Here is a 53,490-nt window from a genome sequence, read left to right as displayed (position 1 = left end):
ATGCCGCAGCCGACCCCGCAGTACGAGCAGACGGTCCGCACGGTGTCGTCGGCCGCCTTCGGATCCGATCCCGACACGGGCGACACCCCTTTCCCGGTATTCTCCGGAACTTCCGGTACACACCTGTATATGCCGGTACACGCCCGGCAGGGCGCCGCGGGTGCGGTCGCCCCCGTCCGAGCCCCATGTCCGGGACGCTAAGGAGCGGCGGTTTCGCGCACATCACACGCCCCCGCGTCGGGGGTTACGTCGACCGCACAAACGCCCGGTCACCACGGTGAGGCGGGCCGCGTCCGCGGATCGACGCGAGGATGACACCGGAAACGACCGTGCCGGGCGAGTCGGACGCGAACGCCGAAGCGGCGTCGTCCCCGGCGGTGGGCCGGCGACGACGCCGCTCGGGCGGCCGTGGTGTGGACGACACCACCGATCGCGGCGTGGGCTCAGTCCTGCGATCCGTCGGCGGCGCCCGCGATGGCCGCCAGCGCCTCGGCCAGATACGCCTCGACGGCCGCCTTGTCGATGCCCAGGCCGCCGAGGACGCCGTCCGAGTCGCCCTCGAACTCCAGGAGGGCGAGCAGGACATGCTCGGTGCCGACGTAGTTGTGGCCCAGCCGCAACGCCTCGCGCAGGGTGAGTTCCAGGACCTTGCGCGCCGCCGCGTCGTAGGGAACGAGGTCGGGCACCGTCTCGGCGGTCGGCGGCAGTTCGGCGCGAGCCGCCTCCCGGAGCGTGTCCAGCGTGACCCCCTGGGCGACCACGGCCGCGGCGGCGAGCGAAGCGGGGTCGGCGATCAGGCCCAGGATCAGGTGTACCGGCCCGATCTCGACGTTGCCCGCCGCATGCGCCTCGTTCTGCGCCGCCACCACCAGGTTGCGGGCCCGGGCGGTGAACCGGCCGAAGCCCTGCCGCGGATCGAGCTCGGACTCGCCGGCCGTCTTCGGGACGAAGCGCTTCTGCGCCGCCTGCTTGGTGACGCCCATGCTCGCGCCGATGTCCTTCCAGGACGCGCCGGAGCGGCGGGCCTGGTCCACGAAGTGGCCGATGAGGTGGTCGGCCACCTCGCCGAGGTGATCGGACACGATCACCGCGCCGGACAGTTGTTCCAGGATGTCGGAGTGGGTCTGCTTGATGGTTTCGATGAGATCGTCGAGCCGGACCGGGTTGGTCATGCGCGTGGGATTCTCCATGCGTCAACCGTAGGTTGACCATCATGATTGGTCAACCCTTGGTTGACGCTCGTGTCGGCGCCGACTCTCAGGGTTTCCTCGGCTGCTCCGATGCCTCCGACGGCCCGTCCAGCGTCGAGCGCACCGAACGCACCTCCCTCCGCACGTCGGAGAACACGTCCCGCGGCTCCTCCACTGCCGCCGGTACGACCCCCACCGCGCCCGCGCCCTCGGAGCGCATCGACGCCGCCAACGCCCGCAGTTCGGCCGCGATGTGCGCCGCCGCCTCCGGCGAGGGCGGCGGCGCGCCGTGCGCGGTGTGCACCGCCGCGGCCGTACCCGTGTCGATCACCCGCTCCACCGCCACGATCAGCGGCCACCATGCCGCCGCCCGGGCACCCGCCGGCGGCGGTTCGCCGAGCGCGCGCTGGAACTCGGTCCGTACATCGGACAGATCGCGATAGATCCGCCGCCGGGTCCGGGCCCGGGCAGCCTGGTCGGCGTTCTCGTCGAACGCACACTCGATGTAGCGCGCGGTGTCCTCGATCGCGGTGGCCAACCGCGCGCCGACCCGGGTGTGCCAGCTCTCCGGCCACAGCGCATAACCCACGACCAGCACGATCGCGCAGCCGATCAGGCTGTCCACCAGGCGCGGCGCGAGCAACCCGACGCCCTGGTGCCCCAGCAGATCGGACAGGATCAGGATCAGCGGCGTGATCACCGCGGTCTGATAGCCGTAGCCGCGCCGGGAGAGTATCGGCAGCGCCGCCGCGAGCACGAGCACGACCGGCACCTCCCAACCCCCGCGCGGCACGAACTCCAGGATCACGCCCGCCACCACCAGCCCGGCCGCCGTACCCAGCGCGCGCAGCAGGGCCCGGGAGAACACCGAGCCGAAGTCCGGTTTGAGAACGAAGGTGACGGTCAGCGGCACCCAGTACGAGCGCGGTACGTCCACCACGGACACCAGCGCCTGGGCCACCCCGATGCACAACATCAGCCGCAGCCCGTACCGCCACGACTTTGCCGACACCAGCAGAGCACGCGCGCCGGCCGCCACCCGCTCGGGCAGCGCACCCGGACGGCCGACCCGATCGGGTACCCGGTAGGCGCCGGACAACGTCTCCCGGGCATGGGTGATCGCGGCGGCCACCGCACGATCGGCCGGAGCGCAGACGCCCGAACGGTCGGCGGAGCCGACGGGGACCGTGCCGCCGCGCACCGCAGCCGCAATCTCGCGCACGGTGGCCACGTCGACCTCGGCCACGGAGCGCTCCTCGGCGTGCGTCGCGGTGCCCGCCTCGACCAGCGGGCCGACCGCGTTCAGCAGCGCGACCAGCCGCGACATGCCGCGACTGCGGCCCGGTGCCACCGCCCGTCGGCCGAGCAGCAGGTCGTACGCGTGGTTGAGGGTCAGCGTCACCTCGGCCCGGGCCGGCTCCCACTCCTCGGTGCCGGCCGCCGCCAGCAGGTTCGCGGTCGCGTCGTACGCGTCGGCGACCGCGTCCCGTTCGGGGATGCGCGAGCGCGCGGGCCAGGCGAGCAGCGCCATCAGCAGCACCAGCCCGGCCCCGGCCAGGGTCAACATCGGCGCGCGCCACCACGGCGAGGGCATCGGCAGGCCGGCCCCGATCACCGCCATCAGCAGCAGGTTCAGGCCGGACGCCGAGGCCACCGCGCCGATCGTGCTGATCATCCCGGCGACCAGCGCGAGCACGGTGAGCATCGCGACGGCGGACCAGCCGTGTCCGAACTGCGCGCTGCCGAGCGCGAGTCCGATCGCGCCGACGATCTGCGGGACGGCGATGTTGAGGACGCGCAGCCGGTAGGCGTCGGCGGTGTCCCCGAAGACCGCGCCCAGCGCGCCGATGGCCACGAGCGCGCCGGAGGCGGTGTCGTCGACGAGCACGCCCACCGCGAGCGGCGCGCCGATGCCGATCGCGGCACGCACCGCGGCGGCCTTCGGCATCGGGCCCGGGGTGGCACGCAGGGTCAGCGCCAGCCACTCCGGCGGCGCGAGGCGGCCGGGCCGCGCGGCGGCGCCGGCGGACCGCCCGTCGTCGCTCGGGTCCGCACGTTCGGTCATCGTCATCACAGGATCCCGAACGAGGCGAGGCGGACGGACAAGGCGCGCGGAGCCGGATGAGTGCGGCATTCCGCTGCGGGGTCAACGGTACCGACCGGCCGCCGCCGGCCGGCCGGCGCCCCGGCCACGACCGCTCAGCCCGCGGCGGACTTGCGCGCGTGTACGAAGAGTTGTTCCTCCGGCCCGGCGGCGGGGTGGTGGGGATGGAACACGCTGACCCGCTGGTGCAGGATCTCCAGCCCGGCGGCACGCAGGCGCACGAGCAGTTCCTCCCGCGCGTGGCTGGTCACCCGGGCCCGGTGGCCCAGCCAGTCGATCTCCACGCCGTCCGCCTCGGCCGGCACCGTCGCGAACGCGAGCAGCCCGCCGGGCACGAGCCGGGCGCCCAGGCGTTCGAGTTGGTGGTCCAGGTCGGCGCGCGGCAGTTGCAGGAACGGGAAGAACGCGCAGACCGCGTCCCAGGCCGCGTCGTCGTCGGCCAGGTCGCGGGCGTCCACCTGTTCGAAGACGGCGCCCGGGACCCGGGCCCGGGCCAGTTCGACCATGGTCGCCGAGACGTCGATCCCGGTCACCCGGTGGCCGGCCGCGGTCAGCCGCTCGGCGGTCGGCCGGCCCGTACCGGATCCGATGTCCAGCACCTTCGAGCCGGGCGGGAGTTCGGCGATCAGCCAGTCCAGTGCGGCCAGTTGTTCGGGCAGATCGGCGAACGCGCTCTCGTAGCCCGCCCCGATGGCGTCGAACAACGCGGCGGCGGGAGAGCGTGCGCCGTGTGCCGACGGGGAGGGCGAAACGGGATCGGGGGCCATGGGGACGGCGTCCTTTCCTCCGTGGGAAGGGCGGGAAGAGCGGGGGAGGCTCGTGCTGAGGGTGTGAATATGCTTCCCATGCAGGTCAAAGCCCTGCTTCACATCAGCAGTGCAGGGCCTCTCGATCGTCGCAGGGTCGCTCCGTCTCACAATCTCTCACATCCTTCCCGTTCCTTCTCAGCTGAGAAGTTCGGTCAGCTTGTCGGAACCGGCCTTCAGGCTCAGCGGATCCGAGTGCACATACGTCCGCTTCGTGAACCCGAGGTCGGTGTGGCCTGCCCATGCAGAGACCACGGTGTCCGGGACACCGTTGTTGGCCATCCAGGACAGGATCGCGTGCCGGGCGAGGTACAACTGCACCCTGCGGACTCCGGCCAGGTCCATGAGTTTGTAGGCTTCGCGCCGGAGCTTGGTGGTGTTCAGAGGGCTACCCATTTCGTCGACCACCACGTACCCGCTGACCGTGTAAGCGTCGCCCGCAGCGAGCTTTTCTGCGGCCTGGATCGCGCGAAACGACTTCAAACCTTGTGTAACCGGCCGAGGAAGCGGCAGCTTGCGATTGCCCGCCTCGGTCTTCGGCTCCTTCTCCACGACTTTGTTGCGTGCGCCTTTGGGGAGCCCGCGGTCGTACACCACAGTGCGGGTGTTGCCGACCCTGATGGTCTCCGCCTCGAGGTCGACGTCCTCTCGCCAGCGAACCCCACACACCTCGGCGGGCCGCTCCGCGATGAGGGTCAGCACCATGGCGCCATACAGCCTGTGGCCCTTGATTGCCTTGATGAACGTCCTCACCTCTGTCTCATCCCACGGTCGTCCGTCGCGCTGGTAGCCAGCAGCCTTCTTTCGATCCTCGCGCGTGATAACCACGTCTTCGGCAACGTTCGACACGACCCAACGGCGGCGTTTCGCGAACTTCAGAGCCGTCCGTAGCCGTCTGAGTGACAGCTGGACCGTGGCAACGCTCAGGCCCGTGCCGGGCTTTCCCGCGCGTCGTCGTCCGCTGCTGATCATCCAGTCAACGAAGTCCTCGACGTCCCCCTCCGTCAGCTTCTGCACCTCGAGCCGACCGAGACGGGTTCGAAGCGGCAGGATCGTGCTCTCGTAGTTCGAGCGAGTCGACTCCTCGACGTCACGCGTGGCGGACTTGTACCAGGCGTCGAGAAGTTCGTTCACGGTCATCTTGTTGGGGGCCACGTAGGTGCCCTTGGCCTGCTCGCTGATGATGCGGGCCCGTTCGTTCTTCGCTTCCGTGAGCGTGTCCGTGGTAATGGTGAGCTGCCTGCGTCCGCCGTCGTCCTTCCTGGCGACGTCGATGACGAACCGGTAGCGGGTCTTGCCGTTCTTCAGCTTGATCTTCTTGATGGTTGGATCGGTCGCCACTGTGCTCCAGTCCCGAGCTTCAGGATTCCGGGCCGGCCGCCCCGCCGTCGGGGCGGGCGGCGTGGTCTTGCGCGGGCGAATCCGAATCGGGGTCCGCGGTCTCGGCGGCGGCCGATACGTCCGCCTCCAGGCCCGCGACGGCGGCATGGACCGCGTCCAGTTGCGCCTTGAGCCGGACGACGGTGGTCGCCAGTTCCCGAACGCCCTCCCGGGCCGTGGGCGGGGCGGGCGTTCGGGTGTCCCCGTGGCGCAGGACACGATCGCGATACTCCTCGACCGCGACGTACACGCCGTCCCCCAGTTCGATCCCCGGCCCCTGCGGCCGTTCGGCCGGCAGGAGCAGTTCGGGGATCGTCGAATCCAGCACGCGCGACAGCGCGAGGAGGTCGGATGCGGTGAACGCTCGGCGCCCCTTCTCGGCGGCCGACACGGCCTGGCGACTCCAGGGGTGCCCCAGGTGGCTCGCGACGTCCCGACCGAGGTCGGCCTGGGAGAGGCCACGCGCCTCGCGAAGGCGTCGCGCGTTGCGGCCGATGACTTGCTCGATCTTCACAGTCCACCCTCTCGCGATGTCAGCCACAGCATGACATGGGAGGCATGGATTGACAATCCGACCGATCATCACGGAGGGTTGTGGACCGGCCGTAATCCCGCGCACCTTCAGGAGCCGCCGCCATGCAAGACACCGTGATCCCGGCCTCGAAGAAACCACCCACCCTCGCGGAGGTGCGCGAATGGCCGGCCACCGTGGCGGTGAGCCAGGGCGCGCGAGCCCTCGGGATCTCCGGCTCGCTCGCCTACGAACTCATCCGGAAGGGCGAATTCCCGGTGCGCATCCTGACGCTGGGGTCCTCGCAACGGGTGGTCACGGCCTCGCTGATCGCCCTCCTGGAGGAGGCGTAGGGCGCACGCGGGAACGGATACGCCCGACCGCAACTGCCTGTGCGGTCGGGCGGATAAGCGCCGAGGGTGTCCCAATAACGGCGGCACGCTGTGGGAGCACCCTCGACGCGCTCATGAGGCACCGGCGCGTCCCTCGACGTGGATCGACACCGGGCGATTGATCATCCGTTCTACCGCGCGGGCGGCGAATTGAGGAGAGTAGCAAGCATGTTCGATTGTTTTGGTGGAATCATGTCCTGATTTGGGAGGCTTTGATTTCGACATTTCGAAAACGAAGTCGACGTGGACGCCGCAGCGACTCCGTCGGCACACCCGAAGGGCTTGCCGGCAACCAACGGGATACAACGCGAGTACGAGGCAGAACCGGAATGCCGTCTTCCATTCCTAGCCTGTCGACACGTGCGCCCGGAAGATCGTTCGACCAATCGACTACGTTGAGTAACGCTTAGCGCAGGGTCCCACCGTCGCGCAGGTGTAGGGGCAGCCAGTCGGGGACGAGAGTGGCGTGGCGGCCGATCGCCGAGTGTCGGGCTCCGACGACCTTGTCGTTCGCGGCGACCTCGGCCCGCAGGATGTCGGTGCGCTGGTTCTGATCGATCCGAGCCAGGAGGATCGCGATCAGTGCCGGTACCAACTCGGCCGGGAGTTCGAACGTCTCGAACTTGTAGGCGTCGTCCGGGCCCTGCCCGGGCCACTCGTAGCGGGCGACGACCAGGTCGTTGCCGTACTCGAAATCGACCAGTGTCCAGTCGCGTTGGGGCATGACGTCTCCGCAGTGAGATCGGCGTGGTGGGGTCGCAGTGATCAGTTCGGGTCGCGGTCGAGAATCAGGTGGACGTAGCGCGGGGAGAACCCCGTGGCGCCGGCGATGACGTCGACCGGTATGCGGTCGCGGGCGGCGTTGGCGACGGCGATCCGCACCTCGGCAGCGGCTGCGCGGCAGCGGTCGCGAGGTGTGTGCACGGCCGATGCCGGGTCCGGGCAGGTCGCGTGCAGGTGCCGGTGGACGGCTACGGCTGCGGTGAGGCGCACGAACGTCTCGGTCACGATGGCTCCGGCGGTAGTTCGAGGGTCTGCGGTGCTGCGTGTGGTACCCCGCTCGGCCGCCGACGGGGTGGCGACGACCGAGCGGGAGTCGGTGCCCGGCCGTCGATTCAGCGACGACCGGGCGGCCCGGCGATGCCTGTCAACCCCTCGCCGGGCCGGGCCAACCGCAGAACGGATGATGCGGTCGGCCCGCTGGGGGCCGGCCCGGCGGCGCGGTGGGGGTCGCGGGCCGGGCCGGAGGCCGCGTGCGGTCCCGAGCCGCAGCGGCATGAGGACGGCTCGTCAGCCGCCCGGACAGGTGGGGCGAGTGGTTAACCGTTTCCGGGCACGGCGCTGGCAGCGAGCGTGTGCACGGCGACTCCGATGGCCGCGCACAGGTGCGCGCCGTCCGTGAGCCGCACCGTGCTACCGACCATCTGGGGGTGTTCGACCCACCAGGCCACGGGCTCCCATGGGGGCGGCGGTGGGCTCGGGGTCGGCAGCCACAGGTAGGTTCCTGTGGACAGATACCGCGCCTGGGCAATGGCCGCGAGGCCGGAATCGGCGGTGAGTTCCCTCCATCGATCGCCGCCGTGTGGTGCGATCAGGAACGAGAGTCTGCCCAATTCGGTGCCGACGACGGGGCCGAGGTCGCCTGCGGCTTTGAGGAGTGAGCACGCTTCCTGACCGAGGTCGGCAGCGACGACCACGACGTCGAACAGAGGGCCGACGGAAACGACCCGAACGGCAGGCCCGTGCAACTGGCTTGCGATCCCGCCCATGCCGGGTGAGGTGCCGACCTGGGCGAACCACTCGGTGACCTGCTCGTCTTCCACCTTCGGCTCCCTTTGATCGACTGCCGACATCGGCACGATAGGAGCGTTCGACGGGGGCTACCCGAGCTGTGGGCTCGGGTAGTCCCGTAGTTCGGTGGTCAGTTGGCGAGCATGCCCATGCGCGCCGCCAGTGCGGCGACCTCGCGTGAGTAGGAGGGCCGTGCCCGTTGTCGCAGTCCTCGCACCAGCTCCCGGACCAACAGGCTGTTGTGGACGTCCTCGGGTGCCACCCGCTCGGCCTCTTTCAGGTGCAGGAGCACCGCCGGGTCCTCGCGTCGCTGTTCGTAGCAGCGGGTCAGTTCGAGTAGGTGCGTTGCTTGCCGTTCGACGGAGGGCATCGCATAGGGGTCCACGCCGTTGGCGATCCGCAAAGCGTCTCCGGTTTCACCCGCCTCCATCGCAATGGAGACCTGATGCAGGAGAACGTTCGTCGGCCCGAACACGGTCCACTGGACGTTGCCCTCGCCCGAGACTCCAGCCGCAGGATCGGCGTGCCTTCGCAGAACCGCCCGGGCGTCCGACCAGCGGCGGCGGCGAGCGAGTGCTACGGCGACGACCAGGTGCAGGGATCCGTACAGCGCGGCCAGGTCGGGCGCCGATTGCCAGTCGCCCAGCTCGGATGCAGCCTTCCGGGCCACGAGTTCGGCTCCCTCGGGCTCGCCGTCCGCGAGCAGCACATGCCCGAGGTTCCAATCGGACGCCGCGATGCGGAGTGGGTCGTCGGCTTCCTGTGCCGAGCGGCGGGCGCGATCCGCAGCGAGCAGTGACAGGTCCATGCGGCCGGTCCTCTTGCAGTAGGTGCGCAGCAGGGCGTAGAGGTCGGCGGCGATCCGGTGGGCATCGCGGCGTTGTTGCGTCTCGCCCGGGGTTCTCCAGGACCGCAGTGCGTGGTCGGTGTTTGCGATCAGCGGTGGCAGGAGGACTCCGGTGTCGGAGAACCGGGTCGGCGACGACTGGTACGTGCGCCACGCAGCCTCGACACGGTCCCTCAAGACCGGCAGGTCGGCCTGCGGCTCGTCCGGGCCAGGGCCGAGGCCCATCAGCGCCCGCTCCACCGCGTCGAGGCCGGCTCGAACCCGATCCTCCTGAGCACGCTCCGGTTCTCCGAGCAGAGCCGACGTCGGCACCCCCAACTCCCGCGCCAGAGCGTGGAGTACGGCGATCGTCGGCGTCTTGAGGCCGCGCTCGATCTGCGACAGGTAGTCCTCGGCGATGCCGACGAGACCCGCGACCGCAGCCTGGGTCCTGCCCCGCCTGGTGCGGTAGAAGCGGACGCGTTCCCCGATGGGGATGTCCGCCGGGGGGTTGGGGCTCATTGCGGTCCTCGTCTCGCGCAATCGGCAATTGGCCCCACGGTATGCGGGCAGACCATGAAACGCTGGCCCGACCGCCCAATACACACCGGAGAGTGACCATGGCACGCCACCGCCTCGTCCTGTGGGACATCGACCACACCCTGATCGACACCGGAGGCGTCGGCCGCGAGGTGTTCGCCGAGGCGTTCCGCCAAGTCACCGGCGTGACCATGCGCGAGCAGGCGAGTGTGCACGGACGCACCGAGCAGGTGATCTTCGGCGACACCGCCCGGCTCCACGGCCTCGACCCGGATGCCTTCGTTTTCGGCGATTTCGCCGACGCTCTGGCCGAGGGCTATCTTGCCCGTGCGGCCGAGATGCGCGAGCGTGGGCACGCGCTGCCCGGCGCGGCGTCGATTCTCGCCGCCCTGGAGATGGAGGATGGTGTCGTCCAGACCGTGGTGAGCGGCAACCCGCGTTCCGTCAGCCGCATCAAGCTGGAGGTGTTCGGGCTGGACGAACGCATCGACTTCGATCTCGGCGCCTATGGCGACGACCACACCGAGCGGCCCGAACTGGTGCGTGCCGCCCGCCAGCTCGCCGAGTCGCACTATGGGACAGCGTTCGACGAGAGAAATACCTTGATCATCGGGGACACCCCCGCCGACGTCGACGCAGGTCGCCAAGGAGGTGCCAAGGTCATCGCAGTCGCCACCGGAGCCAGCGACAAGGCCGCGCTTTCGCACGCGGACCACGTGCTCGAAAATCTCTCGGACACGGCCAGGATCGTCGAACTCGTGTGCAAGTAGTGCCCGGCGCACCGCCCGGCGCGTGCTCCACCCGAGTGCGCCAGCCGCAACCACCTTCCGCGTGTCGGCTCCGCTGGTCCCCGGCCACCGGCATCCTGGAACCGTGACCACGCCCACCGACACCACCATCGCCATCGCCACCCGCGAGGGCACCGACCTCGCGCTCGCCGACGCCGCCGCCACCTACACATCCACGACCACCGGCCGCACCGCCGTCACCGTGGTCGACGGCATGGGCCACGACCCGGACATCGTGCGCCTTTCGCCGATGCTCGCGGAGACGGCCGCCCGCGTCGGCGCGGTGCGCGGCGGCCTCGCCGGGCTGCTGTCGGCCGGACTGCTGCTCCACGACCCCGGCCCTGACGCGGTCGCCGTCCTTGCCGTCACCCACGTGGGCGGCGGGGCCGAGATCGTCTGGGTCGGCGACAGCCGCGCGTACCACTGGGAAAACGGCACGCTCACCCTGCTGACGACCGACCACAATCTGGCGGCCTACCTATCCAGCGCGGCCCGGGAGGCGGGTGACGTGCCCGTCGCGGCCCTCGCCGACTATGTGGGCATCTCGCTGGGCATCGCGGTCCCGGCCACGGTTCCGTATGTCTCGGTGCCGGCTGGCGGCCTGCTGATCCTCACTTCCGACGGCGTCCACGACCAGGTGGCGTCCGACGTGGTCGAGGCCCTGGTGCGCAAGCACGAAGCAGACCCGCAGGCCCTGGCCGAGGCTCTCGTTGCTGCGGCCGAGCCGGACGCCGACGGCTACCGAGATGACGCCACCGCGGTGGTGGTACTCCTGCCCGGCAAGCCGGGCTGAGATCCGCAGGGCGCGCCCGGTCGCATACTCGGGCAATGCGCCGACAGGTGATGGATCGGCCTCGTACTGCGGGGCAACGGCGCTTGCCGTGGCGCCGCTTCAGGGATATGCCCGCAGGAGCCCGGTCGAGGCGCTCTTCGACCTCGGAGCCGACCCCGCCAAGGTCGTGCTCGTCGACTCGGCCACGCTGGGCGTCGTGGGACCCGGCACGCAACCCAGGCCGCCGCCACCGAGCCCGCCGCGCCGACCAGCGCGGACAGCAGATCCCACATGTGCCACCTCCCGAGACGGGCCCCTGCGGCCCGGACAAGACCAGCGTGGCCGCAGGCGGAAGGGGGACCGGGGTCGCGCCGGGGGTCTGTGGATAACCCGGCAGCTGTGGATACCGGGTTGGTGATGCCGGACCCCGGACAGCCCGAAGGCGTGGCAGGTCACCGCGACGAAACGGGCGCGTCGCGATTCGATGATCCTCCTCCCCTCGTCAGCGCTGCGGCGATAGCGTTCGCGCATCAAACGACCTGGGGGGGTTATGCGTTCACGCACCATCGCGGCAATCGGCGCCGTACTGCTCGGCCTGACACTCACCGCGTGCAGCTCGGATGACGGCGACTCCAAGGGGGATCGGACGCCGGTGAACCCCGCCGTCACGCAGCCACCCGGCCCGGCATCCGCGCCACCGGCGGGAGCCCTGGGCAGGCCCGTCGTCATATCGGGCGCCGGCCTCGAGGTGACCACGACCGTGGAGAGGATCCCGGTCTACACCGGCGCGCTCGCGTCGACGCCCGACGGACAAGTCAACGCGGGGCTCCTCAAGGACGGTGCGTCTCCGGTCCGGGTGCGTATCGCCGTCTCGAACCGCGGAGTCGCACCCTTCGACCTGTCGGGGCTGTTCGTCCGGGAGTTCGCCGGCGCCACCTCCGGCGGCGTCGCGTCCTATACGGACTGGTCCAGCGTGCGAGAGGAGAAACTGGCCGGGCTCGTCGCGCCCGGCTCGAGCGGGACGGGAACGGTCTCCTACGCGGTTCCACCGAGAGTCGCCGACGGGTTCCGCATCACGATCGCGGTGCAACGAGGTTCCGCGGGGGCTTTGCCGGACCTGGTGGTGACGGGAAGACTCGATTCCTCCGGCGCATAGTTCGCCCGACGGGCGGTGCGGCGCCGGTGCGAGCGCAACGCCGCCGACCCGTCAGTCGGTCTGTAGCCGGTACAGCTCTTCGAACAACCCGCCTTCCTGCTGGAGAAGTTCGTCGAATGTTCCGTCCTGGACAATGCGGCCTTCGTGCATCACCAGGACGCGGTTTGCGACTCGCGCGTTGACCAGGCGGTGGGTGATGAACAGCGTGGTGCGGTCGGTGGCGAGCGCCTGGAGCGAGCAGAACACGGTGTGTTCGGCGCGGGCGTCGAGTGCGCTGGTGGGTTCGTCCATGATCAGCAGTGCGGTGTCGCGGTGGAACGCGCGGGCGATGGCGAGGCGTTGCCATTGGCCGCCGGAGAGGTCGTGGCCGCCCCACCAGGAGCGGGCGAGGCTGGTGTCGAGGCCGTGGGGCAGGGAGGCGATGACGGCGTCGGCACCGGACGCGCGGGCGGCGTCATGGACAGCGTCGTCACCACGGGGGTGGGGGATGCCGAGGGTGATGGTGTCGCGGACCACGAAGGGCCAGTCGTAGGCGTCCTGGGCAACCAAGGTGACGTGGTCCCAGATGGTTTCGGGGTCGATGTCGGCGGTGTCGACGGTGGTTTCGCCCGTGTGCCAGGTGACGTGCCCATTTCTGGGCATGTACAGGCCGGCGATGAGGCGGGCGAGGGTGGTCTTCCCGGATCCGTTCTCGCCCACGAGTGCGATCGTCTCGCCGCGACGCACGGTCAGGGTGATGCCGTCGAGTGCGGGTGTGTCGGTGCCGGGGTAGGTGAAGGCGACGTCCCGGAGATGCAGGCGATCCCAGTCGTCGGGTAGCTCGGCCGTGCGTCGTGTCGGTGTGTTCGACTCGGTGGTGAACGCGGCCCAGTCGGCCACGTAGAGGCCGTGTTGGAACAGTTCCGCGCAGGCGTGGACCACTTCGCTCAGGGCTGCGGTCGCGGTGCGGACGGCCACTGCGGCGCCTGCGGCGGTGGCCGGGGTGAGGTCGCCTCGGGCGGTGAGGAGGATCAGCGCCGTGTAGACGATTCCGGTGCCGAGTCCGGCGATTGCCTGTCCGGCGAGTTGGACCAGGGCGGTGGAGCGGCCCACCCGTGCGGCCTCGTGTTCGATGCGGTCGGAGACCTTGCGGTAGCGGGCGAGGAGGTAGTCCCGCATGCGGTGCGCGCGAACCTCGGGGGCGGCGTCGCGGTAGGTCAGGTCCGCCATCAGCGCGTAGCGCCAGCGTTGGTCGGCGAGGACCTTGCGGTTGCTGCGGTGGCGAATGCGGGCCGCGTACAGGCTCGCGGCGCCGTGCGGGAGGACCGCGAGGAGCAGCAGCGGAAGCAGCACCGGGTGCAGTGTCGCCAATACCGTCCCTGCGGCGGCGAGTTGCAGGGTGGCGGCGCAGGTGGCCACGGCGGCTTGGAGGAGTTGGTGTCCGCGGTCCGCGCCTTCTTCGGCGGCACGTTTGGCGTCCGCCCATGTGGGGTCGTCGTAGGCGACGAGGTCGGCGCGGGTGACGGTCTCCAGCAGCCGCGCGGAGGCGTGGTTGTTTACGCGCGGCCCCAGGCGGGCGGACGCGGCGGCGGTGACGGCTTGGAGGATCGCCCGCGCGCTCGCGGCCGTGACCAGGAGGGTCAGCGCAGGCATGGTGCGGCGCAGGGTGTCCTGCCAGGGGTGTCCGTGTGCGGCGAGCAGGGGGGTGAGGACGTCGGCGGTGGCCAGGAGCCCGCAGGCGGTCGCGGCGGCGATGCCGAGTTGCGCAGCAACCATGGTCATGAGGGTGCGCCGGTCGATCGTGCGGGCCAGGCGCACGGTCAGGGCGAGGTCGGCCGGCAGTCGTGCGGCGATCTTGGACAGTGATGTCTCGGCGAACGCGTTCTTGTGGGCGGCGTCGGGGGGTTCCCGGTCGGGGACGAGGATGTCCCCCGCAGTGGTGGTCACGTCGTCCATGGCAGCGGCCCACCGGGACGGGCCGCCACCGATTAACTCGAACGAGCGATACCAAAGCAGGAATATCGGATTTTTTGCGGGTCTCGGTTCAGAGCGTGTAGGCCGGGTGGAGTTCGCGATCGGGTTCGTTTCGTTCCCCGACGGGTTCGTCGTGGGCGGTGTTCCAAGCGTGGAGTTCGAGGGGGTCGAAGCGGGCACCGAGGACGAGGTCGAGGTGCCGGCCGCAGACGGCCGCGGCGAGAGTAGTCGCGAGAGCGAGTTCGAGGCAGGCGACGCGTCCGGGGTGCAGGCGGGCGGCGGCGCGCACGGCGGCGCGCAGGCGCACAGCCTCGTCGGTGGTGGCGTGGCGACGGGCGGCGACGCGGCGCAGGGTGCGGGTGGCGGTCAGACCGTGGCGCAGAGGCAGGACGGCGAGCACTGTGGTGGCGGTCCACAACCCGAGGTGTCCGGCGGCGCGTTCGCCCCGGGTCAGGGAGAGGGGGGCGGGGGCGGCTTCGGCCATGGTGATGGTCATCGCGGTCTCCGGAATCGGCGCGGGCGCGGGTGGTCCGTAGTGAGGTAGGCGGCGCGGGCCTGGTCGAGCAGGTGGGCGATATCGGCGGTAACGCGTTCGAGGGGGACGTCGTGGGTGTGGGCGAGGGCGGTGGCGAGGTCTTCGATGTCGGTGCCGTCGGCCAGGGCCGCCCACATGTGGGCGGCGGTGGGGTCGAGGATCGTCCATCGTTCGGTGTGCAGGTTCAGGACGGCGCCGCCGCGGTCGGTGCAGGTCCAGTGGACGCCGGGGGCGGGGTTCACGCGCATGCCGGGTCCTTTCGCCCGGTGGGGGTCCACCAGTGGTCGCGGTGGTGGTCGACGACGCGCGCCCACGTCTCGGTGGCGATGAGGTGGTGGATCTCGGCGTGGGAGTGCATCCCGCACAGGGTGCGGTCCAGGGTGGCGGTCGCGCGGGCGGGGTCGATGAGGCCGGCGTCGGCCAGGCGGGAGGAGGCGATCAGGTCGCGGACCCACGGTTCGCGGGCGGTGAGGCCGACGCGGGCGGTGCCGTCGAACGCTCCGGCGGTACGGCGCTCCAGCAGGAGGTCGGGGACGGTTCCGCGCAGGCCGTGGAGCAGGGGTTTGTAGTCGCGGGGTGAGAACCGCAGGAGTTCGGGAGCGATCGCGCACACGCCGATCACGGTGTCGTCGAGGTAGGGCAGGTGCAGGGCGATGTCGTGGTGTTCGGCGATGCGTGCGGTGTCGGCGTGGGTGGTGCCGCTGTGGTGGATGGCGTCCCAGTAGTCCCGTCGTCCCGGTGGCACGCCCCGGGGGGTCCACGTGCGGGAGGCGTCGACGATGTCGGCGACGGCGTGGCGGCCGTGGCGGGTGAGCCATGCGGTGCCGGGTCGGGGTCCGCAGCGGGCGAGGAGGTTCGGGCGGTCGACGGCGACGGGTCCGCGGCGCAGGGCCTCGGCCAGGCGGGCGAGTTCGCGGTGGTGGTCGGCGCGGGCCAGGGCCAGGAGTCGGCGGGCGGTGTGGGCGACGGATGTGTCGCCCAGGCGTGCCCAGTGGGCGATGAGCGTCAGGACTTCGCGGCGGCGGCCGGGGGTCCAGGCGTCGACGAGCAGGGCTCCCCAGCCGGTCAGGACGGCGTCGCCGCCCTCGCCGGACAGGTGCATGTCGCTGTCGTGCGCACGGGCGGCGGCGTAGATGAGGTCGAAGGTGCCCAACGTGGCCAGGGCGAGGGAGGGGCCGTCGGTGAACGGCACTTCGGCTACGTCCTGAAGGCCGTGATAGTTGGCGCTTTCCTCGGTTCCGGTGACGATCTCGTGGTCCAGGCCCGGGACTTGTCGGGCGAGGTCGCGTGCGTAGTGCACGTCGGAGTTGATCGAGAACCGGTCGCGCCAGGTGATTCCGAGCGTCGGCGCGAAGCCGGCGGCCACCGATGCCAGGGTGCCCGAGTCCAGTCCGCCGGACAGGTCCGTCGTCGGGGATTTCGCCGCAGCGACGCGCAGACGGACTGCGGCGGTGATCGCCGCGGCCAGGCGCTGTTGGTGGTCGTGCCCGACGACCGGGGGCAGTGGAGGCGCGGGGCGCACCCGCACTCCGTCTGGATCGATCCGCAGTACGCCACCGGGTGGTACCCGATGTACTTTCTCGAACAGGCTGTGCCCGCCGAGCGGGTCCACGCCCGTGACCGTCATCGCGCACAGCGCCCGGACCAGGTCGGGGCCGGTGCCGATCGCTGCGGCCAGCGGTGCCGCCGCATCCGCCCACACCACCGCCTCCCCCAACCGCGCCCAATACACCGTGCGCAAGCCGCAGAGGTCGCCGCGCACGCTCACCCCCGCCTGATCGCGGCGCACCGCGACGAATGACCCCGGCCACGACCTGGTCGACTCCCACCACGAGCCGTCGGAGGCGGTCAGCACCGCGCGCAGCTGCGCCCGGCCGGCCCCGCACGCGCCCGCCACCAGCAGGCTGCGGGGGCCGTCGGCCACTGCGCGGACCTCGTCCTCCCGATAGCCGACGGTCCACAGCGGGGTTCGTGCGTCGCCGTGATCGGCGACGGCGCCCGCCGGACGTATTCCGAGCACACCGCCTTCGGGCAGCCATGCCCCCACCAGCGATTTCATCCCGATCTCCTCTTTTCATCCGTCGTGACCGGGCGTCCGGACACGACAGGGCGCCCGGACGAACGATGTCCGGGCGCCCGTTGGATGGATGGCGTGAGCTACAGGGCGGCGCCGTACTCGGGCTCGCCGGTGATCTTGTCCTTGCGGTAGTCGGTGCGGTCCTTCAGGTTCCCGCTCGCGAGGCCGAGCGTGACGCGCACGGCGTTACCGCCGTCGGCCGTCACGGGCGACCGGTAGCCCCTCGCGTCGATCGCCGCACGGGCGCCGTAGCTCGATTCGGTGGTCATCGTGTTCTCCTTTCGACCGCGGCGGTTCCGTGTCCGCGGTGCGCGAACGACCCGCCGTGGTCTGCGTCGTGGTCGAGTGCCGTGCGCACCGCCGGCGGAACGGGACTTCCCGATCGCGCCGACGGCCGTCGTCCGGTGGGGGCGCCATGCCGCGCCCCGACCGGGCATGGATCACGCGCGGCCGGGGGTCTTCTGCCGGTACTCGGTCTTGTCCTGCACGTCGAAGCCGTTCTTGCCGAGCGTGACGCTCTTCGCTTCGCCGCCGTCGGCGACGACCGGCGCGCGGTACGCGCCCATCGGGGTGGTGTTCGGCGTCTTCACTGAAACGCTCCTTCCTGCGAACCGGAGCCCGAGCCCCGGATTCTGCGGGTTCCGGCGTCTGCCGGTGACACCAGTTCACTGCTTGAGTCGGCACCGGGTGGAGGTCAAACCACCGGACAGTGCGCGGACAAACCGCGGACATTCCCGTGGGGCGTTGTGAAAGCTCCGCCGGCGGACGGGTGCTTCGTTCTACGGTGGGAACTCGGTTGCCGTCGTTGTGCCCGGGGGTACCTCATGGGCAGCACAGCTCCAGTCCGCCGCACACCGAACACGTGTCTGCGCGAGCGGGCCAGAGCCCGAGGATGGACCTCGGCCAAGGATCTGGCCGAGCATCTGGACGAACAAGCCCGACGCCTGGGCATGAACGTCTTCTTCGACGAGCGCACGGTGCGGCGCTGGTTGTCGGGGCAAAGCCGCTGGCCCCAGCGGGTCCACCGCAAAGCACTGGAGCAAATCTTCGGACTGGCCACCGAAGAGCTGGGCTTCGTGGCCCCCCACGATCCGGCCCGGCCATCGATCACAAGCGGGCCCGACGGGGTAGAACCTGCCCCGACAGCGCCCGAAGGGGCGGATATCGTGGCCGCGTTGGCGGCATTGGGAGGCGCGGACGTGGAACGTCGGGAATTCCTCACCGCCACCGGCGCGGTCCTGGGGTTGCTCTCGCTCCCGGGCACGCCCGCCGAGGCGGCGCCGATGACGCTCGCCCACACCGGCACCATCCGCGTGGGTGCCACCGAGGTGAACGCCGTTCGCACGATGACGACCGCGTTCGGCAACGCCGCGGCGGAACTCGGCGGCGGCCACGCCCGATCCCTCGCCGTGCGCTACCTCACCGACACCGCGGCACCCTGGCTCGCCGGCAGCTACACCGATGCCACCGGCCGCGACCTCCACGCGGCCGTCGGCGAACTCGCCCACCTGATCGCGTGGATGGCCCAGGACGAGGGCCGCACCGGCGCAGCACAGCGCTACTACGCTCACGCCTTCCGCCTCGCCGAACTCGGGGCCGACCGCGAACTCGCCGCCACGGCCCTGCGCGGCATGGCCGTGCAGGCGATCGATGCCGGACACCGCGCCACCGCCGTGCGCCTGGCCGAGGAGTGCGTCCACCACGCCAAGGATCTTCCCGATCCGCGGGCACAGGCGTACTACCAGGCCACTCTTGCCCAAGCCGCCGCGTTGGATCATGACCGCGCCACCGCAACCCGCCTCCTCGCGTCGTCGCAGAGCCAGATCGAGCGCGCCCCTGCCAAGGGCGGCGCCTCCTGGGCCGCCCACTACAGCATCGGCCGGTGGTCCCACGACACCGGCATGATCCTGGCGCGTCTGGGCGAACTCGACGAGGCACGCACGCATCTCCACCGCGCGCTCGACATCCACGGCCTCGACCGCAAACGCACCCGTGCGATCGTCCTGGCCGACCTCGGCGAAGTACACCTGCGCGGTGGCGACACCGACGGCGCTATCGCCACATGGAACGACTTCGTCACCTGCGCCGACGGCATCCGATCCCTCAAGGTGGACACCGCGGCCCAGGACATGCGCGCCCGCCTGCACCGCCTGCGCGGCGACGGCGTTCCGGGCGCCGACGAACTCGAACAACGTGCCCGTGTCACCTGGTCACCCGGCCTCGCTCGATAGAGCGACGAGCTGACCGAGAATCCCGTTTGGTCCGCGACTTTCGTGGGAGGGTGGCTTCATGAGCAGCCTCTTCCACTACACGTTCGCCGCGCCCCCACGTGCCGGCTACGTGTACGGACCTCACGGGATCGGTGTGCGCACGGACCTGGTCGAGGCCGTCGTCGAGGCGTGGGAGGGCTCGACCTCCACCGGCGCGGCGGCACTGCTTCGGGATGCCTCCGAGGGGAAGTCCAGCACGGTGGAGGAGGTCGCGCGGATCGCGGCCGTCGCGGTGGCCGCGCGGCTCGTGGGGACTTCTCCGGCTTGAGAACGCGAGAAGCGGCCCCTCGACACCCGGTTGGGGTGTCGAGGGGCCGCTTCGTTCATCTGCGCCGTGCGGCGGTGGTCGGACTGGTGGTGGGGGTGGTGCGGGAGCACACGAGGGCGTCGCGGTCCCATGTCGGGGTCGCGAGGCTGTAGTCGCTCGGGCATGCGGGTCCCGGGGGTCCGGTGGCGCCCCGCTCCCCCGGTGCCCCGGCCGGCCCCGGTGGTCCGGGTTCGCCCTGGGGTCCGGCGGGGCCGGCTGCTCCGTTCGTGCCGTCGGTGCCTGGTGGGCCCGTCGCGCCGGCACCGTCGCGGCCGTCGGCGCCTTGGGCGCCGGGCTGGCCCGAGGGGCCGGGTGGCCCGGTGGCGCCGACGCCGGGGGCTCCGTCGCGGCCGGGTTCGCCCGGCGGTCCCTGCTCGCCGGATTTCCCGGGGTCGCCGCGGGTGCCGGGGGGTCCGGCGACGGGGGTTCCGCCCATCCCCTGTACCTGGGTGGCGAGTTGGTCACGGGCACGGTTGGCGTCGCGCAGCTCGGCGGAGAGTTGCACGACCTGGACGGCGAGCCATCCCGCTCCGGCGAGCGCGAGGATCACGGTTGCGACCGCGAGCCATTCCGCGCCGCGCAGCCGTCGGCGGCCGACGGTGGCCTGTTCGCTCATCGGATCGCCGCCCAGATAGTCGCCGCCACCGCCAGCACCCCCAGGAGGATCGGGATGATCGCCGAGTACAGACGGGTCTGCCGGTCGCGTTCGCGGCGTTCCTGCTCCTGGCGTTGGTACAACTCGAAGTCGTCCTCGAGGCGTGCCGCCTCGTTGCGCAACTTCTCGAGTTCCCGCGCGAGTTCGGCCATCCGCCATTCGGTGTGGGCGCTCTGTGCCGCGTACACCTCGGTGGTCACCATGCGGTCCAGGCGGGCGTTCAGGGCCGCCATGCCGTCGCGGAGTTCGCCGCGGAGGGCGTCGATCGATCTGCCCAACTCTCCGACGGTCAGCTCATCGGGCATGGGGGCACCCGCCCACTCAGGCCGGTCGTGACCCGGGCGTGCTGCCCGGGTCCTTGGCGGCGGGGAGCAGCGAGGCTGTCGCCGCGGAGCCGACGAAGCGGGCGGCGAGCGTCTTGAGCATGGCGAGCGCGGCGGTCAGGCCCGCGAACGTCGCCGCCTTGGCGTTGCTCAGGTCGAGGGTTCCGGCCAGGAGCAGGGCTGCGATGCCCGCCTCGGCGAAGGTCGCGGCCACGCGTTCGAACGCGTCGACGGCGTAGGCGAAGCCGGTGCGCACGGTCGGGTCCGCGGTGCGGTGGTCGAGGAAGGTGGTGAGTGCGGCGCGGAGAACGGTCAGTGCGGCCATGAGGCCGGCGAGCGCGGCGGTCTCGGCCGTGGTCAGGTCGTAGGCGCCCGCGACGATCCATGCGGACGCGAACGCCTCGATGAAGGACGCTGCGGTGCGTTCGGCGAGGCCGGCGAGGTATCTGCCGGGGGTGGTCGTCGTCATGGGGTCACCTTGAATCCGTGTTGGTCGCCGAGCCTGCTCAGCGAGGTTGGTCCGGGGTATCCGTCCGCGTCGGATCCGGCGTAGCCGAGTCGGCGCTGCCAGGCCGCGTAGGCGGAGACGGTCCGGGTGCCGTAGGAGCCGTCGGCGTAGGAGGCGGACAGCAGGCCCTCGGCGACGAGGGCGTTCTCCACGATCAGGACGTCGTCGCGGTGGGTGAGGTGGCCGGTGGCGGCGGGGACGTCGGCGCGGGCGGCGGCGATGAGGTTCGACAGGGACACGCTCGGGGTGTCCTCGCGGGCGGGCAGAGCGCCGAGGAGGTGGATGAGGGATTCCTCGCCGGGGACGCCGTCGGCGTCGGATCCGCGGTAGCCCAACGACCTTTGGTAGTCGGCGTAGTTGAGGGTGTCGGCGTCGGACCAGTCGGGTCCGGGTCCGCTGGTGTAGTGGCTGCCGAAGCCAGCCGCGACCAGGGCTCGGCCCACCGCGGTGACGTGGGGGCCGTGGGCGCCGTAGCCGTAGAGGAGTCCGTTGATGGAGTCCTGGGCTCGGGAGACGCCTCCGGTGGATCCGCCGCCGGGGGTGGCGGTGCCGTTCGGCGGGACCTTGGTGGTGTCGATCGCGCCGGGGTCGCCGTGGTCGTTGCCGGGGATTTGGCTGTGCCCGTAGTGGCCGCCGCGGCTCAGCCAGGTGGCGCGGTCGCGGTCGTCGTGGTCGCCGGGGTAGCGCTGCGGTGCGCCGGCGGGCCAGGTGTCGGGGATGCCCCAGGCGCGCATGGCGCCGATCAGCCTCAGGTAGTTCGGTTTGGACGCCGGATCGAAGCCGTCGGTCCAGGGCTGGGCAGCGCGCCCGCAGACCTCGACCTGGATGCACACGCGGCCGGTGCGGTTGGTGCGCAGGTCGCCGTCGTTCCTGAGGGCCCGGCCGCTGGTGTCGAGTGCGGCGAACTGCCCGAGGCGGTCGGATTCGGGGTCGTAGAGGACCTGGGGCCACACGGATTCGCGTTTGAGGTAGGAGGCCATGGAGGTGAAGTAGCCGGATCCGGAAGGGGATTCGACGGTGTGCCAAACGGCGCGCGCCGGCAGGTTGGGGGTGTCCATGGAGCCGCCGGTGTCGGGGCCGAGGCGTTCGGCTCCGCTGATGTAGGACGGTCCGCTCATGGGGTCGCCTCCGTTCCGGTCGGGCGCGCGGGGGCGTCGGTGGGCAGGTAGTGGTCGAGGTCGCCGTCGGCGCGCAGGACGTAGACGCCGCCGTCGCGGCCGGGCCTGGGCCACCGGTCGGGGTCGGTCTCACAGGCGTTCAGCACGCGGTCGACGTGTTCCTGCGGGACGATCCCGCAGTAGGTGTCCGGGGTGTCGTCGTCGGGGTGGACGATCGCGGCGTGGTAGTCGGGCACGTTGCCCTCCTCGGGGCATGGGTGGGGCCCCGTCGTGTGGCGGGGTGGCGGTGGGGTGGGGTTGCGGGTCAGGCGGTGCTGTACTCGATGCCGTCGAGGCCGACCCAGTGGGGTGAACTGCCGTCGGAGACCGGGATGATCACGGTGACTTCGCCGTTGGGGAGGATCTCGACGCGGCAGTGGATGTTGGCCGTCCATTCCGTGGGTTGGATGTGGTAGCGGGACCCGGTGGGTCGGTATCCGACGGGCAGGGTGGTCACGGTCGTGGCGCTGCCGTTTTCGAAGGTGCTGCTGTCGGATTTCTGGAGGGTTCCGCGGATCTGGACGGACCCGTTGACGACGCGGTAGGCGGGTGACCCGGAGCGGGCGGAGATGCCCGACGCCAGGGGCAGCGGCAGCCACGGGCCCGGGGACAGGGCGATCCAGGTGGTGCCGTCGTAGTAGTCGAGTCGGTCGGCGTCGGTCAGGTAGGTGACCATGCCTTCCTGGGCGGCGGAGTCGCCGAGGAGGGTCGCGCCGCGGTTCGCCGCCGAGGCGAAGCGCATCACGACACGGGCGGCGGCGCCGTCGGCGATGCCTTTGCCGAGTTGTTGTGCGTCGGCGCCGTCGGTCAGGAGAGAGTACGGAATGGACTGGCCGTATTTGTCGGTTGCGGGCATGCGTCACCTCCACCCGGCGCCGGATTCGTCGGGTGTCGTAGGGGGGTGGTCAGGCGAGTTTGTCCGTCACGCGCCACTCGCCGGCGCGGTTGCGGTCGACCCAGACGCGGTCGGCGACGGTGGGGGTGTAGGCCGCGCTGCGCCGGGCCTTGACGACGGTGCCGCCGCCGAGGTCGACGAGAACGGTGCCCGCGGTGCCGTCGGGGGTCAGCGTGGTGACGGTGCCGATGCGCCAGTCGGCGCCGGTTTCGTCGAGGGCGCGGCGGACGACGGTGTAGATGACGTCGACGAGGTCCATCACGTCTCCGGGGCCGGTGCGGTAGACAGGGTCTTGATGGTGAAGGGGCCGCCGGCGAGGGGGATGTTGAGGGACTGCACGATGTGCAGGGTGCGGGTGCCGTCGGCGTACACGGTGCGCACGCAGTCGCCGGGTTCCAGCGCCGGGTTGGGGACGGCCGCCAGGTCGACGTCGGTGTGCATGCCCAGGGCGTCCCGGAGCAGCGATTCGGCGGCGACGGTGCAGTCCCCCACGGTGTACAGCAGCGGCGACTCGTACAGCAGGAGGCGCCGGCCCAGGGGTCCGCCCCATCGGGTGGGGCTGGTCGGGTCGGTGTCGACGACGAGGTCGCTGACGGGGGCGACGTTGTCGGTGGAGTTCTGTCCGCTGGCGCGGACGCCGTTGTAGAGGCCGTCGGAGGTGAGGCCCCAGGATGCGGAGATCTGGACTCCGCCGGGGCCTGCGGCGACGTCCCACGCGGGGGTCGCGTCGGCGGGTGCGGGCGGGAGGTCCGCGACGACGAGGGACCCGCCGGCGTCGAAGTAGGCTTCGGCGCCGATGGCTTTGGCGAGTTCGCGGCAGGCCGCCCACCGGTCGTCGCCGGTTTTCCACACCCGGTAGGCCGGGGCGCGGTCGTGGGTGGTGCGGTCGATGATCACGGCGGCGGGCATGACGTCGAGGACGGCCGCCGAGATCGCGTCGAGGTGGGACGAGTAGCCGCGGGTGTCCCACGAGTCGATGAATTTCGCGGCCTGGAGGACGACTTCCTGGCCTTTGGCGGTGACGGTGACGGGTCCGGTGTCCCGGTCGCCGGTGACGTTGGTGATGACGTGGACGCCGCAGGGGACGGTCTCCTGTGATCCGTCCGTGTAGGTGATGCCCTGGAACACGCGCAGTGTCTGCCCGTAGGGGGCGAGGGGGTCGCCGGTGTCGAACGGCAGGAGCGCGAGGTCGGCCACGGTCAGGTTCAGCGAGTAGCGGACGTCGGATCCGCGGTCGGCGGTGACCGTGCCGTCCTGGTAGGGCACGTCCGCGAGGAGCAGCGTCGCGCCCTGGTGGGCGTCGACGTGTCCGGCCGGGCTGTGCGAGTTGGTCAGGGCCGCAAGGAACCGGGGGGTGACGGTGAGCATCACACCCCCTGGACGACGTCGAGCCACGTCGGGTATTTCGCGAGGACGTCCCCCCATGTGGGGGCGGTCGCGTCGTTCTTGACGGTCTGCCAGGTGCGGGACGCGGAGCCGACCATGCCGCCGGCTGGCCGGGCAACGACGGTCAACGGCAGGGTCCAGCGCCGGCCGGCCTCGGAACCCATCTGGACCAGGCGCGGGGACTGCACGGATCCCACGGACACGTACTGGTAGTCGAGGCCCCAGCCGGGCCGGGCGCGCAGGAGCAGGACGTGGCCGGTCTCGAGGGTGAACCGCAGCTGGGCGTCGTCGGTCGTGGTCCAGGTGTAGGCGGCCAGATCGCCCTCGGGGGTGTGTCGGACGTCGGAGCGCACGATGGGGTCGGCGCGCCCTCTGATCCGGTACACGGCTCGTTCGATCCCGAACGTCCAGTCCGGGGGTTTCTCGATCATGAGCTTGATGGAGCGGGCGGGTTGGCCCGGGTCGGACAGCCACACATACGCCGGGTCGGCCGGCGGCGCGACGACGATGCTCGTGGTGCCGGTGCTGTAGTCGACGGCGGGCGGCCCGGGGGCGTGCCGGACGTACTCGTAGCGGATCGGGGCGCCCAGGGGGACCTCGTAGTCGGTGACGACCATGACCGCGCCCGGGACGGCGACACTCTCGAGGTCGCCGCCGTAGCCGCGCACGGGCGAGCGGGTACCGTCCGGGTCGACGCGGTGGACGGTGATCGTGGTCGCACCGGAGGAGTTCGCGTTGTTGATCGTGAGGGTCGCCGAGCCCGTCTCGGGGTGGGCGGCGAGGTCGTAGGGCGGGGTGCCGGCGCTGAGGCCGACCACGTCGACCCACCACACCTGCCCGGCGAGGGTGGACTGCGGCAGGGACACCACGCGGGCGTATGCCGCGCCGGGCGGTGCCTTGCGCCCGATGCTGTTGGACCACCACGATCCGGGCGTCAGGCCGAGGTCCTGGTCGGGGCCCGCATTGCCGAGCCACGTGACGCCGTCCGGCCCGTACCAGTCGATGTCGGTCCACATCGGCCCCGCGGTCGCCGAGCGGTAGCTCTGCCGCGCCACGTAGTAGGTGCCGGCCGTGACCGGTACCAGCGCGGTGGTGTGCACGCGTGCCTGTCCGGCGGCGGGAGTCGTCACCTCCATCGACCACAGTCCGGCGGACGCCTGCGCGGTGGTGCGGGCGATCGCGGCGTTCGACGCCACCGTCCAGCCCGTCAGGTCGCACTCCATCGACTCGACGCCGAACGGCAGGAGGTTGCCGGCGACGCTGAACGGGGCGGGGCGGATCGTCATCTGGTCGACGTACACGACCTGCGCGGCGGCGGTGGCCTGCGGCCGGACGACGAGGCGGGCCTTGGTCGCGGTCGCTGGGGGTTTCGCGGCCACGCCCAGGCGCTGCCAGGTCGTCACCGCGGTGGTGGTGGTCGTGCTGGTGGTGCCCACGAGCGCGTTCGACGCGTCGTACCACCACAGTTCGGCCTTGACGGTGAGGGCGATCGGCGTGCGGATGTAGAAGTACCCGAAGTACTCGGTGCCCGCGGCGACGGCGGGCGTCGCCACGGACCGGACCTGGACGTCGCCCGATGCGGTCGCGGTGACGGCGAGAGAGTACCAGCCCTCGACGAACTGGGCGGACGAGCGCGCGGCGGTGCAGTTGACGGAAGCGGTCCACCCGCTCGCGTCCATCTCGACGGACTGGTCGTTGTAGGAGAGGAGGTTGCCGGTCTGGAGGACGGGCGGCCCGAGGCCGACTTCGTCGACGAGGATCTGGCCGCCGGCCAGCATTCCGGTGACGGTGACGGTGAGTTTGACCTGGGTCGCGGTCGCGGGCGCGACGGCGTCGACGAAGGTCGGGGGCGTCACCCACGCGGTGGACGCGGGCATGGCGGTGGGGGTCGTGCCCACCGAGGTGCCGACCGTGGCGTTGGACGCGTCCAACCAGGTCAGGGTCAGCGACACCGTCCGGCCCGCGACCGCCGCCGTGTTGGCGTTGAACGCGAACGCCAGGTACTCGGACAGCGCGGTGATCGGCACCGCCCCGGTGGTCGCGGCCACAGAGCCGTTCGCGGTCGCCGTCAGCCTCATGCACGCGGCCCCGGTGTACCAGACCCCGGTGACCCGGGCGGCCGTGGTGTTGCTCCCGGCCGTCCAGGTCCCGATGTTGGTTTCGAAGCCGGCGGTGTTCGCGTCGAGGAGGTTCGTGGTGATCGCCACCGGTCACCCCCTGCCCATCATCGCGCGGTTGGCGAGGTCGTCGTGCGAGCGTCGGATACGACCGTCGACCATTCCGAGGAATTCACCGGAGGACAACCGGAGTTCCCCGACGAAGGATCCTTCGCCGTCTCCCCCGCGCACCCCGGAGAACAGGGCGTCGGCCTGCGCGCCGGTGAACACCGGCTCAGGTCGAGCCGTCCCGTTGTAGGTGAGGTTCAGCCCCGGTGGCAGATACCCGCCCGAATCGAACGCCAGCGGAACGATGCCACCGGACTTGTAGCCCACATACCCGCCACCCGCCGAGAGCGACCGAATTCCCGGTGTATTGAACGGAGTTCCGTAACGGGCTGAAATGTACCTGATCGCCGAAACCGCGTTGTGGACGGCGTTCAGGATGTCGTCCATACCGGGCAGCTTGTAGGCGTTGAACGTCGGCGGAATCATCTGCATCAACCCGAACGTCCCGCCGTAGCGCTGGTTCGAGTCGTAGTGATTCTCCGCGCGCGGGTTCCCGCCCGATTCGTTTTTCGCGATCGTCATCAACGGCGCCAGCCAGTCGGCCGGCTTGCCCGTGGCCGCCAGCGCGGTCCGCAACCATCCGGCCAAGTCGCCGAAGGCACCCACCGACCCGCCCATGACATCCTCGGCCATGCGGCGCACGTCGACCACGTTCGTGATCGCCGACTCACGGACCACGTCGCCGGTCTTGGGTGCGTTCCACAACCGGCCGGGCCCCATGTAGAGGCCCACGTGGCTCGGCGACGGGCCCGCGAACTGCTCGAAGACCAAGTCGCCGGGAACAGCGTCCTGCATCGCGATGTGCCGACCGCGTTTGACCTGGTCGTAGGTCGTGCGGCCGATCTCCACACCAACAGCCCTGTAGGCGGCCTGCGTGAGCCCGGAACAGTCGATGCCCAACCGCGAGGTGCCGCCCCACAGGTACGGCACGCCCGCATACGTCATGGCCTCGCGCAGCGCGGAGGCCGCGACACCGACGCCGGCGAACGCCTGCTTGCGGTCGTCCTCCCGGATCCAGTCGATCACGCCGTCGATCGCCTTGTTCGGCAGGCCGCGCGCGACCTTCGACCAGGCCGTGTCGCCCGGGATCTCACCGATGAGAGCCCGCACAGGCTTCATCGCCAACTCGACGGAGCCGGCCAGGAATCCCCGAGCAAGACTTGCGCCTTTGTCCAATACCCAGGACGCGCCGGGTATTGCGTCGATACCGGCCTTGACGGTGTCGACGACGCTGCCGACGATTCCGCCCCACGAATAGGCGCCCACGATCGGCGTCGTGGAGAGTGCGGAACGCACCCCGGCCACACCACCGCTACGGGCGGCGGCATTCATGGAGTTGACGAAGCCGGGACCGACCGCGCGCGTCCATTCCGGACGCATGATGGCCTCGCCGCCGGAAACGGCGGCAAGTCCGATGTCACGCCCAGGCGTGTACCCCGGGTAGATACCACCGGTCGCGAATCCGGCTGCACCGTCCGGAAGGGCGGGAAGTCCGACCTTGTCGGCGACCCAGTTCCAAACCTTCTTGATGCCCTTGTCGTAGACCTGGTTCACGACGAAGCGCACGGGCGCGGCCACGATTTCCTTCAGGAATCCCCAGAGAAGGGAAATCCCGTCGATCGCGACCCGAAATGCCTTCTGGGCGCCGGTCATCGTGTCGCCGACGACCGCGCCGATCTTGTCGAACCAGGGCTTGATCCAGACCTGGTACAGGTCCTGGGCCCAGGAACCGACCTCCTGCATCCCGCCGGTGATCGCGTTGAACGTCGGCGACAGGAACCCGGTCCAAGCCCACGACACGGCCGCTGCGATACCGGCCCACGCAGGCTCGAACACCCCGTGCCACAGGGCATCCAGGCGGTCACCCGTCCAGTCGATCCCCGCGCCGATCCCGTCGATCGTCGGCTTGAGGATGTTCCGCCAAGCCCAGTCGGCGGCCATGGACAGCCCTGTCCACGCCGGCTCGAACACGCCGTGCCACAGGTCCCCCAGGCGGTCGCCGACCCAGCCGAGCGCGCCCCCGATCCCGTCGATCGTCGGCTTGAGGATGTTCCGCCAGGCCCAGTCTGCGGCCAGTCCGATACCGACCCATACGGGCTCGAACACGTCGTGCCAAAGGAACATCGCGATGGCCGCCAGTGCGCGGAACGCGATCAGAAGGGGCGCGATCAGCACCACGAGCACGATCGCGGCCAGGATCCGCGCGCCGATGCCGATGCCCTCGAACGCGGGCGAAAGCACCTTGCGCCACAGCCAATTCGCGGCTTCGGCTACCGCGTTCCACCCGGCTACCAGGGCGTCAACAACCGGCTTGATGCCGTTGCGCCACATGACGCCCGCCGCGTCGGCGATCGCCTGGAACACCGGCCGGATCCCGTGCTCCCAGACCCACCGGAACACGGCCTCGACCTTGTCCCAGTGCAGGATCAGCAGCAGGATCACCGCGATCACAGCGGCGATCGCGGTGATGATCAGGCCCATCGGGGTGGCTGCCGACAGCGCCGCGTTGATGGCCATCGCGGTGTTGACCGCGCGCCAGGCGATCGCGTACAGCACCAGGAACTGCACGACCCCGGGCAGGTTCCGCGCCAGGGTGGCGACGAACTCCGCCACGGCGGTCAGGATCACCAACGCCGGCCCGCGCAGGGGAGCGAGCGCGTTACTCACCGCGAGGATGGCCCTGCCCATGGCGGCGAACGCCTCTTTCAGCAAGGGGGCGTTGCGTGAGGCGTTGTCCAGGAACCTCTCGAACTCGGGGGAACCCTTGAGCTGCGTCCCCCAGTTCGCGAACCGGCCCGTCGCCTTCTCCATGCGACTCGCGATCGAGTCCATGTGCGGGTTGAAGGCGTCGAAGATCCCGGCGATGCCCCGGAACAGGTTGCCGAAGCTGACGCCGACGCCCTCGATCGCGCGCGGCATCGCGACGGTCAGGTCGGCTTTGAAGGACGCCCAGAACGGGTCGCGCGCAAAGGAGCGCGACGCCCGGTCCATGAGGCGACCGATGCCGTCGGCCGCCGCCATGACCATCGGCGTCAGGGTCGGAAGAGTCCTGGTCAACCCATCGACGAACCGCGTGAAAAGCGGCATCACCGTGGGTGAAGCCGCATCCGACCACGCCTTGAACGCGTCCTTGAGCCGCAGAACGGCCTCGAACGTGGATCGCGTCGCGGGGTTCATCTTCGCGAGCGCGTCCTGGTACTTCTGCGCGGCCGTCGCCGCCGCGTCCATGCCGCCGGCCGACTGCTGGGCGGCGGCAGCCGCCGCCAGCTGCGCCGACTGGATACCGCGCTGGGCGGAAGCGATCTGGTCTGCGGACTGCTGGGCCGACTCCGCCGCGTTGCGGTGCGCATCCGCAAGCTGTTGCTGCGCGTCCGCAACGGCACGCGCTCCCTCGGTCTGCGCCGAGCGGACACCGGCCGCGGCCTCCACGGCCCGCCGATCCGCCTGCGCCACGGCCTCCTTGGCCTTGACGACCTGGTCCGAGCCCTCAACACCTGCCTTGGTTGCGGCAGCCGCGCTCTCCTGCAACCGGCTGTTGTCGCGCCGTTGGTCCTCCAGGCGCTGCACGGCCTCGTCGTAGGCGAGTTGGGCCTCCTCGCGGTCCAACCGGGACACGGACGCCCCGGCCTGCCGGGTCGCGTCCAACCGCTGCTGGGCACGCTCGACCGCGAGCACCGCGCTGCGCTCGTCGAGGGCCGCCCCGGCAAGCCGGGACTGCATGTCCTCCAACTCCAGGCGCGCCGCCTTGCGGGCATCCGTCAGCGCGATCTGCGTCCGTCGAGCGTCGTTCTGGGCGTCGACGAGTTGCTGTTCCGCCTGCCTCGTGCGCTCTACGGCCTGCGCCTGGGCGTCGCCGACGGCACGCTGTGCCGCCGACACCTGACGCAGCGCCTGTTCACGCTGCTGCGCGGCCGATCGGTATGCCTGTGTGAGGGACTGCTCCGCGCCCTCCATCTGGAGGGCCTGTTGCTGCGCCTGGATCGCCTGCTGCGCTGCGGCAGCACCGGATTTCCCGGCCGCCGTGGCCGCCGCCTCGTTGGCGGCCTTCTGCGCCTGCAACGCCGCGGTGATCTTCATGATCCCCGGCACCGCGACGAGAGCGACGAGCCCGATGCCCGCCGCGGCGGCGAACGCGGCCGAGGTGACGGCACCCAGGCCGGCGGCGAGCACGCCGATCGCAGGCGGCACGATGACGGTGGCCAGCGCGGCGGCGAGTTGCAGGATGTTGCTCATCGCCGAGCTGGTGTGGATCGGGATGTCGATCCGCTTGCGGTCCAGGATGTCGGCCTGGAGCTCGACAGCCTTGAGTTCGCGCCGCGCATTCGTGGCGTCGACGCGGACGTCGAGATCGACGTTCTTGTCCATGCCGAGCTTGGCCAACTCGGCCCGGATCTGGTCGATCTTGGCCTGTGCGGCGCCGGCGTCGATGTCGATGCCGATGCGAACGTCGCGCAGCTGCTCCAACTCGGCGCGCAGGCCCTGGATCCGGGCCCTCGCGGGAGTGGTGTTGGAATCGATGTTGATGTTCGGCAAGCTCGCCTGCGCGGCTTGGACCGCGGCGCGCAGTCGGGCGCCGAAGCCGCCGTCCACCTCGAGGCGGACTTCCCAGGGCTTGAGGGTCGCGAGCCGGATCTGCTCGCGCATCGCCTCCAGTTCGGCGATCGCGCGGGCGGTGTCGACCTGGACGCGGACATTGGGGCTGATGGCCCCCAGGCGGCGCAGCTCGGCTTCGAGGGATTCCGCCTCGATGCGGGCCTCGTCTGCGCCGATGTCGATGCCGATGCGCTTGTCGCGCAACGTCTCCATCCGCACCCGCAGCGCTTGGAGGTCGGATTCGGCCTCCGAGGTGTTGGCGCCGACCTTGATGTTGGGCAGGGAGCGAACCGCGGCCTCGACGCGGGTTTTCAGCTCGCGCGAGAACGCGCCGCCGGTCTCGGCACCGGCCCGGCCTCCCTGGGCGGCGGCGAGTTTGCCGCTGGTGCGGATCGTGTCCGGGAGGGCGTCGCGTACCGCGCGGCGCAGTTCGCGGGAGATCTCCTCGCCGAGCTGGCGCCCGATGCGGACGCCCGCCCCGACGACCTGAACCTGGAGTGCCTGGGTCAGCCGGTTGCCCATCTGTTGGCCGGCTTCGGTGCCGACCGTATTCGCGGCGGGCAGGATGCCGTTGCGCAGACGGGTCAGGATCCCCTGCGTGTTGGGGATGACGTGCACCTCGACGGTGCCCACGGTGATTGGCACGAGGAGTCACCTCCTCGTGCTGGTGTCGAACGCCGGTTACACGAGGCCGTCCAGCATCGCGTCGAGGTGCGCGCTCATCCAGGCGGGTGAGGGCGCCGTGGTCTTGGCGGAGGGACGCCACCCGGGTCGGCGGATGCGCGGCGGGGCGGGTGGCCGCGGTGCCTTCTTGGTGTCCCAGTTGACGCAGATCTCGTGGTGGTGCAGGTCCCTGATCGCCTCCAGTACGGAGGCGAGGAGCATTTCGACCTGGGACCAGCGGCCCTGTTCGGGCGGAGTCGCGGGCGGGTCGTCGTCGCTGGTCGGCGGTGCGTCGTTGCGGATCGCCGTCCACGTCGCGGATTCGGGCGGCAGCTTCTCGATCATCACGCGTACCTGACGCCACGTCAGGAGCCCTCGGTGGACGTCGAGGAGATCGGTGCCGTTGCAGTAGAAGTGCAGGTCGGCTTCTACTTCCTCCGCATACGCGTCACAGATGCCCGTCGTCCACGCGACTTTCCCACCGACTCTCCGCCCTTCGCGGACAGGTCCTCGACGAACGCCTGGAACTGGTCCTGGTCGGGGTCGAGTTCGAGGTATGCGTCGTAGCTTTCGGCAGTGAGAACCGACGCCATGAATCCGTCGAAGTCGCCGGCTCGCAGCAGGCGCAACGTCGACGCCCGCCATTTCCCCGGCATCAGTGCCACAACTTCGCAGACCATCGTCTCGCCGTCGATGTCGCCCGTGAGCTCGGCGCGCAGGTACCCGTCGGGCGCGAGAGCTTCGATCTCCTGGGCCAGGGCTGCCGGGCTCGCGCCTTCGGCGGCTACCGGTTCGTGGGCGTCGACGAGAGGTTCCCGTACCGGTGCGGGCGCCTGCGCGGGCGCGGGCACGGGCTCCGGACGGTCGAGAGTCACCGGGGATTGCGGGTACAGAGGGGCGTCGTTCACGGTTGCTGCTCCTGGATCTTCGCGGGTCGCGGGTCGCGGGATGGTGAGGTGGTGGGCGGGCGGTCCCGCGAAGTGCCGTCCGCCCACCGGTCGGTGACGTCGGGTCAGCTGCTGGGGCTGTCCACGACGGCGGCCTTGATGGTGTGGTAGACGGTGTTCCCGGCGTCGTCCGGGTAGGCGGTGATCGTCATGTTGTAGATGGCGAGTTCGTCGTTCTTGTACGTCTCGTCCTCGCGCGAGGAGATCTCGCCCTGGGGGATGTAGAAGCCGCGGAAAGTCTCGCCGTCGAGGACGACGAACCACCAGGCGCGCCGGTCCGGGGTGGGGGTCGCGGTCTCCGCGAAGTTGATCAACCCGTTGACGTCCGGCGTCAGGGATCCCTCGGGGATGCGGTTCCACAGGGACATGACCGCGGGCCGGTTGATCTCCTGGCACGCGATCTTGAACGTGCGGCTGGACTTGGTGATGATCGTTCGGAACGGGCTGGTCTGGCCCCAGGACCGGAACTCGGTGGAGTCCTCGTCGAAGCCGCGGACGAGGCCGTCCTCGCTGAGTCGCCCGAGGGCCGCCCAGGGCGGCGGCGGGGTGACGAGGGGGCTGGTCGGCTTGGCCGTACCGAGCGGCGCGGTCCAGCCGCCGCCGTTGGTGCCCACCATCGTTACGTCGGAATCGCGGGGGATCACAAGAGACATCGGGGGTTTCTCCAGACATGCGAAGGCCCCGCGCGCGGCGGGGCCGGGAAGAAGGGGTTGGGGGCCGGTCAGGTCACGGCGGGGTGGAGAAACACCTCGTAGGTGGCGCCCATGCGGCGCAGCGTGGTGTTCTCGTAGGGACGCCACGCGGGCGCGGACACGGTGGAGACGCGCCCGACGACGGCGCCGGGCAGTGAACTCCCGGGCAGGTTCCTGGTGAGGGCGGTGCGTGTCCATGCTGCGATGTCCGCGGCCTGCGCTCGGCCGGTCGCGTAGATGTCGACGTCGACGAGGGCCCGGTCCAGTCGGGCTCCGTCGTCGTCCCCGCCGACGCGCACCACCTGGCCGAACGGCAGGTAGGCGAGCAGGTCGTTGTCGAGTTCGGCCGCCCAGGTCGTGTCGGGTCGGGCTGCCGACAACCAGGCGATGAGCAGGACTTCTACGTCGACGAAGGCGTCTGCCATCAGCCGCCGCCCGCCGCTTGTGTCGCGCGCAGCAGGACGTGGTGTCCGCCGCCGCGTCCGCCTTCGGCCCCGTATTCGATCCACGCCGAGTACCACGCCGAGTTGTGGACGGTGGCCTGCGCGCGGTGGTGCAAGCGGGAGCCGCTGTCGGTGACGCTCACCTTGAACGACGCTTTGTACAGGCCCGCGTGGTGGTCGTCGGGGCGCGGACTGACCGGCGCAATGGCCTCGGCGGTGCTCTTGATCGCCTCGGCTCGGCTGATCATCTCGCGCAGCATCATCTGCGAGCGCAGGAGTTCACCGACGCCCCTCTTGTCGAGCTTGAATCGCGTGGGCACGACGCTCTCCCTTCAGCCGGTGATGCGGTCGAGGAGGAACTGTGTGCAGCCGGCGGTGCCGGTGAACACGCTCGGGCCCCACTCCCCCGGCTCGCCGGTGACCTCGTAGACGAGGCCGCGGTGACGGAACCGGTCTGTGGTGCGCACGTCCGCACCGGGCGGGGCGTACACGGTCAAGCCCTTGATGACGGTGTCGCGTGCCTGCTGTTCCGACCCGCCGGGAGCCGGGGCCGCCTGACGCGGCGTCACCACGCAGCCGGGCAGCGGCGTTTCGACAATCGGGCCGGGGATCGGCTTGCCGTAGGCGTCGCGTCCCGGTGACGGGCCGGAACGCAGCCGGATCAGCGTGGCGCCGAACGGCACGGGGAAGACCATTCAGATCCACCCCCAGCCGGGCTCCCATTCGAGGCCCCACCAGCCGTCGTCGTCGATCGGGTACGTGGGGACGGGGGTCGCGTCCTCGGGCGTGGGGTCGATGGTGAAGGCGCCGCCGCGCCCGGCCATGGCCTTGAGCGCGGTGCGCTCCGCCTTGGTCAGGTACAGGCCGGCCTGGGGCCGCTGCACGCTGATCGGGCCGATGGTCTCGTAGCTGACGCCTTGGGGGTTGGCGTAGGCGCGGCCGGCCGCGGACAGCACGACGACGGATGCCGCGTCGGGCAGGGGTTTGACGACGGATTCGCACAACAGCACGGCCTGACGGATCATCAGGTCCGCGCGGGCGCCGTCGATCTCGCCGAGGGACAGGTACAGGCCCAGGTCCTCGGCGGAGGGGGGTACGAACGCCACGACCGCACCTCCCTCACGGAGTCAGGGCCTCGACGGCGTTCACGAACACCTCGAGGTCGGCGGTGGGATCGAGTTCGGCCGAACGCGCCAGCGCCCGGGCCGACGCCGCCTCCCAGGCGGCGGGCTCCTCCAGTCGGCGCAACTCGGTCTCCCAGGCGTCGACGTCGGCCGGGTCGGCGAACGCTCCCGCGCCGCCGAGGGCTTCGCGCAGCCCGGGGGTGGGCGAGGCAATCACGGGGATGCCGGACGCCATCGCCTCGACGGCGACGCGACCCCACGACTCGTAGGTCGAGGGCATGAGGACGATCCGGGAGCGGGCGTAGACGAGGTCGCGCATCGCGGACGCCCCCGACACCTGGTCGATGACGTCCACGTTCGACAGGCCCGTGTAGTCGACCTGCTCCCCGTAGGCGCCGGTCACGGCGAGGAAACGCGTGTCGGGCATGCGCTCGGCGAGCGCGCGCAGCACGGTGCCGCCCTTCTCGTAGCAGCGGTTGACCAGGGTGACGCGGTCCCCCGGTGTCGTCGCGTAGTCCGCAGCGAGCACCGGGGGCCGCACCACGATCGAGGCGTTCGGGCGTGTCGCGTCCGCCCGTTCGGCGAGCAGCGCATCGGCTTCGTGCATGACCCACTGCGAGTTGTGCACGGCCAGCGCGGTGGTGCCCGCCACCAGGTTCCTCAGCGTGGGCTGCCGCGAGGTGTGCACGGGGACGATCAGCGGTTTGCCGTACCCGTTCGCCAACGCCCGTGTCGCCGGGACCAGTTCGTATTGGCCCAGGACCGCGTGCGACCTGCGCAGCGCGGCGTCGAAATCCTCCCGGGCCTGGACCGGCACGACCCGCACGCCGTCGACCTCGTAGGGCCGGGTGGCGGTGCCGTAGCGGGCGAGCCACACCGAGACGTCGTGGCCGCGCGCCACCAGGGCGCGCAGCATGGCGTGGGTCGCGATCTCGCCGCCGGCGTTGTGCGCGGGCGGGTACTGGCCCATGCGGGCGACGATGCGCAGCGGCCTCGTCACCTGCACGGTCACGAACCGGTGGGGGTGCCGACGTACTTGACGAAGGCGTCGTCGTCGCCCTGGACGTAGCCGTAGTACGCCTCCGCGAGCAGGAGAACCAGGTTCTCCTGGAACGCGGAGTGGACGGCGCCCTCTTCGTCGATGTAGGTCGCCTCGTTGGAGATCCGGACGGTGATGTCCATGCCGACGCCGTAGGCGGTCTGCGACCAGTCGCCGCCGATCATCCGCAGGCCCGTGTCGACGCTGGAGGACTGGCGGCGCTGCTTGCCGCTGATCGCCCGGGAGTAGGCCAGCGGCTCGCCCAGGAGCGACCCGCCCATGGCGGTGTTGGTTCCCGGCGTCAGCGTGTCCACGAAGATCGGACGGCCGTTGACGTCGGTGGCGAGCAGCATCTTCGGCTTGAGGCGGTGGTCGGCGGCGAAGCCGGTCAGGTCGTAGTCGTCGTCGACGACCTTTTCCATGCCGGCCACGAAGTCGGCGTAGATCCCGCCCTTGTTCTGGGCGGCCGTGCCCAGGGTGACGGACTTGGTGGTGCGGGCCAGGTAGTCCGGGAACGGCCCGGCCGCGCCGCGCATCGTCTTGCCGTGGATCGTCGCGTGGTCGAAGGCCCTCGCGAACGCGGTGGGCAGGTCGTTCTGGAGTTGCGTCCACAGCCCACCCGCGTTGGTCTTCGCGACCTCTTCGGAGACCGGGATGAGCACGGCGATCTTCCTAGCGGCCATGGTCTTGATCGCGACCGCGCCGGAGGAGATCGGCTTGCGCTGGGCCTCACCGACCCAGTCGGCGGTAGGCACGTCCAGCGGCACCGGGATGCTGGTCGTCGCGTCGATCGCCAGCGGGATGCGCTTCGACAACTGCATGACCGCGGACTGCTCGACGCTCTTTTCGAAAATCGGCCCCGTCAGGATGCGGGGCAGGAGTGCGGCGTCGACATTGGAGAGCTTGATCGGGGGCGTAGCCGCCATCGGGTCCTGCTTTCTCAGCGGCCGAAGGCCGCGTTCGTGAACCACTCGGCGAACTCGTCGCCGGGGGTGGAGTTGCGGGTGGGGTTGGCGCCCGCGGCCTGGGTGCGATCCGGCGCCGGGCGGCGCGGGGATGCGGGCTCTGCGGGCGGCGCGGCGGGGGCGGCCTTGGCCAGGTGCGGCTTGCGCTCCAGGAGGTCCGCCAGGTCGACCGCGATCTGCGCTTCGTCGATCTCGCCCTGCGCGTCGACGTAGGAGCCGAGCCGGTCCTTGAGGTAGGCGACCGCGTCCTCGGGGTCCTTGAACTCCTTCGCGGCGGCGCGCAGTTCGGCGCGGGCCGTGCGGGTCTGGAGGGCCTGGGACTGCTGCCGGGCCTCGGCCAGCTCCGCCTGGAGGCGTTCCTGCTCGGAGAGTTGGGCCCGCTCGTACTCGGCGACCTTGGCCGCGAGGGTGTCGCGGTCCTTGGCCTTGGTTCGGCTGGCCGCGGCCTCGCGGCGCAGCTTCTCGATCTCGCGTCGGGCGACGTCCGGGTCCGCCCATGGGTCCGTCGGGCCCGCCTGGGGCTCGTGGGTGGGCTCTTCCGGCTCGGGCGCCTGCGGATCGACGGGCGCGGGCGTGACGGGCTCGACCGGCTCCTGCTCGGGGGCGGCGGGGGTCGGTTCGATGGGGGTGCTCATGCGGTGGGCCCTCCTGGGGCGGACATGCGAAAGCCCGCCACCTGGGCGGGCCTTGGGAATGCGCCGTGCTCGCGCGCGGCGGGTCTGTGGGGTCAGGGACGGTCGCCGAAGTCCTCGGGCGTGGGGGTGCGTCCCGCGTCGATCAGGCGCATCGCGATGCGGTAGCGCCGAAGTTGGTCACCGGGGTGGCCGGAGGCGAACTCGTAGTAGATGCGGTCCCATTCGGTCGCCTCGGGCGACAGGCTGAAGACGTCGCCGCGCAGGACGGGCAGCGCGACGCACGCGCAGTCGTTGTGAAACTTGAACAGGCCCGATCCGGTGAAGTTCTCGTTCGCGTCCCGCCCGGCGGTCCCCCGGGATTTGTAGACGGCGCCCCGGGAGGCCATCAGCCGGCAGAACGAGCACGCGGTGGGTTGGGCGGAGCGGTACCAGCCGCGGGCGTCGGGGTCCTGCTCGACGGCCTCGACGATCGTGCGCCGTCCGGCGTCCAGGGCGAGTCGCCCGGCCGCCGCCTCGGCGCGCTGCTGGGCGCCAGCGAGGAGCCGTTCCGCGATGCGCGCCGAGTGGGGTCTGCCGTCGGCGGGCCCGGACGGCTCCGGGTCCGGCGGCGTCCACACGTCGTGTGCCGCCCACCGCATCGTCGCCTCGATCTGCTCGGCCGGCGGCGGGTCGGCGAGCGCCGGCCGGAAGGTGCTGCGCAACGCGGCGGCTTCGCGTTCGGCCTCGTAGGCGCGGGCGGACAGTTCCGCGGCGATCTGCGCGTAGCGGTCCACCTCGGTGGCGATGCCCGCGATCCACGGCCGCGCGGACGCGGGCCGCGCCGGGTCGAGCGCGCGCATGCGGGCCCGGATGTCGCGGAACAGCATCCGGAGCATGCCGCGCTGCTGTGTGCGCAACCGGCGGGCGGCGGCCGACCCGTCAGAGATACGGCGGGCCATCGGCCGCTCCCGGGTCCGCGCCGCTCGGAGCCGGCGGCAGGTCCCGGCCCAGCTGCTCCAGGAGCAGTGACGCGCCGCGGCGGCGCCGGTCGGCGCGCACGCGCTGCTGCTGGGACTGGGTCAGGCCGACCATCTCCAGCACGACGTCGGAGTCCGGCGGCAGGACCCCGGCCTGGACGAGTTTCACGGCGGCGTCCGTGGAGGCGGCGACGGTCGGCGTGGCGGGGTTGCGCCACACGGTCTCGATCCGCCTCGACTTGTCCGGGGGTTCGCCGTCGCGGATCCACAACGCCAGGCGCATCGCCTGCGCCCACACCCGGCCGAAGCGTCTGATCCTCCGCTCGGCCTTCTTCACCAACATCGATTCGGCGGAGCGGATCGCGTCGGCGGAGGCCGGGTTGTCGGAGGTGTAGCCGAGCATGTGCGGCGGCAGACCGAGTTGGGTCGCCATGATCCGCGCATACAGGTCGATGATCTTGGTTTGGCCGGACGGGTCGTGTGCGGTGAACTGCCCGACCTCGGGGATGTTGCCGTCCTCGTCGCGTTCCAACGCGAGCATGCGGCCGATGTACGTCTCCCACGCGGAGGTCGCATTCCCCTCGGCGTCCTGGAACGCCGACTCGGACGCCCCGAGGATGTACCGCTGCGGCGCCCCATAGAACTCGGCCGCCACCTCGATACCCAGCAGACGCCGGCACGCGGCGTCGGTGATGGACATGACGTCCGGCGTGATCTCGGACCGGCCGATCCGGTCCGCGGTGCGCTGCCGGTTCGCCAGGCGCAGCACCGGCAGCATGCCCAGGCCGTGGTCGTCGCGGTCGACGATCTCGTAGCCGTCCCCCGTGTCGACCGTCCAGATCGTGGAGTTCGGCAGCATGAGGACCGACATGCGTTCCTCGTCCTGGATGCACTCGCGCAGCGCGGACAACCCCATGCGCAGGCGCGGATCCCACAGCATGGTCATGTCGAGGGGCGACTCCACCGTCAGCAGCGGCGGGCAGTCGTCGCACCGACCGGGGCCGTCGCACTCGCACGACGACCCGCCGCTGATGTAGCCGCGCCCGTACACGAACGCGTCGGTGTGCCCCAGGCTCGACTCGTCGTACAAGTCGTTGGCCTCGGCGATCTCCTCCAGCTCCGAGGAGTCGGAACCGTCCGCCCAGCGCATGGCCTCGAGGTCGAGACGCTGCTCCAGCGCGTCCACGCCGATCCGCGGCCACCCGATGACGGTATGCAGCCCCTTGAGTTGCGGGGGGATGCTGATGCCCAGGTCCCGAATCAACTGGCGGCCGTCGTAGTAGGCGTCCCGCAGCTGGAGCTTGAACCGGTTCGCCTGCAACTCCTGGCGCATCACCGCCATGAGCTGCTTCTGATCGTCCGTCAGGTAGGTCAGCGGCAGAGAAACGATCTCGGCGGCCACGTACTCACCGCCCGTCTCGTACTCGCGTATCAGCGCAGGACGACGACCCGGCCGCGGCCGGGTGTGCCCTTCTTGGTCTTGGTCCAGGTCCTGCTGTTCATCAGGGTTCGGCGCATCAGGCGCGCCCCGACCGCGCACACGGCGAGGTCGACCTTGCGGGCCGACTCGCGGTGCTCCTTGCCGATCGTGTAGCCCCAACGGTTCGTCCTGCGGCGGGCGTTGACGACGTGCTGACGCAACCGCCGGTCCCCGTCATGGGTGAGCGAACGGTCCAGGACGTCCGCGTAGGTGCGCTTCACCGAACCGGTGAACGCCTCCTGGGTCCGCGAGTCCGAACCGCTCATGTCCCAGCGCACCGCGTGCCGATTCGCACCGGTTGCGCTCGCGGGGAGCAGGAGTTTGCGGCCGTACCGTTGCGCCCAGTCGTCGATCAGCGCGTCCCAGTACAACTGGCCGGAGTCGTCCTCGCCGGAGCCGGGGTCGGCCCAGAAGCCGACCACTTTGTAGCGCGCGAACACGGAGTCGACGACGCCGTCGACGGCGTCCCGGGGGACGGTCCAGCGTTCCTCGGACGGCAGGCCGAGCGGGCGCTGCCACACGCCGAGTGTGCTCAGGTGCCCGTCGGACATGCGGCAACCGACGAGACCCGTCGCGTCGTCCGACTTCGACCCGTCGAAGAAGACGACGATGCGGTCGCCGTCGGCGAAGGCCAGGTCGGGGCGGGCGCAGGCGTCCCACTCCTGCCGGGACATCCACGCGTCCTCGGCCGCGACGACCTGGTTGTACCAGTACCGGCGCGACCTGCTCGGCGGGTTCCGCCGGTCAAGGATCGACTTCACGATCCGCGGGATCGACAGCCAGGTGGAGTCGCCGCGCACCGCCTCCAGGACCTTGGGGGCCCAGTCCGCAGTGAGCTTGGCCTCCGGTGGTGCTTCGAGGCTGTCGTAGAAGATCCCTGCCTCGCGCGCCTCGTCGGCGGTCATCGACTCGAAGGCGTCGCGCGTGCGCTCGGCGACCGAGTCCTCACCGGGGTTGAACGCGTTCGTGATCGCGCAGTTGCGGGACATGCCGTCGGCGGACTTGGTCCCGTTGCGCTCGATCACGGCGGCCATCTCGTGGCCTTCGTTCGCCTGGATCCAGTGGTGCGTCTCGTTGGGGTAGGTGGCCGTCGGCCGGCCGCCCTCGAGGGCGCGGGGCGAGGAGGTGACGGCCTCGATTCGGGCCCGGCCCCGGTCGGCGTAGATGATCTCTTTGCCGAGGTCGATGCGGTGCGCCTCGATCGTGGCCTTGGTGAACAACCCCGGGAACAACGTCATGGTGTTGCGGGTCTGGTCCTGGCTGACCGCCGCGAGCTGCACCCACGCCTCGGGGTGCTGCATCCCGATCGGCTGCCCCGCCGGGATCCCCAACGGGTTGCCCTCGTCCGCGACCTGCCCCGACGGGCGGCACGGCCCGATGAACTCGAAGGCCGCCCACGTCGCGACCAGCGGGTCCTTGCCCCAGCCCTTGAGGCGTTGGATCACCGCATCCCGGTACGTGAACGCGCCCGTCTCCGGGTCGACCGAGTACCACCACAGCGTCAGCCGCGCCTGCTCGGGCGTGTACCGCCACGGCTTGCCGCCGCCGTGCTGAAGGCTCGTCGCCGTCCACGACAGGGCGTGCCAACCCAAGGTGAACTCGGGCAGGACGAACTTGCCGTCCGGGCCCCGCTTCCACGTGGGGCCGATGCAGACGGGTTCGATCCGATCTGGGGGAAGATCGAGGGCCGCAGAATCAGTTGCGGGCCGGGGCACGACGGCCTCCGGCGGTGAAGTCACGCATAAGCGGCTCGACCGCCGCCCGGGCCCCGACCACAAACGCACGCACGACGCCGTCGTCCAGCATTCGCGTCACCGGGTCCGGCTCACGCACGATCAGGCGCTCAAGGAGCGCAGCCACTTCCGCAACGTGCCCGCGGGGTACCGAATCCCAATAACCGGGAAGCACCACGAACACGACGCCGCCATAGCCGCGCAAACCTCGCTCGCCCCGGTACCCGGTCGTCGTCACGTAGGAACCCGGCTCAAGACCCTGCGACCGAGCCCATCGCGACGCTTCCCCGGAATCCGATGCGCAGATCAGGAGCGTCGTCATCGTGGAGGACCGCCCCAGGTATCGGGGCCGAATGCAAGAACCTCCTGCGGACCACGCAGATCGTCCCAGACGGCCGGGCCAACCCAGTTGTAGGACTCCTCGTCGAACGTTCGGACTCGGCACTTGCCGTCTCCGGCCGTGTGCGCCTCCAACTGCGTGATGGCAACGGCCATGTCCCAGCTGTATGACATCCCGTCGGACCCCCACACCTGGCCACAGCCGCATTCGCAAGGGTGCGCGAAGTCCATCGTGACGGGTGGCGGCCGGAAGTCGATGCGCCTGCCCGTCTCGTGCACTGCGGGAACGGACTCCTCGGAGTGTTCGTCGAGGCGACGACGCGGCTCGACGACCAGGGGCCGCCGAAGGGTCGCCATCGTGGGGAAGCCGAGCACAGCGAGCGCGGCCAGCGGGCCGTGCGGGCGGCAGTCGGGGGTGAAGCTGTAGCGCATCTCAACCCCCGATCGCGGCGCGGTAGTCGGCGATCGCGGTCACGCCCGCCGGCTGCTCCGACACCCCGGTGGGCTTGCGGCGCGCCAGCTCGACGCGCGCACGGCGCCGGTCCCCCTCGGTGACGAGCAGGCTCGACATCGCGGCGGAGATCGCGGCGAACAGCTGGGCGGAGAACCGGCCCGCGCTGAGGTTGGTGGACATCGCCTCCGCGACGTAGCGGGCGGTCTGCCAGTCGGACGGCTGGTAGAACACGGACTGCCCGGACTCGGCGAGCGAGTCGAACCAGTCGCGGGCGATCGGGTGCCAGGCCGGGTCCGCCTCGGGGACGGGCAGCGCCTCGGTCGAGGTCTCGACCCTGACGACCTCCGGGCCTTCGGGCTTGTTGCGGCGGCGGCGCTCCTCCGAGCGCTTCGGTACGGGTCCGGTGGTGCGGCCCATGGCGACCTCCAGGGTCGTGTCCGCCTCCGGGGCGGACGATCGGGGCAGGAAGGAAGCCCCGACCGGTGCGCCTCCGGGGCGCTACACGAGCGAGGCGATCGCGGCTGCCGCGTCGGGCAGCTCGGCGAGGTCGAGGGGCGTACCGGGGACCCGGTCGCCGATCACGATGTAGCGGCCGTCGGAGTACCACTCGACGGCGACGTCCCCGCGGCGGATGCGCCGGCCGCAGGAGACGGAGCCGCGGAACCACAGGTGCACGCCGGTACCGGACCGGCCGCGCTCCATGTAAGTCGGCGGCAGGCCGTCGACGATGCGACGCGCCCACGGGAGGAGTTCGCCGTCGACGACGGCGTGGTCCAGGTCCACGACGACGATCCCGTCGCCGGCGGTGAGGACGTAGCCGATGCCCTCGCCGACCGTCGAGGCGGCTGCGGCAGCGTGGTCGGACCAGGTCGACGGGTCCCGCACGGACGCCCATCGGGGCAGGTCACAGCGGGTGGGGCGCTTGTTCAGGTGGCGTACCCAGCGGTGCTTCGCACGGAGTTCGGCGGGGATGTGCGCGGCCTGCTCCGAGCGGACCCGGGCGGCGGTCGCGGCCTTGCGCCGGCGGGCGGCCAGGACCCGGCAGCTTCCCGAGCAGTACCGCATGTCGGCGCGGCGCGGGAGCGGCAGCGGGCCGTGGCAGTGGGTACAGGAGGCCGAAGTCATGCACTCAGCATAGCGGAGGCTGTTAACGGCTACATAGGCTTTGACCTGGGAACTTCGACTTCGAGGGTCAACCCTCGCCACTCAGGTGGTCTAGACCTCTCTGTATTCGCGCAGGTCACGGGCCTGGCAACCCGTACACGGGGGCGGTTGCTTTACGCCCCGATGAGCGGATCTTGGACCAGGAGGGCAACCCCCCACCCCTGTAGGCCAACACTGTTGGCCATCACAGGTGGCACGATCATGCCAACTCGGTTGGCATCCACCAGGCCAACCGAGTTGGCATCACCGACCGGTCGGTTGACCCTTGGATAGAGCAACCGACTCGATGGTTCATTGACCGATCGACTCGGTTGGTTGGCTCACACTCGGTCATCCGACCGGTTGGACTCCCATCCCGACAGCACGGTTGGGTCGGCCTCGGCGGGTCGGGCCAACCCACGGGTCGGTGAGGTGTCCGGCCGGCTCGGGTGGTCACCGGGTCGGTCGCGGGCCGGCTCGCCGCCGCCCTGGGCCCGGTGGACGACCACCCAACCGTCGGTCCCGTCGGCCCGCCGGACGCCCTGGACCCTGGGTCCACAGGGGCAGTCGGGGCGCAGCGGATGGTCTGTCGCGTCCCGGGCCGGTGTGACGTGGAGGGTGTCGGGTGCCGTCCACCCTCCGGCGGCCCGGGAGTGGGTCATCGCCGGCGCCTGGGCACGCGGCCGATGTTGCGGCGGTCCCCCGCGTAGACACCCGTCATAGCCTTGTGCAGGCGGTTGCAATAGCCGGCAGCCCTGGGGCCGAGGTACTTGCGGAGCTGCCTGGTGCATCGGGTGTGGTCTCCGGGCGTGTTCCACCTGACCTTGGTGGTTCCGCCCTGTCCGGTGGTCCAGTAGGCGCGGAGGGTGGCGGCGCCTCGGGGGTTGCGTGCTCCGGTGCGGGTCCTGGTGGTGGCCATTGGCGGTCTCCCTCCGGTCGGGTGCGCAGGCGGGCCTATGGAGTAGCCGCGGCGGCGGCTCGGTGTCGCGGCCGGGTCGGCGCGGCCCCGGTCAGCTTCGAAGGCCGGGGTGGGGTTCCTCGGGTCGGCGGCCGAGTGCGCGGCGAGCTGCCGCGGCGCGGTGGCCTTCACGGCTGGACTTGGCGCGGTGGCAGGGGTTGTCGTGGATGGGCGCCAGGTTGGTGAGGCTGTGGTCGTCGCCGGGTCGGATGTGGTCGATCTGGTCGGCGCCGTCTTGGCCGCAGACGTGGCAGGTGTGGCCGTCGCGGGCGTAGACGGCGGCGCAGCGGGCGGGCCAGTCGGTGGGGAGTCGTTGGCGGCGGGTGCTGCCGGCCCAGCCTCCGGGGGTGCCGGCCATCTACGTGCCGGGCCGGAGTTCGGCGAGTCGGCGGCGGGCTTCGGCTCGGGCGTGGAGGAGGGCGGCCTGGGCGTGGCGTTCGGCGGTGTGTGCTGCGGCGAGTCGGTGTGCTGCGGCTGTGGGTTCGGGGTGGTGCACGGGTGCGCTCCCATCAATCTGAACCCCGGGGTTGACATATCTCAACCCCGGGGTTTAGGGTCGGTCTCACCGGCAGGGAACAGCGACCCGAGGAGCCCGAGATGACCACCACCGCCACCACCACCGCGCAGGTCACCGTCGGCCGCGGCGTCGTCGCCCACGAGGTCCGCGACCAGGGCCGCACCGTCTGCGGGCGCCGGGTGAACGCGACGCTGGAGGCGGGCCACGGCCGCAAGACCTGCAAGACCTGCGCCCGCCGTACCGCCAAGCCCGCCGCGCCGGTCGCCCCGGTGGCCGCGCCGGCCCCGACCCTGGTGCCGGTCGCGGGCCGCGACCTGCGGGTCGGGATGCGGATGCTGGAGGAGGACGGCATGGGCGGCATGAGCCCGCTGCGGATCGTCGGGGCGGTCAACCGGGGCACCTGGGTGCGGCTGACGGTGGTGGACGCGTGGGGCGGCGAGATCAGCACCCAGTGCGGCCCTGACGACATGGTCGAGGTCCTGGCGGCCTGAGCGCCGGGCCGGCGGCCCCACCGGGGGCCGCCGATGGTTCACCCGCCCTGCCGGTACGGAGCGGAGCGACGGGACGACCCGGCCTACCGGCCGGAGGCATGGAGGACGTGATGGGCAGGCGCAGGACGTGGCGCGAGAAGGTGGCCGCCGAGGACGCCGAGCAGGACCGGTTGAGGACGCTGGCCGAGGCGTCGGCGCTGCGCCGGGCCCTGGCGATCGAGGAGGGCGTCAGGACCGAGTTCGGGGGCAACGCCGCGGCGATGGGCCGGGAGTTGGGGGTGACGGGCACCGCCGTCGCCAAGGCCGTCCGCCGGGCCGAGGAGGCCCGCCGGGCCGCCGCCGGGTCCTGAGTGAACGCCCGCCGCCGCCGGGGCGCCGTGGCGGCCGTACAGGCCCGCCGGGGGTCAGCCTTCGCCGGGTGCCGCGCCGCCGGGGGCGACCGGAGCGGTGACGGGTGCGCCGCGGCGGATGCTGCGGATGTCGCTGGTGCGCACGTACAGGACGTAGTCGTCGGACGCGTCGCGGAAGCGGACCCACCCGGTGGTGCCGCCGTCGACGGGTTCGATGGCCTCGACGGTGGCGGTGTAGGGCGCGGTCGCGGTGTCGCCGAGGTAGGTGACGGTCCAGGTGTAGGTGACGGGTGTGCCGGTGTTCACGGGTGCTCCGGGGTGTTGGGTTCGGCGACGAGGGCGCGCATGGCGTCGAGGTCGCCGGCGGCCCGGTGGTAGCGGTGGCAGCGTGCGGCGTTGGCCTCGTACTGTTCCCCCGCCTTGACGGCGCTGGGGTGGGTGAGGGAGTAGACGCGGCCGTCGTGGCGTATGGGTTCGCCGCCGAGGAGGGTGGTGTGTGCGACCCACCAGGCGGCGTCTTCGAAGCCCCAGCCGAGGAAGTGTTCGTCCTGGCCGCCGTGGGCCCACCAGGTGGCGGGGGTGGTGACGTACACGCCGGAGCAGGCGCCGGGCACGACGAAGGCGTTGCAGTCGGGCAGGGGGACGCCGGCGAGGTATTGGGCGGTGCCGTCGGCCCGCAGGGAGCGGTACTCGGTGTAGGGCAGGTGGACCACGTGGGAGCGGGCTGCGGCGTGGACGGCCGCGGCGACGGGTTCGGCCTCGGCGAGGGTGTCGGCGTCGGCGAGGACGACGACGTCTGCGCCGTGGCGTTCGGCCCAGGCGACGCCGGCGTTGCGGCAGGCGGCGAGGCAGAACGGATGGTGGCTGGTGTCGATGTCGACGAGGCGGGCGCCGGGGAGGATGCGCTCCCAGTGGGCTGCCACCAGCTCGTGGGCGCGGGCGCGTTCGGGGCTGGTGTCGCGCCAGGGCAGGACGACGGCGACGCTCACGCGGCCTCCCGCTCGGGCCAGTGCCAGGTGCCGCCCGCGTGGTCGTCCTCGTCCTGGAGCACGAAGCGGTTGAAGAACATGCCCTCGGGATTCAGGATGGCCAGGCTGGCGAACACGTCGCCCGGCTCGGGAGTGTCCTCGGGGACCGAGTCTGCGGCCGTGACGATCGCGGCGCGGCACTGTGACGTGTATTCGCCGCCGGGGGTGCCGTAGCTGACGTAGTGGACGATGCGGCCGACGGTGGGGTGCGGCTGCGACATGGGGTGCTCCGGGGTGTGGACGGTCAGGTGCCTTCGCGCGTGGCCGCCGAAGTGGTGACGGCGCCGGGGCGGGCGGGCGCCGCGAAGACGTAGTCGTTGCGCTCACGCCAGGTGGTGAGCTGTACGGCGATGGCGGCGGCGGCCCGTTGGGGCCAGGTGGCCGGGACTGCCGACCCGGCGGGGAGTTCGATCCCGGAGCCAAAGATCCTGCCGCGGCCGTGGGGCTTGGTGGGAATGCCGTTCTCGCTGGTCCAGTCGACCGACCAGGTGAGCTTCGGCTTGCCGCGGCGGCGGCCGGTGGCGACGTGTTCGAGTTGAAGGGTGACTTCGTGGTCGTCGCCGTGCGGCATGCGCACGGTCGCGGTGACTGGCTCTCCAGCCTTGGTGATCTTCGAACGGACCGGGCCCAGGAAGCGGTCGCGGGGGTCGATCACCGTGGAGCCGTCGCGTCGGCGCGGAGTGGTCTTCGACCAGGCGTCCGCGTCGACGCCGAACCTCCAGCGCAGTCGGCCGTCGCCGATGCCGACCGAGACGACCTTGGTGTTGTAGCCGGTCGGGTTGAGGCGGCGTTGCAGCCGGGTGCCGTGGCCCTCGGTGGTGAGGTAGAGGGCGCCTAGCGGGTTGAGCCGGACATGGCCGGAGAGGACGTGCTCGCTGCCCGCGCACCCGACTTCGAGGCTGATGCCGGCGCCGCCGAAGGTCTTGCCGACGACGAGTTGGCCGCCGAGAACGCCGGTTGGGTCGGCGGGCCAGGGCCCGGGGATCCACTGTGGCCAGTCCTGGCGACCCATGGCTCGGGCCGGGTATGGCTCGGGGGCGTGGTCGCCGGTGTAGGGGTCGCCGATGTTCCACCGGGCCGGGTCGAGCCGGCCTTGCGGGTCGGGGCGGGTGCCGCAGCGGTCGCAGCAGACCCAGCGCGAGCCGGGGTCGTCGTTACGGACGCCGGTGGTGCCGTCCACGACGGCCTTGTGGCCGCGAATGCGGCATTCGGGCATGGCGCGGGGCAGTCGGAGCCGGAACCCGCGGTTGAAGGGCGTGCCGGGCTTGGCGCCGTCCCGCTTGCGGTAGTCGACGGTGTACCAGTGCATGGGTTCTCCCGAGGGGTCGGCCGCCCCGGCGCTCGGGTCGCCGGGGCTGCCTGCCCGCGGTGATCGGCCGCGGGGTCGATGGTGTGGCGGTCTCAGGCGTGGTCGCGGTCGTGGAGGAACCGGGCGATGTTGAGCCAGGTGCAGGCGAGTTCGTCCAGGCGCTCGGCGCGGGCCGGATTGCCGATCTCCAGTTCGGCGCCGTGCAGGAGCCGGCCCGCGTTGGTCAGGGCCTCGTCGATGGTGGGCGGGCGCAGCTCGGGCCGGGCTTGGGGCGTGGGTTCGCTCATGGTCAGCGGAGTTCGGCGACGGTCATGACGAGGCCGACGATGATTGCGGCGTTCACGAGGACGACGTACATCGCGGTGCCGTTGGTGATGGGCTGCCGGGGCTTGCCGATGGCGGCCAGTACGAGGAGGGTTCCCAAGGCGACGTAGCCGATGAGGGCGTAGAGGAACCAGATCATGTGGCGGTCTCCGGTGTCGTGGCGGGTCAGTAGTCCGTGCCGGTGCGGTGGTGGCCGATGTGGCGGACGCGGGGCGGGTCGCCGCGGCGGCCCCAGTAGGCGCCGCGCAGGGTGGGGTCGGAGGCGAACAGGGCGCGGCCGAAGGCGGATTCGGACCAGGGTGTGTCGGGCCAGGGCCGGGCGAGGGTGGCGGCGGGCAGCACGGTGGGATTGCCGGTGAAGCAGGCGCGGTGTTCGATCCAGGCGTGTTCGCCGTCGGTGTGTTGGGTGAACTCGTTGCCCTGGGCCTCGAGGGCTTCGATGAGTCCGCCTGCGGCGTGTTCGTTGGCGTACCAGGGTTGCCGGAGGAGGGCGATCTGGGTGAGGTACGTGTGGGTGTCGAGGACGCCGGCGAGCACGTCGAGGTCGACACCGGTCTCCAGGACGAAGTCGTCCTCGAGGAAGGCGATCGTGCGTTCGCCGGCGGCAAGGGACCACACGGTCTGCATGGCGCGCCGGTAGCCGGCGGGCCCGTTGGGGTCGACGGGGACGACGTCGGCGCTGAAGTTGTCGGCGAGCCAGGCTCGGTGGTCGGCGCTGCCGGTGTCGTCGACGATGGTGGTGTGGGCGACGCCGCCCAGGTGGGTGCGTGCGGCGCGCATGGTGGCTTCGAGGCAGTCGCGGCGGCCGTTGGTGAGGACGATCAGGGGAACCGTCATGCCTCCTCCTGCTGTTGCATCCGTGCGCGCAGCGTGTCGGTGGCGCTGGTGAACATGCCGAGGGCTTCCCACGCGGCCAGGCCGGGCGTTCGGTAGTTGAGGAGCATGACGTCGCCGTCCTCGTCCAACGCCTTGATGGACACGGCGTATTCGAGGAGGACGCAGCCCTCGGGCAGGAGGTCGGTGAGCCTGGACTCGTCGTCGCCCGGCGTCGTCATTCGCGCACCCCCGCTCGGTGGATCACTGTGGGGCTGCGGGACTACGGCTGCACCCGTTCGGTGACCAGGGCGCGCATGGCGGGGATGTTGCCCTCGGCGGCCCTGTAGCGGGCGAGGAGCGCGTAGTTGGCGTCGCGCCCGGCGCCGGGGCCGTCGTCCTTGGGGTGCCACAGGTGGACGAGTTGGGCGGAGTGGCGGACCGAGTGGCCGAGGAGGGTGTCCGCGGCGGCGAGGAACGCGGTGTCCTCGCATCCCCAGCCCGTGAAGCGTTCGTCCATGCCGCCAGCCAATGCCCAGGCGTCGGGGCGGACGACGAGGACTCCGCCGGTGGAGCCGGTCATCATCAGCTCGGTGCCGCACGCGGCGAGCGGGGCGCCGCACAGGTAGTCGGTGGTGCCCTGTTCGTCGAGGCCCCGGTACGAGGTGTGTGGCAGGTGCAGGCGGCCGTCGGCCGCGCCTTCGACGGCGGCGTGGAGGGCGTCGGGGTCGGGCAGGGTGTCGGCGTCGCACAGGACGACGACGTCCGCGCCGAGTTCGGCGGCGCGTCGGATGCCGTGGTTGCGGGTGGCGGCGCGGGAGAACGGTGTGTGGCCGCTGTCGGTGTCCAGGTGGGTGGCGTGAGGGAGGTGGTCGCGGAGGTAGGCGCGGACGTGGCCGTGGTTGCGGACCCGGGCAGGGTCTGCGGCACGCCAGGGAAGTACGACGGCGACGTTCACGCGGCCCCCTTCGGGTCGTGCGAACGTCGCCGTATGTACTACTTGGCGCGGCGCCCGGCTCGTGCAGAGGTTTCGACGTCGATGTTCCGGATCCGGCGAAGCCAGCGCGCGAGGACCATGAGTCCTGCGCCCAGCGCTGTCGGGGCCTGCCAGTTCTGGGTGATCATGTCGTGAAGTCCGTCAGTCCGAACGAGGTGTATGACGAGCGAACCAACTGCCCCCGCAACGAGGGTGTTGGTGCGGGCCTCTGTTCGCAGCAACCAATCGACTGGTCTCCATGCGGAGTCCACACAGTCGGCTACGCGCATACGCAGAGCCGCAACGACGAATCCAAGCGCCGTCACCATGCGAACCCGCTGTCCGAGCGAATGCGCGTCGGGGTCGACGGTCAGGTGGTCACGCCACTCCGCAGCAAGGTGGGGCCTGGCCTTGCCGGCGATCCAGGCCGCGATTCGAGTCGCTCGCATCGAATACTCCGCGCGGTGGATCCGCCTGAAGACGGAGGCACGCCGATGTGGTCGCCCAACGAAGATTAGGCCCATATCGAACCGAACGGTCGCCTTGAAGTGGTGTACCACGAGGGGTGTAGCGCCTACGCACACCGAGAGGAGCGCACCGCCCAGGTAGTACTGGCCGACGGTCAACAGGAAGCTGACGCACATTCCGGCATTGGCCATGATCAGGGCGATCGGCGCCATATGGCGGATGAGCATGCGCTGGGCCATCCAGTTGAAGTCGCTGGAGGCCACGAGCCATCTGTATCCGGTTGGCAGACTGAAGAGTTCCCGAGCCACGGGGGTAACTTCCCCTCCGGCGACTCCGATGTGCAGTGTCTTCATCTCGGAAGACAGCGGGTCGGAAGTTGCGTTCTGCGCTTCCCTCATGCCAGGCCACCCGTGGGCTCCGCTCGAAGAAACGCTCGTCGCCGGGACGCCCGGGCGTCCATGGCTGCGCGCGCCTGTTGGCGACCGACGTTGGTGAGAGCGTAGTACCGCCTGGGGGGGCGCCCAGGGTGAGCGGTGGTCTCTTCCCAACTCTCGATCCAACGTACCTTCAGCAGGCGATCGAGGATCGGGTAGACAGTCCCCGAACCGAGGTCGGCATCGCGGCAGATGCTGAACCCCCAGGGAGGGGCTTCGGGTTCGGCGTCGAGCAGCGTGTTGAGCACGCCGATCGTCGCCTGGGTCAGGCGAATCGGTGTCATGGATCCAGTGGAGCAGACATCCAGACCATATGTCGAGTACGACAGTCGTTATGACTGTAGAAGATCCAACTTAGTCTGATCAAGACCGAGTTGGTTCGTCCTTGATCCCTATCGACCACTGTTTTGTAGTGCCCGACGGATGCCCTCCTCCAGGGTGATCCGGGGCGTGTGGAACGTCCGCATGCGGGTGGGGTCGCCGACCCGGTACGCCACGCCGCGCGGGGCGGCGTGTTCGTGCCGGATCGCGGGCCGGTAGCCGACCTCCCTGGTGACCATGTCGGCGAACTCGTTGAACGAGGTGGCGCGTCCGGTGGAGAGGTTGACCGGGCCGGGCACGTCCTGGTCGACGGCCGCCAGGACCGCAGCGACGATGTCGTCGATGTGGATCCAGTCCCGAACCTGGTTGCCGTCGCCCCAGATCGCGAACGGGTCGGCCTGGCAACGGCCCCGGTCGATGAACGCCCGGAACGGGTATGCGTCGTCCTGGTCGGTGCCGTAGCCGCTGAACGGCCGGAAGACGTGGACGCGGGCGCCGGCGATCTCTGCAATCTGGGCGAGCCGTTCGCCGGTGAGCTTCGCCCAGCCGTAGGTGAAGTCCGGGACGTGCGGGTCGGCGAGGTCGATGTCCGACTCGACCAGGGCGCGGCCGTCGGGGCCCTGGAGGGCGATCGGGTAGGCGGCGGAGGAGCTGAAGTAGACGGCGCGGCGTGCCCCGTGGCGGTCGGCCAGCCAGCGGAAGAACCAACTGTCGAGGGCAAGGTTCGTGGCGATCGACAGGGGGCTGCCGTCGATCGCGCTGCGTCCGCCGACGATGGCGGCGCAGTGGATGGCGAGGTCGTAGTGGGTCGGCAGGTCGGCGTAGCCGTCTGCGGGCCCGTGGTCGCCGCGGCGGAACAGGTGGATGCAGTCGAGGCCGCGGCCGAGGTCGACGCCGGTGACGTCGTCGCCGCGTTCCTCCAGGGCGCGGCGCAGGTGGCGGCCGACGAAGCCGTCGGAGCCGGTCAGCAGGACCTTCACGCGGTCTCCTCCCGGGGTTCGGTGCAGACGTGGTCCGTCTCCGGAGCGACTTCGATGCCGGCCGTCGGGTCCCTGAGGACGCGCAGGTGAACGTCGACGTCCCGGTGGCAGGTCGGGCACGGGATGACGACGGTGCCGAGGGTGGCGGGCATGGGTTACACCTTCGGTCGGGTCGAGCGGCAGCAGCAGCCGTACTCGTTGACGGGGATGCCGGTCTCCTCGAACTCGCTGAAGCAGGCGGAGCAGCAGGGGCCGACGTGTTCGAGCGAGTGGACGTACATGCTGTCGATGGTGTCGTTGTGCCGTTGCCGCGCGGGTGCGTCGAGGGGGGTGACGAGGTCGCGGTCGAAGCGCCGGTACCAGCGGAGTTGGCTGCGTGGACCCCATCGTGCGACGACGGCCGGGATACGGCCGCCGGTGGGCTGGTGCTTCGGTGTGTACGTGGGGTCTTCGAGCGGGGCGAGGGTCACGTCGGGCCTCCGTTCCGGTAGCCCACGATGATCTGGAAGGGTCCGACCGTGTGGTGGGCGCGGATGCCGTACCCGGCCTGTTCGAGGAGTGCCCGGTAGCCGTCGTGGTCCCAGGTCCAGCAGTGGTACTCGTAGTGGTGGTCCGGTGTCTCGTCGTGTGGTGAGGAGGCGACGAGGACGCGCGAGCGCTCGGCGATGCGGCGGACGAAGGCGTGCGGGTCGACGAGGTGTTCGAGCATTTCGGTGGCGACCGCGATGTCGGCCCATTCGATGTCGTCGGTGAGGACGTCGGCTTGGC

The 53,490-nt window shown here is 70.9% G+C and carries 69 protein-coding genes (2 of these 69 only partly in view); 8 read left to right on the top strand and 61 right to left on the bottom strand.

Annotated elements, in window-relative coordinates; all coding sequences use genetic code 11:
* The 6 genes from ACFXKZ_RS30430 to ACFXKZ_RS30405 form a co-directional block, all read right to left on the bottom strand.
* On the bottom strand, positions 1-77 hold the beginning of the coding sequence (locus ACFXKZ_RS30430) for a molybdopterin-dependent oxidoreductase (RefSeq protein WP_380004360.1). Its footprint begins 4,174 nt before the window's first position; the window shows 77 of its 4,251 coding nt (coding positions 1-77); it begins with the start codon at positions 75-77; the stop codon falls past the left edge of the window.
* Between the two features lie 366 nt (positions 78-443).
* Complete coding sequence (locus tag ACFXKZ_RS30425) at positions 444-1,190, bottom strand: Clp protease N-terminal domain-containing protein (RefSeq protein WP_380004358.1); 747 nt, start codon at positions 1,188-1,190, stop codon at positions 444-446.
* A gap of 67 nt (positions 1,191-1,257) precedes the next feature.
* Positions 1,258-3,261 (bottom strand): FUSC family protein, encoded by a 2,004-nt coding sequence (locus ACFXKZ_RS30420; protein ID WP_380004356.1) that lies wholly within the window; start codon positions 3,259-3,261, stop codon positions 1,258-1,260.
* A gap of 128 nt (positions 3,262-3,389) precedes the next feature.
* A complete protein-coding gene (locus tag ACFXKZ_RS30415) occupies positions 3,390-4,061 on the bottom strand; it encodes a class I SAM-dependent DNA methyltransferase (RefSeq protein WP_380004353.1) in 672 nt (223 codons plus the stop codon).
* 177 nt (positions 4,062-4,238) lie between these two features.
* The gene (xerC, locus tag ACFXKZ_RS30410; RefSeq protein ID WP_380004351.1) at positions 4,239-5,441 is read right to left on the bottom strand and encodes a tyrosine recombinase XerC; all 1,203 of its coding nucleotides are present in this window, start codon (positions 5,439-5,441) and stop codon (positions 4,239-4,241) included.
* 19 nt (positions 5,442-5,460) lie between these two features.
* Positions 5,461-5,994 (bottom strand): helix-turn-helix transcriptional regulator, encoded by a 534-nt coding sequence (locus ACFXKZ_RS30405; protein WP_380004349.1) that lies wholly within the window; start codon positions 5,992-5,994, stop codon positions 5,461-5,463.
* Positions 5,995-6,116: 122 nt separating this feature from the next.
* On the opposite strand from ACFXKZ_RS30405, the gene ACFXKZ_RS30400 reads away from it, so the two are divergent.
* Positions 6,117-6,344, top strand: a complete 228-nt coding sequence (locus tag ACFXKZ_RS30400) for a DNA-binding protein (RefSeq protein ID WP_380004347.1) — start codon at positions 6,117-6,119, stop codon at positions 6,342-6,344.
* A gap of 445 nt (positions 6,345-6,789) precedes the next feature.
* Here the strand turns inward: ACFXKZ_RS30400 and ACFXKZ_RS30395 are convergent, their stop codons facing one another.
* The 4 genes from ACFXKZ_RS30395 to ACFXKZ_RS30380 form a co-directional block, all read right to left on the bottom strand.
* Positions 6,790-7,107, bottom strand: coding sequence for a hypothetical protein (locus ACFXKZ_RS30395; RefSeq protein ID WP_380004345.1), 318 nt, complete (start codon positions 7,105-7,107; stop codon positions 6,790-6,792).
* 41 nt (positions 7,108-7,148) lie between these two features.
* A complete protein-coding gene (locus ACFXKZ_RS30390; protein WP_380004343.1) occupies positions 7,149-7,391 on the bottom strand; it encodes a hypothetical protein in 243 nt (80 codons plus the stop codon).
* A gap of 311 nt (positions 7,392-7,702) precedes the next feature.
* A complete protein-coding gene (locus ACFXKZ_RS30385; protein ID WP_380004341.1) occupies positions 7,703-8,206 on the bottom strand; it encodes a hypothetical protein in 504 nt (167 codons plus the stop codon).
* A 98-nt stretch (positions 8,207-8,304) separates the two neighbouring features.
* A complete protein-coding gene (locus ACFXKZ_RS30380; protein WP_380004339.1) occupies positions 8,305-9,522 on the bottom strand; it encodes a helix-turn-helix domain-containing protein in 1,218 nt (405 codons plus the stop codon).
* A 41-nt stretch (positions 9,523-9,563) separates the two neighbouring features.
* Between ACFXKZ_RS30380 and ACFXKZ_RS30375 the strand changes: the two genes are divergently transcribed.
* The 3 genes from ACFXKZ_RS30375 to ACFXKZ_RS30365 all read left to right on the top strand — a co-directional run bounded on the left by ACFXKZ_RS30375 (position 9,564) and on the right by ACFXKZ_RS30365 (position 12,256).
* Positions 9,564-10,310: an HAD family hydrolase gene (locus ACFXKZ_RS30375; protein ID WP_380004410.1), complete on the top strand. Its 747-nt coding sequence runs from the start codon at positions 9,564-9,566 to the stop codon at positions 10,308-10,310.
* 103 nt (positions 10,311-10,413) lie between these two features.
* Positions 10,414-11,121 (top strand): SpoIIE family protein phosphatase, encoded by a 708-nt coding sequence (locus ACFXKZ_RS30370; RefSeq protein WP_380004337.1) that lies wholly within the window; start codon positions 10,414-10,416, stop codon positions 11,119-11,121.
* A gap of 529 nt (positions 11,122-11,650) precedes the next feature.
* A complete protein-coding gene (locus tag ACFXKZ_RS30365) occupies positions 11,651-12,256 on the top strand; it encodes a hypothetical protein (protein ID WP_380004335.1) in 606 nt (201 codons plus the stop codon).
* 51 nt (positions 12,257-12,307) lie between these two features.
* On the opposite strand, the gene ACFXKZ_RS30360 is transcribed toward ACFXKZ_RS30365, so the two are convergent.
* From ACFXKZ_RS30360 to ACFXKZ_RS30335, 6 genes are all read right to left on the bottom strand, one after another.
* Positions 12,308-14,182 (bottom strand): ABC transporter ATP-binding protein, encoded by a 1,875-nt coding sequence (locus tag ACFXKZ_RS30360; protein ID WP_380004333.1) that lies wholly within the window; start codon positions 14,180-14,182, stop codon positions 12,308-12,310.
* A gap of 97 nt (positions 14,183-14,279) precedes the next feature.
* Positions 14,280-14,705, bottom strand: a complete 426-nt coding sequence (locus ACFXKZ_RS30355) for a lasso peptide biosynthesis B2 protein (RefSeq protein WP_380004331.1) — start codon at positions 14,703-14,705, stop codon at positions 14,280-14,282.
* Positions 14,702-14,992 (bottom strand): PqqD family protein, encoded by a 291-nt coding sequence (locus tag ACFXKZ_RS30350; RefSeq protein WP_380004329.1) that lies wholly within the window; start codon positions 14,990-14,992, stop codon positions 14,702-14,704. The genes ACFXKZ_RS30355 and ACFXKZ_RS30350 overlap by 4 nt, the downstream gene beginning before the upstream one ends.
* A complete protein-coding gene (locus ACFXKZ_RS30345; RefSeq protein WP_380004327.1) occupies positions 14,983-16,803 on the bottom strand; it encodes an asparagine synthase-related protein in 1,821 nt (606 codons plus the stop codon). The genes ACFXKZ_RS30350 and ACFXKZ_RS30345 overlap by 10 nt, the downstream gene beginning before the upstream one ends.
* Before the next feature lie 98 nt (positions 16,804-16,901).
* Positions 16,902-17,090, bottom strand: coding sequence for a hypothetical protein (locus ACFXKZ_RS30340; protein WP_380004325.1), 189 nt, complete (start codon positions 17,088-17,090; stop codon positions 16,902-16,904).
* 171 nt (positions 17,091-17,261) lie between these two features.
* On the bottom strand, positions 17,262-17,411 hold the full coding sequence (locus ACFXKZ_RS30335) for a hypothetical protein (protein WP_380004323.1): 150 nt from the start codon (positions 17,409-17,411) through the stop codon (positions 17,262-17,264).
* Between the two features lie 234 nt (positions 17,412-17,645).
* Here ACFXKZ_RS30335 and ACFXKZ_RS30330 point away from each other — a divergent pair, with 234 nt between their 5' ends.
* Complete coding sequence (locus tag ACFXKZ_RS30330) at positions 17,646-19,052, top strand: tetratricopeptide repeat protein (RefSeq protein WP_380004321.1); 1,407 nt, start codon at positions 17,646-17,648, stop codon at positions 19,050-19,052.
* Between the two features lie 58 nt (positions 19,053-19,110).
* On the top strand, positions 19,111-19,359 hold the full coding sequence (locus ACFXKZ_RS30325) for a hypothetical protein (RefSeq protein ID WP_380004319.1): 249 nt from the start codon (positions 19,111-19,113) through the stop codon (positions 19,357-19,359).
* A 55-nt stretch (positions 19,360-19,414) separates the two neighbouring features.
* On the opposite strand, the gene ACFXKZ_RS30320 is transcribed toward ACFXKZ_RS30325, so the two are convergent.
* The 30 genes from ACFXKZ_RS30320 to ACFXKZ_RS30175 all read right to left on the bottom strand — a co-directional run bounded on the left by ACFXKZ_RS30320 (position 19,415) and on the right by ACFXKZ_RS30175 (position 45,207).
* Positions 19,415-20,014 (bottom strand): collagen-like protein, encoded by a 600-nt coding sequence (locus ACFXKZ_RS30320; RefSeq protein WP_380004317.1) that lies wholly within the window; start codon positions 20,012-20,014, stop codon positions 19,415-19,417.
* Positions 20,011-20,358, bottom strand: a complete 348-nt coding sequence (locus ACFXKZ_RS30315; RefSeq protein ID WP_380004315.1) for a hypothetical protein — start codon at positions 20,356-20,358, stop codon at positions 20,011-20,013. Before ACFXKZ_RS30315 ends, ACFXKZ_RS30320 begins: the two co-directional genes overlap by 4 nt.
* Before the next feature lie 16 nt (positions 20,359-20,374).
* Entirely contained in the window at positions 20,375-20,845 is a 471-nt protein-coding gene (locus tag ACFXKZ_RS30310; RefSeq protein ID WP_380004313.1) for a hypothetical protein, read from the bottom strand.
* Positions 20,842-22,002: a peptidoglycan-binding protein gene (locus tag ACFXKZ_RS30305; protein WP_380004311.1), complete on the bottom strand. Its 1,161-nt coding sequence runs from the start codon at positions 22,000-22,002 to the stop codon at positions 20,842-20,844. The genes ACFXKZ_RS30310 and ACFXKZ_RS30305 overlap by 4 nt, the downstream gene beginning before the upstream one ends.
* Positions 21,999-22,238 (bottom strand): hypothetical protein, encoded by a 240-nt coding sequence (locus ACFXKZ_RS30300; RefSeq protein WP_380004309.1) that lies wholly within the window; start codon positions 22,236-22,238, stop codon positions 21,999-22,001. Before ACFXKZ_RS30300 ends, ACFXKZ_RS30305 begins: the two co-directional genes overlap by 4 nt.
* A 68-nt stretch (positions 22,239-22,306) precedes the next feature.
* Positions 22,307-22,897, bottom strand: a complete 591-nt coding sequence (locus ACFXKZ_RS30295; RefSeq protein ID WP_380004307.1) for a hypothetical protein — start codon at positions 22,895-22,897, stop codon at positions 22,307-22,309.
* Positions 22,898-22,946: 49 nt separating this feature from the next.
* Complete coding sequence (locus ACFXKZ_RS30290; protein ID WP_380004305.1) at positions 22,947-23,195, bottom strand: hypothetical protein; 249 nt, start codon at positions 23,193-23,195, stop codon at positions 22,947-22,949.
* Complete coding sequence (locus ACFXKZ_RS30285) at positions 23,195-24,304, bottom strand: DUF5047 domain-containing protein (RefSeq protein ID WP_380004303.1); 1,110 nt, start codon at positions 24,302-24,304, stop codon at positions 23,195-23,197. Before ACFXKZ_RS30285 ends, ACFXKZ_RS30290 begins: the two co-directional genes overlap by 1 nt.
* On the bottom strand, positions 24,304-26,529 hold the full coding sequence (locus ACFXKZ_RS30280) for a hypothetical protein (protein ID WP_380004301.1): 2,226 nt from the start codon (positions 26,527-26,529) through the stop codon (positions 24,304-24,306). Before ACFXKZ_RS30280 ends, ACFXKZ_RS30285 begins: the two co-directional genes overlap by 1 nt.
* Positions 26,530-26,532: 3 nt before the next feature.
* On the bottom strand, positions 26,533-31,785 hold the full coding sequence (locus tag ACFXKZ_RS30275) for an NlpC/P60 family protein (protein ID WP_380004299.1): 5,253 nt from the start codon (positions 31,783-31,785) through the stop codon (positions 26,533-26,535).
* 36 nt (positions 31,786-31,821) lie between these two features.
* Complete coding sequence (locus ACFXKZ_RS30270) at positions 31,822-32,148, bottom strand: hypothetical protein (protein ID WP_380004297.1); 327 nt, start codon at positions 32,146-32,148, stop codon at positions 31,822-31,824.
* A gap of 83 nt (positions 32,149-32,231) precedes the next feature.
* Positions 32,232-32,711, bottom strand: a complete 480-nt coding sequence (locus ACFXKZ_RS30265; RefSeq protein WP_380004295.1) for a hypothetical protein — start codon at positions 32,709-32,711, stop codon at positions 32,232-32,234.
* Between the two features lie 104 nt (positions 32,712-32,815).
* Positions 32,816-33,403: a phage tail protein gene (locus ACFXKZ_RS30260; RefSeq protein WP_380004293.1), complete on the bottom strand. Its 588-nt coding sequence runs from the start codon at positions 33,401-33,403 to the stop codon at positions 32,816-32,818.
* Positions 33,404-33,471: 68 nt separating this feature from the next.
* Positions 33,472-33,867: a hypothetical protein gene (locus ACFXKZ_RS30255; RefSeq protein WP_380004291.1), complete on the bottom strand. Its 396-nt coding sequence runs from the start codon at positions 33,865-33,867 to the stop codon at positions 33,472-33,474.
* Positions 33,867-34,205, bottom strand: coding sequence for an HK97 gp10 family phage protein (locus ACFXKZ_RS30250; RefSeq protein WP_380004289.1), 339 nt, complete (start codon positions 34,203-34,205; stop codon positions 33,867-33,869). Before ACFXKZ_RS30250 ends, ACFXKZ_RS30255 begins: the two co-directional genes overlap by 1 nt.
* A gap of 12 nt (positions 34,206-34,217) precedes the next feature.
* Positions 34,218-34,580 carry a hypothetical protein gene (locus tag ACFXKZ_RS30245; protein ID WP_380004287.1) on the bottom strand — a complete coding sequence of 121 codons (363 nt, stop codon included), beginning with the start codon at positions 34,578-34,580 and terminating at the stop codon, positions 34,218-34,220.
* The gene (locus tag ACFXKZ_RS30240; protein WP_380004285.1) at positions 34,581-34,991 is read right to left on the bottom strand and encodes a hypothetical protein; all 411 of its coding nucleotides are present in this window, start codon (positions 34,989-34,991) and stop codon (positions 34,581-34,583) included.
* A 13-nt stretch (positions 34,992-35,004) separates the two neighbouring features.
* Positions 35,005-36,021: a glycosyltransferase family 4 protein gene (locus ACFXKZ_RS30235; RefSeq protein WP_380004283.1), complete on the bottom strand. Its 1,017-nt coding sequence runs from the start codon at positions 36,019-36,021 to the stop codon at positions 35,005-35,007.
* A complete protein-coding gene (locus tag ACFXKZ_RS30230) occupies positions 36,018-36,974 on the bottom strand; it encodes a phage major capsid protein (RefSeq protein WP_380004281.1) in 957 nt (318 codons plus the stop codon). Before ACFXKZ_RS30230 ends, ACFXKZ_RS30235 begins: the two co-directional genes overlap by 4 nt.
* Before the next feature lie 14 nt (positions 36,975-36,988).
* Entirely contained in the window at positions 36,989-37,648 is a 660-nt protein-coding gene (locus ACFXKZ_RS30225) for a hypothetical protein (RefSeq protein ID WP_380004279.1), read from the bottom strand.
* A gap of 92 nt (positions 37,649-37,740) precedes the next feature.
* On the bottom strand, positions 37,741-38,586 hold the full coding sequence (locus ACFXKZ_RS30220) for a hypothetical protein (RefSeq protein ID WP_380004277.1): 846 nt from the start codon (positions 38,584-38,586) through the stop codon (positions 37,741-37,743).
* Positions 38,567-40,006 carry a phage portal protein gene (locus ACFXKZ_RS30215; protein ID WP_380004275.1) on the bottom strand — a complete coding sequence of 480 codons (1,440 nt, stop codon included), beginning with the start codon at positions 40,004-40,006 and terminating at the stop codon, positions 38,567-38,569. The genes ACFXKZ_RS30220 and ACFXKZ_RS30215 overlap by 20 nt, the downstream gene beginning before the upstream one ends.
* Positions 40,007-40,035: 29 nt before the next feature.
* Positions 40,036-41,799, bottom strand: a complete 1,764-nt coding sequence (locus tag ACFXKZ_RS30210) for a terminase (RefSeq protein ID WP_380004273.1) — start codon at positions 41,797-41,799, stop codon at positions 40,036-40,038.
* Positions 41,780-42,139, bottom strand: a complete 360-nt coding sequence (locus tag ACFXKZ_RS30205) for a hypothetical protein (RefSeq protein ID WP_380004271.1) — start codon at positions 42,137-42,139, stop codon at positions 41,780-41,782. Before ACFXKZ_RS30205 ends, ACFXKZ_RS30210 begins: the two co-directional genes overlap by 20 nt.
* On the bottom strand, positions 42,136-42,588 hold the full coding sequence (locus tag ACFXKZ_RS30200) for a hypothetical protein (RefSeq protein WP_380004269.1): 453 nt from the start codon (positions 42,586-42,588) through the stop codon (positions 42,136-42,138). The genes ACFXKZ_RS30205 and ACFXKZ_RS30200 overlap by 4 nt, the downstream gene beginning before the upstream one ends.
* 1 nt (position 42,589) lies before the next feature.
* A complete protein-coding gene (locus tag ACFXKZ_RS30195; protein ID WP_380004267.1) occupies positions 42,590-43,027 on the bottom strand; it encodes a hypothetical protein in 438 nt (145 codons plus the stop codon).
* Positions 43,028-43,108: 81 nt separating this feature from the next.
* Positions 43,109-43,735, bottom strand: a complete 627-nt coding sequence (locus ACFXKZ_RS30190) for a bifunctional DNA primase/polymerase (protein WP_380004265.1) — start codon at positions 43,733-43,735, stop codon at positions 43,109-43,111.
* Positions 43,736-44,411: 676 nt separating this feature from the next.
* The gene (locus ACFXKZ_RS30185; protein WP_380004263.1) at positions 44,412-44,672 is read right to left on the bottom strand and encodes a hypothetical protein; all 261 of its coding nucleotides are present in this window, start codon (positions 44,670-44,672) and stop codon (positions 44,412-44,414) included.
* Between the two features lie 91 nt (positions 44,673-44,763).
* A complete protein-coding gene (locus tag ACFXKZ_RS30180) occupies positions 44,764-45,069 on the bottom strand; it encodes an HNH endonuclease (RefSeq protein ID WP_380004261.1) in 306 nt (101 codons plus the stop codon).
* Complete coding sequence (locus ACFXKZ_RS30175) at positions 45,070-45,207, bottom strand: hypothetical protein (protein WP_380004259.1); 138 nt, start codon at positions 45,205-45,207, stop codon at positions 45,070-45,072.
* Positions 45,208-45,308: 101 nt separating this feature from the next.
* Here ACFXKZ_RS30175 and ACFXKZ_RS30170 point away from each other — a divergent pair, with 101 nt between their 5' ends.
* Positions 45,309-45,719 carry a hypothetical protein gene (locus tag ACFXKZ_RS30170; RefSeq protein WP_380004257.1) on the top strand — a complete coding sequence of 137 codons (411 nt, stop codon included), beginning with the start codon at positions 45,309-45,311 and terminating at the stop codon, positions 45,717-45,719.
* Between the two features lie 110 nt (positions 45,720-45,829).
* Positions 45,830-46,069, top strand: a complete 240-nt coding sequence (locus tag ACFXKZ_RS30165) for a hypothetical protein (RefSeq protein ID WP_380004255.1) — start codon at positions 45,830-45,832, stop codon at positions 46,067-46,069.
* A gap of 54 nt (positions 46,070-46,123) precedes the next feature.
* On the opposite strand, the gene ACFXKZ_RS30160 is transcribed toward ACFXKZ_RS30165, so the two are convergent.
* The 15 genes from ACFXKZ_RS30160 to ACFXKZ_RS30090 all read right to left on the bottom strand — a co-directional run.
* Positions 46,124-46,375 (bottom strand): hypothetical protein, encoded by a 252-nt coding sequence (locus ACFXKZ_RS30160; protein WP_380004253.1) that lies wholly within the window; start codon positions 46,373-46,375, stop codon positions 46,124-46,126.
* A complete protein-coding gene (locus tag ACFXKZ_RS30155; protein ID WP_380004251.1) occupies positions 46,372-47,058 on the bottom strand; it encodes a hypothetical protein in 687 nt (228 codons plus the stop codon). Before ACFXKZ_RS30155 ends, ACFXKZ_RS30160 begins: the two co-directional genes overlap by 4 nt.
* Positions 47,055-47,318 (bottom strand): hypothetical protein, encoded by a 264-nt coding sequence (locus ACFXKZ_RS30150; protein WP_380004249.1) that lies wholly within the window; start codon positions 47,316-47,318, stop codon positions 47,055-47,057. The genes ACFXKZ_RS30155 and ACFXKZ_RS30150 overlap by 4 nt, the downstream gene beginning before the upstream one ends.
* 23 nt (positions 47,319-47,341) lie before the next feature.
* On the bottom strand, positions 47,342-48,406 hold the full coding sequence (locus tag ACFXKZ_RS30145) for a hypothetical protein (protein ID WP_380004247.1): 1,065 nt from the start codon (positions 48,404-48,406) through the stop codon (positions 47,342-47,344).
* Between the two features lie 92 nt (positions 48,407-48,498).
* A complete protein-coding gene (locus ACFXKZ_RS30140; protein ID WP_380004245.1) occupies positions 48,499-48,693 on the bottom strand; it encodes a hypothetical protein in 195 nt (64 codons plus the stop codon).
* 2 nt (positions 48,694-48,695) lie between these two features.
* Entirely contained in the window at positions 48,696-48,869 is a 174-nt protein-coding gene (locus ACFXKZ_RS30135) for a hypothetical protein (RefSeq protein ID WP_380004243.1), read from the bottom strand.
* 26 nt (positions 48,870-48,895) lie between these two features.
* Positions 48,896-49,567: a hypothetical protein gene (locus tag ACFXKZ_RS30130; RefSeq protein WP_380004241.1), complete on the bottom strand. Its 672-nt coding sequence runs from the start codon at positions 49,565-49,567 to the stop codon at positions 48,896-48,898.
* On the bottom strand, positions 49,564-49,785 hold the full coding sequence (locus ACFXKZ_RS30125; protein WP_380004239.1) for a hypothetical protein: 222 nt from the start codon (positions 49,783-49,785) through the stop codon (positions 49,564-49,566). Before ACFXKZ_RS30125 ends, ACFXKZ_RS30130 begins: the two co-directional genes overlap by 4 nt.
* Before the next feature lie 41 nt (positions 49,786-49,826).
* A complete protein-coding gene (locus ACFXKZ_RS30120; RefSeq protein WP_380004237.1) occupies positions 49,827-50,501 on the bottom strand; it encodes a glycosyltransferase family 2 protein in 675 nt (224 codons plus the stop codon).
* 38 nt (positions 50,502-50,539) lie between these two features.
* Positions 50,540-51,250 (bottom strand): hypothetical protein, encoded by a 711-nt coding sequence (locus ACFXKZ_RS30115; protein ID WP_380004235.1) that lies wholly within the window; start codon positions 51,248-51,250, stop codon positions 50,540-50,542.
* A gap of 131 nt (positions 51,251-51,381) precedes the next feature.
* Positions 51,382-51,705 carry a PadR family transcriptional regulator gene (locus ACFXKZ_RS30110; RefSeq protein ID WP_380004232.1) on the bottom strand — a complete coding sequence of 108 codons (324 nt, stop codon included), beginning with the start codon at positions 51,703-51,705 and terminating at the stop codon, positions 51,382-51,384.
* 108 nt (positions 51,706-51,813) lie between these two features.
* Complete coding sequence (locus ACFXKZ_RS30105) at positions 51,814-52,722, bottom strand: NAD-dependent epimerase/dehydratase family protein (protein ID WP_380004230.1); 909 nt, start codon at positions 52,720-52,722, stop codon at positions 51,814-51,816.
* Positions 52,719-52,874: a hypothetical protein gene (locus ACFXKZ_RS30100; protein WP_380004228.1), complete on the bottom strand. Its 156-nt coding sequence runs from the start codon at positions 52,872-52,874 to the stop codon at positions 52,719-52,721. Before ACFXKZ_RS30100 ends, ACFXKZ_RS30105 begins: the two co-directional genes overlap by 4 nt.
* A gap of 3 nt (positions 52,875-52,877) precedes the next feature.
* The gene (locus ACFXKZ_RS30095; protein ID WP_380004227.1) at positions 52,878-53,192 is read right to left on the bottom strand and encodes a hypothetical protein; all 315 of its coding nucleotides are present in this window, start codon (positions 53,190-53,192) and stop codon (positions 52,878-52,880) included.
* Positions 53,189-53,490, bottom strand: partial view of a class I SAM-dependent methyltransferase gene (locus ACFXKZ_RS30090; protein ID WP_380004226.1) — the end only. Its footprint extends 307 nt past the window's final position; the window shows 302 of its 609 coding nt (coding positions 308-609); the start codon falls outside the window, past its right edge; it ends in the stop codon at positions 53,189-53,191. The genes ACFXKZ_RS30095 and ACFXKZ_RS30090 overlap by 4 nt, the downstream gene beginning before the upstream one ends.

It is taken from the genome of Embleya sp. NPDC059237 (assembly GCF_042754105.1).
In the GTDB taxonomy this organism is placed as follows: Bacteria; Actinomycetota; Actinomycetes; order Streptomycetales; family Streptomycetaceae; genus Embleya.
This window is presented reverse-complemented; position numbering and strand designations above follow the sequence as displayed.

Excerpts from the sequence above, each read along its gene's own strand:
- ACFXKZ_RS30425 (WP_380004358.1), bottom strand. The coding sequence starts at position 1,190 with ATGGAGAATCCCACGCGCATGACCAACCCGGTCCGGCTCGACGATCTC.
- ACFXKZ_RS30420 (WP_380004356.1), bottom strand. The coding sequence starts at position 3,261 with ATGACGATGACCGAACGTGCGGACCCGAGCGACGACGGGCGGTCCGCC.
- ACFXKZ_RS30415 (WP_380004353.1), bottom strand. The coding sequence starts at position 4,061 with ATGGCCCCCGATCCCGTTTCGCCCTCCCCGTCGGCACACGGCGCACGC.
- ACFXKZ_RS30400 (WP_380004347.1), top strand. The coding sequence starts at position 6,117 with ATGCAAGACACCGTGATCCCGGCCTCGAAGAAACCACCCACCCTCGCG.
- ACFXKZ_RS30395 (WP_380004345.1), bottom strand. The coding sequence starts at position 7,107 with ATGCCCCAACGCGACTGGACACTGGTCGATTTCGAGTACGGCAACGAC.
- ACFXKZ_RS30380 (WP_380004339.1), bottom strand. The coding sequence starts at position 9,522 with ATGAGCCCCAACCCCCCGGCGGACATCCCCATCGGGGAACGCGTCCGC.
- ACFXKZ_RS30375 (WP_380004410.1), top strand. The coding sequence starts at position 9,564 with ATGCGGGCAGACCATGAAACGCTGGCCCGACCGCCCAATACACACCGG.
- ACFXKZ_RS30365 (WP_380004335.1), top strand. The coding sequence starts at position 11,651 with ATGCGTTCACGCACCATCGCGGCAATCGGCGCCGTACTGCTCGGCCTG.
- ACFXKZ_RS30355 (WP_380004331.1), bottom strand. The coding sequence starts at position 14,705 with ATGACCATCACCATGGCCGAAGCCGCCCCCGCCCCCCTCTCCCTGACC.
- ACFXKZ_RS30350 (WP_380004329.1), bottom strand. The coding sequence starts at position 14,992 with ATGCGCGTGAACCCCGCCCCCGGCGTCCACTGGACCTGCACCGACCGC.
- ACFXKZ_RS30345 (WP_380004327.1), bottom strand. The coding sequence starts at position 16,803 with ATGAAATCGCTGGTGGGGGCATGGCTGCCCGAAGGCGGTGTGCTCGGA.
- ACFXKZ_RS30340 (WP_380004325.1), bottom strand. The coding sequence starts at position 17,090 with ATGACCACCGAATCGAGCTACGGCGCCCGTGCGGCGATCGACGCGAGG.
- ACFXKZ_RS30330 (WP_380004321.1), top strand. The coding sequence starts at position 17,646 with ATGGGCAGCACAGCTCCAGTCCGCCGCACACCGAACACGTGTCTGCGC.
- ACFXKZ_RS30325 (WP_380004319.1), top strand. The coding sequence starts at position 19,111 with ATGAGCAGCCTCTTCCACTACACGTTCGCCGCGCCCCCACGTGCCGGC.
- ACFXKZ_RS30320 (WP_380004317.1), bottom strand. The coding sequence starts at position 20,014 with ATGAGCGAACAGGCCACCGTCGGCCGCCGACGGCTGCGCGGCGCGGAA.
- ACFXKZ_RS30315 (WP_380004315.1), bottom strand. The coding sequence starts at position 20,358 with ATGCCCGATGAGCTGACCGTCGGAGAGTTGGGCAGATCGATCGACGCC.
- ACFXKZ_RS30310 (WP_380004313.1), bottom strand. The coding sequence starts at position 20,845 with ATGACGACGACCACCCCCGGCAGATACCTCGCCGGCCTCGCCGAACGC.
- ACFXKZ_RS30305 (WP_380004311.1), bottom strand. The coding sequence starts at position 22,002 with ATGAGCGGACCGTCCTACATCAGCGGAGCCGAACGCCTCGGCCCCGAC.
- ACFXKZ_RS30295 (WP_380004307.1), bottom strand. The coding sequence starts at position 22,897 with ATGCCCGCAACCGACAAATACGGCCAGTCCATTCCGTACTCTCTCCTG.
- ACFXKZ_RS30290 (WP_380004305.1), bottom strand. The coding sequence starts at position 23,195 with ATGGACCTCGTCGACGTCATCTACACCGTCGTCCGCCGCGCCCTCGAC.
- ACFXKZ_RS30285 (WP_380004303.1), bottom strand. The coding sequence starts at position 24,304 with ATGCTCACCGTCACCCCCCGGTTCCTTGCGGCCCTGACCAACTCGCAC.
- ACFXKZ_RS30270 (WP_380004297.1), bottom strand. The coding sequence starts at position 32,148 with ATGATCGAGAAGCTGCCGCCCGAATCCGCGACGTGGACGGCGATCCGC.
- ACFXKZ_RS30260 (WP_380004293.1), bottom strand. The coding sequence starts at position 33,403 with ATGTCTCTTGTGATCCCCCGCGATTCCGACGTAACGATGGTGGGCACC.
- ACFXKZ_RS30255 (WP_380004291.1), bottom strand. The coding sequence starts at position 33,867 with ATGGCAGACGCCTTCGTCGACGTAGAAGTCCTGCTCATCGCCTGGTTG.
- ACFXKZ_RS30245 (WP_380004287.1), bottom strand. The coding sequence starts at position 34,580 with ATGGTCTTCCCCGTGCCGTTCGGCGCCACGCTGATCCGGCTGCGTTCC.
- ACFXKZ_RS30230 (WP_380004281.1), bottom strand. The coding sequence starts at position 36,974 with ATGGCGGCTACGCCCCCGATCAAGCTCTCCAATGTCGACGCCGCACTC.
- ACFXKZ_RS30225 (WP_380004279.1), bottom strand. The coding sequence starts at position 37,648 with ATGAGCACCCCCATCGAACCGACCCCCGCCGCCCCCGAGCAGGAGCCG.
- ACFXKZ_RS30220 (WP_380004277.1), bottom strand. The coding sequence starts at position 38,586 with ATGGCCCGCCGTATCTCTGACGGGTCGGCCGCCGCCCGCCGGTTGCGC.
- ACFXKZ_RS30205 (WP_380004271.1), bottom strand. The coding sequence starts at position 42,139 with ATGACGACGCTCCTGATCTGCGCATCGGATTCCGGGGAAGCGTCGCGA.
- ACFXKZ_RS30200 (WP_380004269.1), bottom strand. The coding sequence starts at position 42,588 with ATGCGCTACAGCTTCACCCCCGACTGCCGCCCGCACGGCCCGCTGGCC.
- ACFXKZ_RS30195 (WP_380004267.1), bottom strand. The coding sequence starts at position 43,027 with ATGGGCCGCACCACCGGACCCGTACCGAAGCGCTCGGAGGAGCGCCGC.
- ACFXKZ_RS30190 (WP_380004265.1), bottom strand. The coding sequence starts at position 43,735 with ATGACTTCGGCCTCCTGTACCCACTGCCACGGCCCGCTGCCGCTCCCG.
- ACFXKZ_RS30185 (WP_380004263.1), bottom strand. The coding sequence starts at position 44,672 with ATGGCCACCACCAGGACCCGCACCGGAGCACGCAACCCCCGAGGCGCC.
- ACFXKZ_RS30180 (WP_380004261.1), bottom strand. The coding sequence starts at position 45,069 with ATGGCCGGCACCCCCGGAGGCTGGGCCGGCAGCACCCGCCGCCAACGA.
- ACFXKZ_RS30170 (WP_380004257.1), top strand. The coding sequence starts at position 45,309 with ATGACCACCACCGCCACCACCACCGCGCAGGTCACCGTCGGCCGCGGC.
- ACFXKZ_RS30165 (WP_380004255.1), top strand. The coding sequence starts at position 45,830 with ATGGGCAGGCGCAGGACGTGGCGCGAGAAGGTGGCCGCCGAGGACGCC.
- ACFXKZ_RS30150 (WP_380004249.1), bottom strand. The coding sequence starts at position 47,318 with ATGTCGCAGCCGCACCCCACCGTCGGCCGCATCGTCCACTACGTCAGC.
- ACFXKZ_RS30145 (WP_380004247.1), bottom strand. The coding sequence starts at position 48,406 with ATGCACTGGTACACCGTCGACTACCGCAAGCGGGACGGCGCCAAGCCC.
- ACFXKZ_RS30140 (WP_380004245.1), bottom strand. The coding sequence starts at position 48,693 with ATGAGCGAACCCACGCCCCAAGCCCGGCCCGAGCTGCGCCCGCCCACC.
- ACFXKZ_RS30135 (WP_380004243.1), bottom strand. The coding sequence starts at position 48,869 with ATGATCTGGTTCCTCTACGCCCTCATCGGCTACGTCGCCTTGGGAACC.
- ACFXKZ_RS30130 (WP_380004241.1), bottom strand. The coding sequence starts at position 49,567 with ATGACGGTTCCCCTGATCGTCCTCACCAACGGCCGCCGCGACTGCCTC.
- ACFXKZ_RS30125 (WP_380004239.1), bottom strand. The coding sequence starts at position 49,785 with ATGACGACGCCGGGCGACGACGAGTCCAGGCTCACCGACCTCCTGCCC.
- ACFXKZ_RS30110 (WP_380004232.1), bottom strand. The coding sequence starts at position 51,705 with ATGACACCGATTCGCCTGACCCAGGCGACGATCGGCGTGCTCAACACG.
- ACFXKZ_RS30100 (WP_380004228.1), bottom strand. The coding sequence starts at position 52,874 with ATGCCCGCCACCCTCGGCACCGTCGTCATCCCGTGCCCGACCTGCCAC.